Origin of the sequence: Noviluteimonas gilva, assembly GCF_009740395.1 — a bacterium.
Lineage (GTDB): Bacteria > Pseudomonadota > Gammaproteobacteria > Xanthomonadales > Xanthomonadaceae > Noviluteimonas > Noviluteimonas gilva.
This window is the reverse complement of record NZ_WOXT01000003.1, coordinates 1-55411: the sequence shown is the minus strand read 5'-3', so window position 1 is coordinate 55411 and position 55411 is coordinate 1. Positions and strand designations below refer to the sequence as shown.

At 66.4% G+C, this 55411-nt stretch carries 57 protein-coding genes and 1 tRNA gene (1 of these 58 cut by a window edge); 29 read left to right on the top strand and 29 right to left on the bottom strand.

All coding sequences use genetic code 11. The features are described 5' to 3' along the window. Positions 1-707, top strand: the 3' portion of a protein-coding gene (gene msrP, locus GN331_RS11190; protein ID WP_156642134.1) for a protein-methionine-sulfoxide reductase catalytic subunit MsrP. Its footprint begins 265 nt before the window's first position; 707 of the gene's 972 nt are visible here — the last part of the coding sequence; its start codon lies off the left edge, out of view; its stop codon occupies positions 705-707. Between the two features lie 11 nt (positions 708-718). Then, positions 719-1369 carry a protein-methionine-sulfoxide reductase heme-binding subunit MsrQ gene (locus GN331_RS11185; RefSeq protein WP_156642132.1) on the top strand — a complete coding sequence of 217 codons (651 nt, stop codon included), beginning with the start codon at positions 719-721 and terminating at the stop codon, positions 1367-1369. Here the strand turns inward: GN331_RS11185 and GN331_RS11180 are convergent. After that, positions 1335-2147: an FHA domain-containing protein gene (locus tag GN331_RS11180; protein ID WP_331713460.1), complete on the bottom strand. Its 813-nt coding sequence runs from the start codon at positions 2145-2147 to the stop codon at positions 1335-1337. The genes GN331_RS11185 and GN331_RS11180 overlap by 35 nt on opposite strands. A 56-nt stretch (positions 2148-2203) precedes the next feature. Here GN331_RS11180 and GN331_RS11175 point away from each other — a divergent pair, with 56 nt between their 5' ends. After that, the gene (locus GN331_RS11175) at positions 2204-2479 is read left to right on the top strand and encodes a polyhydroxyalkanoic acid system family protein (protein WP_156642130.1); all 276 of its coding nucleotides are present in this window, start codon (positions 2204-2206) and stop codon (positions 2477-2479) included. On the opposite strand, the gene GN331_RS11170 is transcribed toward GN331_RS11175, so the two are convergent. Continuing rightward, complete coding sequence (locus GN331_RS11170) at positions 2476-3198, bottom strand: DUF8198 family protein (protein ID WP_156642129.1); 723 nt, start codon at positions 3196-3198, stop codon at positions 2476-2478. The two genes, GN331_RS11175 and GN331_RS11170, sit on opposite strands and share 4 nt — an antisense overlap. 137 nt (positions 3199-3335) lie before the next feature. Between GN331_RS11170 and GN331_RS11165 the strand changes: the two genes are divergently transcribed. The 3 genes from GN331_RS11165 to GN331_RS11155 all read left to right on the top strand — a co-directional run bounded on the left by GN331_RS11165 (position 3336) and on the right by GN331_RS11155 (position 6314). Continuing rightward, positions 3336-4574 (top strand): patatin-like phospholipase family protein, encoded by a 1239-nt coding sequence (locus tag GN331_RS11165; RefSeq protein ID WP_156642128.1) that lies wholly within the window; start codon positions 3336-3338, stop codon positions 4572-4574. A gap of 68 nt (positions 4575-4642) precedes the next feature. Further along, positions 4643-5179 (top strand): phasin family protein, encoded by a 537-nt coding sequence (locus tag GN331_RS11160; protein ID WP_156642127.1) that lies wholly within the window; start codon positions 4643-4645, stop codon positions 5177-5179. Positions 5180-5339: 160 nt separating this feature from the next. After that, a complete protein-coding gene (locus GN331_RS11155) occupies positions 5340-6314 on the top strand; it encodes a restriction endonuclease (protein ID WP_156642126.1) in 975 nt (324 codons plus the stop codon). A gap of 27 nt (positions 6315-6341) precedes the next feature. Here the strand turns inward: GN331_RS11155 and GN331_RS11150 are convergent, their stop codons facing one another. Beyond that, positions 6342-8333 carry an SDR family oxidoreductase gene (locus tag GN331_RS11150; RefSeq protein WP_156642125.1) on the bottom strand — a complete coding sequence of 664 codons (1992 nt, stop codon included), beginning with the start codon at positions 8331-8333 and terminating at the stop codon, positions 6342-6344. Positions 8334-8462: 129 nt separating this feature from the next. Here GN331_RS11150 and GN331_RS11145 point away from each other — a divergent pair, with 129 nt between their 5' ends. Next, positions 8463-8720, top strand: coding sequence for an acyl-CoA-binding protein (locus GN331_RS11145; RefSeq protein WP_156642124.1), 258 nt, complete (start codon positions 8463-8465; stop codon positions 8718-8720). Position 8721: 1 nt separating this feature from the next. Further along, positions 8722-9348: a TetR/AcrR family transcriptional regulator gene (locus GN331_RS11140; protein ID WP_331713459.1), complete on the top strand. Its 627-nt coding sequence runs from the start codon at positions 8722-8724 to the stop codon at positions 9346-9348. Positions 9349-9448: 100 nt separating this feature from the next. Here the strand turns inward: GN331_RS11140 and GN331_RS11135 are convergent, their stop codons facing one another. Further along, entirely contained in the window at positions 9449-9682 is a 234-nt protein-coding gene (locus GN331_RS11135; RefSeq protein WP_156642122.1) for a hypothetical protein, read from the bottom strand. A gap of 131 nt (positions 9683-9813) precedes the next feature. On the opposite strand from GN331_RS11135, the gene GN331_RS11130 reads away from it, so the two are divergent. Both GN331_RS11130 and GN331_RS11125 read left to right on the top strand, forming a co-directional pair. Next, on the top strand, positions 9814-10662 hold the full coding sequence (locus GN331_RS11130) for a hypothetical protein (RefSeq protein WP_156642120.1): 849 nt from the start codon (positions 9814-9816) through the stop codon (positions 10660-10662). 107 nt (positions 10663-10769) lie between these two features. Then, positions 10770-10844, top strand: a tRNA-Val gene (locus GN331_RS11125). Between the two features lie 19 nt (positions 10845-10863). Here the strand turns inward: GN331_RS11125 and GN331_RS11120 are convergent. The 13 genes from GN331_RS11120 to GN331_RS11060 form a co-directional block, all read right to left on the bottom strand. After that, positions 10864-11409 (bottom strand): dihydrofolate reductase family protein, encoded by a 546-nt coding sequence (locus GN331_RS11120; RefSeq protein WP_156642118.1) that lies wholly within the window; start codon positions 11407-11409, stop codon positions 10864-10866. 40 nt (positions 11410-11449) lie between these two features. Further along, positions 11450-11770: an MmcQ/YjbR family DNA-binding protein gene (locus GN331_RS11115; RefSeq protein ID WP_156642116.1), complete on the bottom strand. Its 321-nt coding sequence runs from the start codon at positions 11768-11770 to the stop codon at positions 11450-11452. Positions 11771-11838: 68 nt separating this feature from the next. After that, the gene (locus GN331_RS11110; protein WP_156642114.1) at positions 11839-13332 is read right to left on the bottom strand and encodes a M56 family metallopeptidase; all 1494 of its coding nucleotides are present in this window, start codon (positions 13330-13332) and stop codon (positions 11839-11841) included. Further along, on the bottom strand, positions 13332-13721 hold the full coding sequence (locus tag GN331_RS11105; protein WP_156642113.1) for a BlaI/MecI/CopY family transcriptional regulator: 390 nt from the start codon (positions 13719-13721) through the stop codon (positions 13332-13334). Before GN331_RS11105 ends, GN331_RS11110 begins: the two co-directional genes overlap by 1 nt. A gap of 63 nt (positions 13722-13784) precedes the next feature. Then, on the bottom strand, positions 13785-15659 hold the full coding sequence (locus tag GN331_RS11100; RefSeq protein ID WP_156642111.1) for a carboxypeptidase regulatory-like domain-containing protein: 1875 nt from the start codon (positions 15657-15659) through the stop codon (positions 13785-13787). Next, positions 15656-17797: a DUF4175 domain-containing protein gene (locus GN331_RS11095; protein WP_231734474.1), complete on the bottom strand. Its 2142-nt coding sequence runs from the start codon at positions 17795-17797 to the stop codon at positions 15656-15658. The genes GN331_RS11100 and GN331_RS11095 overlap by 4 nt, the downstream gene beginning before the upstream one ends. Next, positions 17794-18942, bottom strand: a complete 1149-nt coding sequence (locus GN331_RS11090; RefSeq protein WP_331713458.1) for a BatA domain-containing protein — start codon at positions 18940-18942, stop codon at positions 17794-17796. The genes GN331_RS11095 and GN331_RS11090 overlap by 4 nt, the downstream gene beginning before the upstream one ends. Next, entirely contained in the window at positions 18939-19850 is a 912-nt protein-coding gene (locus GN331_RS11085; protein WP_331713457.1) for a DUF58 domain-containing protein, read from the bottom strand. The genes GN331_RS11090 and GN331_RS11085 overlap by 4 nt, the downstream gene beginning before the upstream one ends. 13 nt (positions 19851-19863) lie before the next feature. Further along, a complete protein-coding gene (locus tag GN331_RS11080) occupies positions 19864-20874 on the bottom strand; it encodes an AAA family ATPase (protein WP_156642109.1) in 1011 nt (336 codons plus the stop codon). A 13-nt stretch (positions 20875-20887) separates the two neighbouring features. Then, positions 20888-21589, bottom strand: coding sequence for a DUF4159 domain-containing protein (locus GN331_RS11075; RefSeq protein ID WP_331713456.1), 702 nt, complete (start codon positions 21587-21589; stop codon positions 20888-20890). Between the two features lie 4 nt (positions 21590-21593). After that, positions 21594-22928: a TldD/PmbA family protein gene (locus GN331_RS11070; protein ID WP_156642107.1), complete on the bottom strand. Its 1335-nt coding sequence runs from the start codon at positions 22926-22928 to the stop codon at positions 21594-21596. A 19-nt stretch (positions 22929-22947) separates the two neighbouring features. Continuing rightward, positions 22948-24576, bottom strand: a complete 1629-nt coding sequence (locus tag GN331_RS11065) for a TldD/PmbA family protein (protein WP_156642105.1) — start codon at positions 24574-24576, stop codon at positions 22948-22950. A 138-nt stretch (positions 24577-24714) separates the two neighbouring features. Beyond that, positions 24715-25593, bottom strand: a complete 879-nt coding sequence (locus GN331_RS11060) for an NHL repeat-containing protein (protein ID WP_156642104.1) — start codon at positions 25591-25593, stop codon at positions 24715-24717. A gap of 178 nt (positions 25594-25771) precedes the next feature. On the opposite strand from GN331_RS11060, the gene GN331_RS11055 reads away from it, so the two are divergent. Next, positions 25772-26698: a M14 family metallopeptidase gene (locus GN331_RS11055; RefSeq protein ID WP_156642102.1), complete on the top strand. Its 927-nt coding sequence runs from the start codon at positions 25772-25774 to the stop codon at positions 26696-26698. A 60-nt stretch (positions 26699-26758) separates the two neighbouring features. Here the strand turns inward: GN331_RS11055 and GN331_RS11050 are convergent, their stop codons facing one another. Further along, positions 26759-29290, bottom strand: a complete 2532-nt coding sequence (locus tag GN331_RS11050; RefSeq protein WP_156642100.1) for a TonB-dependent receptor plug domain-containing protein — start codon at positions 29288-29290, stop codon at positions 26759-26761. Between the two features lie 290 nt (positions 29291-29580). Between GN331_RS11050 and GN331_RS11045 the strand changes: the two genes are divergently transcribed. The 4 genes from GN331_RS11045 to GN331_RS11035 all read left to right on the top strand — a co-directional run bounded on the left by GN331_RS11045 (position 29581) and on the right by GN331_RS11035 (position 32069). Then, the gene (locus tag GN331_RS11045) at positions 29581-30366 is read left to right on the top strand and encodes a helix-turn-helix transcriptional regulator (RefSeq protein WP_331713455.1); all 786 of its coding nucleotides are present in this window, start codon (positions 29581-29583) and stop codon (positions 30364-30366) included. Positions 30367-30444: 78 nt separating this feature from the next. Then, positions 30445-30594: a hypothetical protein gene (locus GN331_RS16570; protein WP_197427104.1), complete on the top strand. Its 150-nt coding sequence runs from the start codon at positions 30445-30447 to the stop codon at positions 30592-30594. Between the two features lie 66 nt (positions 30595-30660). Next, the gene (locus GN331_RS11040; protein WP_156642096.1) at positions 30661-31608 is read left to right on the top strand and encodes an alpha/beta fold hydrolase; all 948 of its coding nucleotides are present in this window, start codon (positions 30661-30663) and stop codon (positions 31606-31608) included. Further along, positions 31605-32069, top strand: coding sequence for a GNAT family N-acetyltransferase (locus GN331_RS11035; RefSeq protein WP_156642095.1), 465 nt, complete (start codon positions 31605-31607; stop codon positions 32067-32069). The genes GN331_RS11040 and GN331_RS11035 overlap by 4 nt, the downstream gene beginning before the upstream one ends. On the opposite strand, the gene GN331_RS11030 is transcribed toward GN331_RS11035, so the two are convergent. From GN331_RS11030 to GN331_RS11020, 3 genes are read right to left on the bottom strand one after another with little or no spacing between them, the layout of a single operon-like run. Next, positions 32064-32561 (bottom strand): hypothetical protein, encoded by a 498-nt coding sequence (locus tag GN331_RS11030; protein WP_156642093.1) that lies wholly within the window; start codon positions 32559-32561, stop codon positions 32064-32066. The two genes, GN331_RS11035 and GN331_RS11030, sit on opposite strands and share 6 nt — an antisense overlap. A gap of 31 nt (positions 32562-32592) precedes the next feature. Next, positions 32593-32928: a zinc ribbon domain-containing protein YjdM gene (locus GN331_RS11025; protein ID WP_156642091.1), complete on the bottom strand. Its 336-nt coding sequence runs from the start codon at positions 32926-32928 to the stop codon at positions 32593-32595. Between the two features lie 37 nt (positions 32929-32965). Further along, complete coding sequence (locus tag GN331_RS11020; RefSeq protein WP_156642090.1) at positions 32966-33571, bottom strand: hypothetical protein; 606 nt, start codon at positions 33569-33571, stop codon at positions 32966-32968. A gap of 148 nt (positions 33572-33719) precedes the next feature. On the opposite strand from GN331_RS11020, the gene arsC reads away from it, so the two are divergent. The 3 genes from arsC to GN331_RS11005 are packed head-to-tail and all read left to right on the top strand — an operon-like array spanning position 33720 to position 35522. Further along, positions 33720-34064 carry an arsenate reductase (glutaredoxin) gene (arsC, locus tag GN331_RS11015; RefSeq protein ID WP_156642088.1) on the top strand — a complete coding sequence of 115 codons (345 nt, stop codon included), beginning with the start codon at positions 33720-33722 and terminating at the stop codon, positions 34062-34064. Positions 34065-34083: 19 nt separating this feature from the next. Further along, positions 34084-34839 (top strand): bestrophin-like domain, encoded by a 756-nt coding sequence (locus GN331_RS11010; protein ID WP_156642087.1) that lies wholly within the window; start codon positions 34084-34086, stop codon positions 34837-34839. Then, complete coding sequence (locus tag GN331_RS11005; RefSeq protein ID WP_231734473.1) at positions 34839-35522, top strand: GNAT family N-acetyltransferase; 684 nt, start codon at positions 34839-34841, stop codon at positions 35520-35522. Before GN331_RS11010 ends, GN331_RS11005 begins: the two co-directional genes overlap by 1 nt. Positions 35523-35534: 12 nt before the next feature. On the opposite strand, the gene GN331_RS11000 is transcribed toward GN331_RS11005, so the two are convergent. From GN331_RS11000 to GN331_RS10985, 4 genes are read right to left on the bottom strand one after another with little or no spacing between them, the layout of a single operon-like run. Beyond that, positions 35535-37166, bottom strand: coding sequence for an FMN-binding glutamate synthase family protein (locus GN331_RS11000; RefSeq protein ID WP_156642085.1), 1632 nt, complete (start codon positions 37164-37166; stop codon positions 35535-35537). A 17-nt stretch (positions 37167-37183) separates the two neighbouring features. Continuing rightward, on the bottom strand, positions 37184-38464 hold the full coding sequence (locus GN331_RS10995) for a nucleotide sugar dehydrogenase (RefSeq protein WP_156642083.1): 1281 nt from the start codon (positions 38462-38464) through the stop codon (positions 37184-37186). Positions 38465-38524: 60 nt separating this feature from the next. Then, a complete protein-coding gene (locus GN331_RS10990; RefSeq protein ID WP_156642081.1) occupies positions 38525-39217 on the bottom strand; it encodes an SOS response-associated peptidase in 693 nt (230 codons plus the stop codon). A 31-nt stretch (positions 39218-39248) separates the two neighbouring features. Beyond that, positions 39249-39431: a hypothetical protein gene (locus GN331_RS10985; protein WP_156642080.1), complete on the bottom strand. Its 183-nt coding sequence runs from the start codon at positions 39429-39431 to the stop codon at positions 39249-39251. A gap of 69 nt (positions 39432-39500) precedes the next feature. On the opposite strand from GN331_RS10985, the gene ligD reads away from it, so the two are divergent. From ligD to GN331_RS10955, 6 genes are all read left to right on the top strand, one after another. Further along, a complete protein-coding gene (ligD, locus tag GN331_RS10980; RefSeq protein ID WP_156642079.1) occupies positions 39501-42032 on the top strand; it encodes a DNA ligase D in 2532 nt (843 codons plus the stop codon). Positions 42033-42150: 118 nt separating this feature from the next. Continuing rightward, entirely contained in the window at positions 42151-43692 is a 1542-nt protein-coding gene (locus GN331_RS17030) for a Calx-beta domain-containing protein (protein WP_156642078.1), read from the top strand. 225 nt (positions 43693-43917) lie between these two features. Beyond that, positions 43918-44436: a Csu type fimbrial protein gene (locus GN331_RS10970; protein ID WP_156642077.1), complete on the top strand. Its 519-nt coding sequence runs from the start codon at positions 43918-43920 to the stop codon at positions 44434-44436. A 56-nt stretch (positions 44437-44492) separates the two neighbouring features. Then, the gene (locus GN331_RS10965; protein WP_156642076.1) at positions 44493-45251 is read left to right on the top strand and encodes a fimbrial biogenesis chaperone; all 759 of its coding nucleotides are present in this window, start codon (positions 44493-44495) and stop codon (positions 45249-45251) included. Continuing rightward, a complete protein-coding gene (locus tag GN331_RS10960; RefSeq protein WP_156642075.1) occupies positions 45239-47548 on the top strand; it encodes a fimbria/pilus outer membrane usher protein in 2310 nt (769 codons plus the stop codon). Before GN331_RS10965 ends, GN331_RS10960 begins: the two co-directional genes overlap by 13 nt. Then, positions 47545-48048: a Csu type fimbrial protein gene (locus GN331_RS10955; protein ID WP_156642074.1), complete on the top strand. Its 504-nt coding sequence runs from the start codon at positions 47545-47547 to the stop codon at positions 48046-48048. The genes GN331_RS10960 and GN331_RS10955 overlap by 4 nt, the downstream gene beginning before the upstream one ends. A 6-nt stretch (positions 48049-48054) precedes the next feature. Here the strand turns inward: GN331_RS10955 and GN331_RS10950 are convergent, their stop codons facing one another. Continuing rightward, entirely contained in the window at positions 48055-49176 is a 1122-nt protein-coding gene (locus GN331_RS10950; RefSeq protein WP_156642073.1) for a TolB family protein, read from the bottom strand. Positions 49177-49283: 107 nt separating this feature from the next. Continuing rightward, a complete protein-coding gene (locus GN331_RS10945; protein WP_156642072.1) occupies positions 49284-49535 on the bottom strand; it encodes a hypothetical protein in 252 nt (83 codons plus the stop codon). Positions 49536-49887: 352 nt separating this feature from the next. Between GN331_RS10945 and GN331_RS10940 the strand changes: the two genes are divergently transcribed. Beyond that, complete coding sequence (locus GN331_RS10940) at positions 49888-51042, top strand: sensor histidine kinase (protein WP_156642071.1); 1155 nt, start codon at positions 49888-49890, stop codon at positions 51040-51042. Here the strand turns inward: GN331_RS10940 and GN331_RS10935 are convergent, their stop codons facing one another. Then, the gene (locus GN331_RS10935; protein WP_156642070.1) at positions 51043-51741 is read right to left on the bottom strand and encodes a hypothetical protein; all 699 of its coding nucleotides are present in this window, start codon (positions 51739-51741) and stop codon (positions 51043-51045) included. It lies immediately after the preceding gene. A 142-nt stretch (positions 51742-51883) separates the two neighbouring features. Here GN331_RS10935 and GN331_RS10930 point away from each other — a divergent pair, with 142 nt between their 5' ends. From GN331_RS10930 to GN331_RS10920, 3 genes are all read left to right on the top strand, one after another. Then, positions 51884-52297: an EF-hand domain-containing protein gene (locus GN331_RS10930; RefSeq protein ID WP_156642069.1), complete on the top strand. Its 414-nt coding sequence runs from the start codon at positions 51884-51886 to the stop codon at positions 52295-52297. Positions 52298-52364: 67 nt separating this feature from the next. After that, entirely contained in the window at positions 52365-52595 is a 231-nt protein-coding gene (locus GN331_RS10925) for a hypothetical protein (RefSeq protein WP_156642068.1), read from the top strand. A gap of 159 nt (positions 52596-52754) precedes the next feature. Beyond that, the gene (locus GN331_RS10920; RefSeq protein ID WP_197427103.1) at positions 52755-53720 is read left to right on the top strand and encodes an acyl-CoA desaturase; all 966 of its coding nucleotides are present in this window, start codon (positions 52755-52757) and stop codon (positions 53718-53720) included. Positions 53721-53729: 9 nt separating this feature from the next. Here the strand turns inward: GN331_RS10920 and GN331_RS10915 are convergent, their stop codons facing one another. Further along, positions 53730-54395 (bottom strand): YceH family protein, encoded by a 666-nt coding sequence (locus tag GN331_RS10915; RefSeq protein ID WP_156642067.1) that lies wholly within the window; start codon positions 54393-54395, stop codon positions 53730-53732. A 147-nt stretch (positions 54396-54542) separates the two neighbouring features. On the opposite strand from GN331_RS10915, the gene GN331_RS10910 reads away from it, so the two are divergent. Continuing rightward, the gene (locus GN331_RS10910) at positions 54543-55013 is read left to right on the top strand and encodes a 2,4'-dihydroxyacetophenone dioxygenase family protein (RefSeq protein ID WP_156642066.1); all 471 of its coding nucleotides are present in this window, start codon (positions 54543-54545) and stop codon (positions 55011-55013) included. The last annotated feature ends 398 nt before the right edge of the window (positions 55014-55411 follow it).

The window sequence follows — 55411 nt, the reverse complement described above, 5'->3', positions numbered from 1 at the left end:
AGGCCGATCCGTCGCAGGCGCGCAAGACGCTGCGCACCAAGCCGTGGCGCGTGCTCGTCGATGGCGAATGCGCGAAGCCCGGCAACCTCGAACTCGGCGATTTGCTCAAGGGCCTCAAACCCGAGGAGCGCGTGTACCGCCTGCGGTGCGTGGAAGGCTGGTCGATGGTGATCCCGTGGCTCGGCGTACCGCTGGCTTCGGTGCTCAAGCGCTTCCAGCCGACGTCGAAGGCCAAGTACGTCGCCTTCGTCACCCTCGGCGATGCATCGCAGATGCCGGGCATTCGCTCGGCGATCCTCGACTGGCCGTATCGCGAAGGCCTGCGCATCGATGAAGCGATGCATCCCCTCGCCTTCCTGGCCACCGGGCTCTACGGCAAGCCGCTGCCGCAGCAGAACGGCGCGCCGCTGCGGCTGGTCGTGCCGTGGAAGTACGGGTTCAAGAGCATCAAGTCGATAGTGCGCATCGAGTTCGTCGAGAAAATGCCGGAAACGGCGTGGCACGCGTTGCAACCGCAGGAGTACGGGTTCTTCTCCAACGTCAATCCGGCGGTCGACCATCCGCGCTGGAGCCAGAAGACCGAGCGCCGCATCGCGGGCACGGCGAGCAAGTTGTTCGCCGATCGCATTCCGACGAAGCCGTTCAATGGTTACGGGCCGCAGGTGGCTTCGCTGTATGCAGGCATGGATTTGAGGAAGTGGTTTTGAGGGGCGGGGTTTTGAAGGCGGTGCCCATCGCCAAGGGCGTCGTGCACGCCCTCGCGCTGCTGCCGGCCGTCTGGATCGGCCTGAAGATCAATGAAGTCGCGCAGACCGGCAGCGGGCTGGGTGCGGATCCGGTCGCCGAGATCGAACACTTCCTCGGCTTGTGGGCGCTGCGCTTTCTGATGCTTGCGCTCGCGATCACGCCGCTGCGGCAGTTGACGAACCAACCGGTGCTCGTGCGCTTCCGCCGCATGCTCGGGCTGTACGCGTTCTTCTACGCGAGCGTGCATTTCGGCGCGTATCTCGTGCTCGACCTGCGCGGCTACTGGACGACGATCTTCGCCGAGATCGCCAAGCGTCCGTACATCACGGTTGGATTTACTGCGTGGCTGCTGCTTGTGCCGCTGGCGATCACCTCGACCAAGGGTTGGATCAAGCGCCTCGGGCGCAACTGGGCGCGCCTGCACAAGCTCGTTTACGCGATCGGTGTGCTCGCGGTGCTGCACTTCTGGTGGCTGGTGAAGTCCGACATCCGCGAGCCCGCGCTGTACGCCGGCATCCTCGCGGTGTTGCTGGGCTGGCGGCTGTGGAAGTACCTGGCGACCCGGCGGCGCATGGCCGCCCTGGCGGTCAACCCGACGAGCCGAACAGCAGGATCGCGCTGAGGGCCGCGGCCAGCAGCAGCGCGGCGAACAACAGCCACGGCAGTCGCCGCGCATTGCGGGTGCGGCGCGGGCCGCGAATCGGCGCGTCGGAATGTTCGAGATCGATGTCGTCGGGCAGCGCCGGCGCCATCGCGTCGTGCACCAGCGAAGGACGCCCGGGCGATTCGACGACGAAGCGATGGTGCGCGTCGAACACGATCTGGTCGCCGGTGCGCAGAACCGCATCGCGCGCCGGCTCGCCATTCACCTGACTGGGCTCGGCGCCGTTGATGCCGCGAAGCACGACCAGCCCCTGCTGCACGTCGATGCGCGCGTGGCGTTCGGGGAATGCAGGGTCGTCGATGCGGATGTCGCATTCCGCGCCGCGGCCGACCAGGCGCGGCCGATCCAGCGTGAAGCTGCGCCCGTGGTACTGGCCGCCGACACCGCGCAACAGCACGCGCGGATCGCCGCCTTCGCCGCCGGGCGGCGGCAGTTCCTCGCGTTCGCGCGGCGCGCCGAGCAACACCGCTTCGCGCCCGTCGATGTAGATCGCATCGCCCACGCGCAGCATCGCCATGTGCTTCACCGGGCGCCCGTTCACGTGCACTGTGCGCGCACCGTCGGTGAGCTTGAGCCACGTCCCGCGGCGATCGACGCACAACTGCGCAAGCATGCGGGCGCCTTCGGCCACGATCGCGAGCGCGCCATCGGCCGCGCGGCCGATGCCGTGCAGCCCGGGGCCGATGCCGGCGTCGGGCTGGTTCGAATCAGGGAAGCGTAAGCGCAAGGTATCCACCGCGCGGGAATCTAGCAGACAATGCGCTCCAAACCACACGACGAGCCCGGCGCCCCATGTCGAAGATCGATATCCGCCACCCGCATTCCCAACCGATGGCCACCGCGCGCAAGTCGCTCGAACAAGTCGCCGCCAAGCTCGACGACCGTTTCGGCATGCAATCGCGCTGGGAAGGCGACACGCTCCACTTCAGCCGCTCGGGCGTGGACGGGCACATCGCACTGGAACCCGAATCGCTGCACGTCACCGCGCAATTGGGCTTCCTGCTTTCGGCGATGAAGGGCTCGATCGAGCAGGAAATCCGTCGCGTGCTCGACGAGAAGTTTGCCTAACGCGGTTCCCTGAAGGGGTCAGGTTCGGCCGCGAACAGGCGCGCCGCCACGACGCGCTCGCCGCGCTGGATCTCGGCGAGGAACGCATCGGCATCGCCCAGTTGTTTGAACGCAGCGACGCCGCGTTCGAGAAACCCCTGCAACTCCGACAAACCCGCCGCATGCGCGGGTCCGCGCGAGAGTTTGAGCAAGGTCGTGATCCCCGGCAGGCGCAAGGCACTGCCCACGCCATGGCCGACATCCCGGATCAGGTCGATCTGTTTCGACCGCAATCGCGGTAGCCCCACGCGCCGATAGGCCTCCGCATAGCGCGCGTCGTCCAGGCGCTTGCCCCGGGGCGCGATCGATCCGAGCGCCTGCGCCATCCGCAGGTCCAGTGCATGGGTCAGGTTGCCCAACGCGATGCCGTCGGCCACCGCGGCGAGCAACGAGGCCGGCAACAGGCGCTGCATCGTGGGCAGGACGCGGACGATGTCGGCGTCGCGCTGCGTGAAGTCGTGGTCGCCGTAGACGTCGGTCAGGAAGAAGCGCGCGGCCGCGGCGCGTTGCGGGTCTTCGAGGAAGCGCCGGAAGCTGCGCTCCAGCCGCGCCGCCTGCCAGCGCCGGAGTTCCGGCAGCCAGCGCAGGCCGTTGCGGGGCTCGCGCGCCGGATCGTGCAGCGCCTGGTGGCAGGCCAGGCGGCGTTGGAGGCGATGGACGACGTCGGCGTGGCGCGACATGCGGGGGAGGATATAGAGCGGGAATGGGGAATGGGGAATGGGGAATAGGAAATGCGCGGCGCTTCAGGTCACGTCGCCACAACCATTCCCCATTCCCTATTCCCGCTTTTCATCCGCCCCACCGCTAAACTCGCCCGATGCTCTCCCTCCACACCGCACTCGACCGCCCCTCCGCCTCCCGCCCTCCCAAGATCGGCCTGGCCGTCGCGGGCGGCGGCCCCATCGGCGGCATGTACGAGCTCGGTGCGCTGCGCGCGATGGACGAGGCGATCGGGGGCCTGGATCTCACGCGCCTGGATTGCTACGTCGGCGTCAGCTCCGGTGCGTTCCTCGCCGCGGGCCTGGCCAACCGCATGGACACCGCGGAGATGTGCCGGATCTTCATCACCGGCGACAGCGACGACGTGCAGTTCCGCCCCGAAACCTTCCTGCGCCCGGCCTTCATCGAATACATGCGCCGCGCCGCGAGCGCGCCGCGCCTGGCGATGGAATGGTGGCGCGACATCGTGTTCCGCCGCGGCGATTCGCGCTGGTCCGATGCGATCAACCGCTTCGGCGGGCTGGTGCCGACGGGCCTGTTCGACAGCGCGGAGATCGAACGCTTCCTGCGCGATGTGTTCACGCGTCGTGGCCGCAGCAACGATTTCCGCGAACTGGCCGCGCCGCTGTACGTGGTCGCGGTCGAACTGGACAGCGGCAAGGCCGTGCGCTTCGGCGGCGAAGACTGGGATGACGTGCCGATCTCGCGCGCGGTGCAGGCCAGTGCCGCGTTGCCGGGCCTGTATGCGCCGGTGGAAGTGCGCGGGCGGCATTTCGTCGACGGTGCGCTGCGTCGCACGATGCATGCTTCGTTGTTGCTCGAACGCGGCGTCGATCTGTTGATCGGCATCAATCCGCTGGTCCCGTTCGATGCGAATGTCGCCAAGCGTTCGCCCGACGGCATCGAGTCGCGCCTGTCCGAAGGCGGCCTGCCGATGGTGCTGTCGCAGACCTTCCGCACGCTGCTGCAATCGCGCATGCAGGTCGGCCTGCAGCGTTACGCGCAGACCTATCCGAACATCGACCAGCTCGTGTTCGAACCCAACAGCGACGACGGCGAGTTGTTCTTCACCAACGTCTTCTCCTTCTCCGCGCGCCGCCGGGTGTGCGAGATCGCCTATCGCAACACGCTCGACGATCTGCGCAAGCGCGCCGCCGAACTGCGACCGGTACTCGAAGCGCACGGCCTGTCCCTGCGCGAAGAGGTCATCAACGACACCACCCGCTCGATCCTCGACGGCCTGCCCCATCCGCCGCGCGCCACCGAAACCACCGCGCGCCTGCGCCGGGCGCTGGACGAAGTCGACCATCTGATCGCTTCCCGGCGCCAGGCCTGACGCCTTGGTGTGAATGCTCTAGCGGAGCGCCGGATTCTCCGTCGTAATCCTTGAAGGGCAACCACGCCATGGCCAAGCTGAAGAAGACCGCAAAGACCGCGAAGACCGCCCGCAAATCCTTATCCGCCAGCGCCGCCGCGCAACAGGCGCAGGCCGAGCGTCTGTCCAAGTCCATCAGCGAATCGGCGCAGCAGATCTGGCTCGCCGGCGTCGGCGCGTTCGGACGCGCGCAGGCCGAAGGCACGCGCCTGTTCGAAGGCCTGGTGAAGGAAGGCCTCAACCTGGAACAGACCGCGCGCAAGCTTGCGGGCAATCGCGCCGATGTCGTGCGCGACGCCGTCGAGAGCCGCGTGGGCCAGGCGCGTGAACGCGCCGTGGATACTTGGGACCGCCTGGAAAAGGTGTTCGAAGATCGCGTGCAGCGCGCGCTGGTCAAGCTCGGCGTTCCCAACCGCGAAGACCTGACGGCGCTGGCCGATCGCGTCGATGCGCTGACGGCTGAGCTTCGCCGCGTTTCGCCGCGTCGCACCACGACCGCCGCCGCGCCGGCGAAGGCACCGGCCAAGCGCGCGCGCAAGAAGGCGACGAAGAAAGCCGCCGTCTGATCCACCCGCGCAAACAAACAGCTCAGCCCGCCAGTCCACGCGGTTCCGTCGCTCCCCTCCCCTGACGGTTTCGGACTGGCGGGCTTTTTTGCGGCATGCGTTACATGGCGTACAGCGGCTGCTGGCGTAAGATGCGCCACCCCGCATTCGCAGACCCCGCATGCCTTCAGCGACATCGTTTCTGGTCGCCCTTGTCGTGATCGCGCTCACCGGCGCGCTCGGCACGCTCTACTTCTGGACGATCCGCCGCCGGCAGGACGAAGCGCTCAACGGCGTACGCGCGCTGTCGGCGATGCGCTGGCGCGAGTTCTCGCATTTCGTCATCGACGCGATGCGCCACCGCGGCTACGACGTGATCACGACCGACGACGAAGTCGACCGCGGGCAACAGACCGAATTCCTGCTGACGCGCAACGGCGAACGCGCGGTGCTCGGCTGCAAGCACGGCTCGGCCTACAAGCTCACCAAGCAATCGGTGGCCGAGTTCGTCGGCGCGATGAAGTTCCAGGGCGCGCGCAGCGGCCTGCTCGTCACGCCGGGTTCGATCGATCCCGATGCACGCAAGGCCGCCGAAGAAGCGCGCGTCGAACTCATCGATGGGACGGCGCTGTGGCCGGAGATCGCGCCGCTGCTGCCGCAGAGCCTGGCCGAGGACGTGCGCAAGGACGCGAGCCAGCGCGCGCGCCGCATGGTGTGGATCTCCTGGGCGGGCGCACTGGTCGTGGGCCTGGCCATCGGCTGGATGGTGGGCAGCAAGGACGCGCCGCCGCCGAAGGACATCACGCCGATCAAGATGCCGCCGGCCAACGCATCGGCCGAACTCGCGAAGGCCAGCACCGCCCCTGCCGCCCCTGTGCAGCCCGCCGGCGCCGCGATGCCCGTGACGACCGAGGAAGAAGAATTGCAGCGCGTCGAAGTCATCCGCCGCGTGTCGTCGTTGCCCGGCGTCTACCGCGCGACGTGGTCGACGAAGTCCACGCTGCAGGTGCAGGTCGACGAAACGACGACCGAACGCTTCGACGCCGTGTGCACGGTGCTGACGCGGTACGCGACCCTGCGCACCGCGCGCGTGTACCTGGAGCCGCCGGAGAACAGCGAGCAGAACCCGCGGTTCAAGCAATGTGCGACGCTCTGACGAGCGCCGCACTTCGGTTCCCTCGAATTACCAGTGCACCCCGCGCATCAGCGCGGCGAATGCGATCTGCTCCCCGCTCGGTTCCAGCTCGCCCTTGAGCGCCTTGCGGTCGCCCTTTGCGGCGGCCGAATCCGGGAACAATTCGAACGCGGTGTTCATCACCACTTCGTAGGCCTTCGGCGCCAGCGCGTTGATCACCGAGGCGAAGATGCCCAGGCGCGTGGCGATTCGGCTCGGGCGTTCGATGATCGCCTTCACGCACAGGTCCGCGGCTTCTTCGGTCGTCAGCGTCGGCACGCTGTCGTACATCTTGGTCGGCGCGATCATCGGCGTCTTCACCAACGGCATGTTGATCGTGGTGAACGCGATGCCCTTGCCCGACAACTCGCCCTGCGCGCAGCGCGACCACGCATCCAGCGCCGCCTTCGACGCGACATAGGCCGAGAAACGCGGTGAATTGGCCAGCACGCCGATCGAACTGATGTTGATGATGTGACCCTTGCGGCGATGGGTCATCGTCGGCAGGAAGCCCATGATCAGGCGCAGGCTGCCGAAATAATTCAGCTGCATCGTGCGTTCGAAGTCGTGGAAGCGGTCGTAGCTGAGTTCGATCGAACGACGGATCGAACGCCCGGCGTTGTTGATCAGGATGTCGACGTGGCCGTGCTCCTTCAGCACGGTGGCGATGAGCCGATCGCAATCGGCCATGTCCGCCAGGTCCGCGGTGTAGGCGAACACCTTGCCGCCCTTGGCCTTCATCTCATCGCGGGCCTTGAACAACTCCTCTTCGCCGCGCGCCACGATGATCGTGACCGCGCCGGCTTCGGCCACGCGCTGCGCCGTCGACAAGCCGATGCCCGACGAACCACCGGTGATCACGACGACCCGGTTGCGCACCTTGCCCTTGAGCGAGCGGTCGACGAACAGATCCGGATCCAGGTGGCGTTCCCAGTAATCCCACAAACGCCACGCATAGCTGTCCAGGCGCGGCACCGCGATGCCGCTGCCCTTGAGCGCGCGCTCGGCTTCGCGATTGTCGAAGCGCGTGGGATAGGTGATGAATTTCAGCACTTCCTTCGGAATGCGGAAGTCGCGCAGCAACATGCCGATGAAACGTCTCACGGGCGGCAGATTGCCCACCGCCGCGCGCACGCCACCGGGCACGAACGCGAACATGCGCGCATCGATGCGCATCGTCATTTCCGGCGCATGGCCGGCGCGCGCGAACGCGTTGAGCACCTCGCCCACGCGCATCGGTTCGGGATCGGTGAGATGGAACGTGTGCCCGTCGAGCTTGGGCTTGTGCGCGATGTGGTCCATTGCATCGGCGACGAAATCCACGGGCACGATGTTGATGCGCCCACCTTCCAGGCCGAGCATCGGCATCCACTGCGGCAGCATTTCGCGCAGCTTCTTGATGAAGGAGAAGAAGTAGTACGGGCCGTCGATCTTGTCCATCTCGCCGGTCTGCGAATGCCCGACGACCATGCCCGGCCGGTAGATGCGCCACTTGATGCGTTTTTCGTTGCGGACCAGGCCTTCCGAATCGTGCTTGGTGCGCAGGTAGGGATCGTCGAGGCCTTCGGCTTCGTCGAACATGTCCTCGCGCCACACGCCCGGATACAGGCCGGCGGCGGCGATCGACGAGGTGTGGTGGAAGGTGCCGGCGCCGATGGCGGCGGCCAGGTCCAGCGCGTGCTGCGTGCCTTCGACATTGGCCACGCGCTGCACTTCGGCCTTGGCCGTGAGGTCGTACACCGCGGCCAGGTGGAAGAAGTGCTTCACCTTGCCGTTGAGCGCACGCACCTGCGCGGGGCTGAGGCCGCACTTGGCGCCGGCCATGTCGCCCTCGACCGGCACGATGCGCTTCATGTCCCAGCCCATCTTCGCGCCGATGGCGTCGAGCTTCTTGCGCGAATCCTTGCGCACGAGCACGTGGATGGGGCCCTTGCGCTTGAGCAGCGCGCTGACCAGGTGGCGGCCGACGAAGCCGGTGGCCCCGGTGACGAAGTAGCTCATGTCCTGCGTGCTCCCCGATGTCCTGCGCCTACGTTGCCACGCCCTTGTCGGCGCCACAATTCCCCTGCGTATTGAAAACGTCGACACCACATGCTGTGATGCCCGCCTGCCGCCCGGGAGCACGCGCACATGTCCGACCTGAAAGCCCGCTTCGAACAGGCCGCCAAGGATGTCCAGGGCCTGTCCGAGCGCCCCGACAACGACACGCTGCTGCGCCTGTACGCGCTCTACAAACAGGGCTCGGAAGGCGACGTCACCGGCCCGAAGCCGGGGTTCTTCGATTTCGTCGGCACCGCCAAGTACGAAGCCTGGGCCAAGTTGAGCGGCACCGGGCAGGACGAGGCGATGCAGAAATACATCGACCTGGTGGGCAAGCTGACCGCCTGACGTGGCCCGCCAAACTCGACAGCGCATCCTCGATGCGTCGCTCGCGATGTTCAACGCGCAGGGCGAACCCAACGTCACCACCAACCACATCGCCGACGAGCTGGAGATCAGCCCGGGCAATTTGTACTACCACTTCCGCAACAAGGACGACATCATCGAGCACCTCTTCGGTCGTTACGAAGAGCGCATCGATACCGCCCTTGGCGCACCGGAAGGCCGCTTGCCCGGCCTGGAAGACATCTGGCTGCAGTTGCACCAGGTGTTCGAGTGCATCTGGGACTATCGCTTCCTCTATCGCGACCTGGCGAACATCCTCAGTCGCAACCGCCGCCTGCGCATTCGCTTCGCGCGCATCCTGCGGCGCGCGGACGAACAGACGCACACGGTGATGCGCGGCCTGTCGCAGGGCGGCGTGATGCGTGCGAGCGCCGATGAACTCGACGCGGCGGCGACGAATGTCCTGGTGATCGCGACGTTCTGGCTGAACTACGCGTCCGCGCGCGGCGACAAGGACGAACAGGCCTCGATCCGCGCGGGTATCGTGCAAGTGATGATGTTGCTCGCGCCGTTCCTGCGCGACGCCGAGCGCGTGCATTTGAATACGCTGACGCGCGCCTACATCGACTGAAGGGCGGGGAATGGGGAATAGGGAATAGTTATCTCGACGCAGGTCGCCATCGCGCCCCGGTCGCCTCGTAACAACTATTCCCTATTCCCCATTCCCTGCTTCACCGGCCCTTCCCGGCGAGCCTGCGCTGCGCATCGCGCTCGCCCGCCTTGCGCGAACCCGACGAATGCGCACTGCGCTTTGCGACCTTCTGCGTCGTCACGAACGGCGGCTCGGCCGGCGGCTCTTCCGCGATGGGCATGCGCCCGGCGATGCGGTCGGCGCTGCGGCGCAAACGCGCGAGCGCCCCGAGGCCCGCGAGCCAGAGATGACGGAGCGTGGTTTCCCGTGACATGAAGCCTCCTGCTTGAGAGCGCACGTTGCCGGCTGCACCTGGAGTAATCACACCACGGGTCACGCTGACATCTTGCGAAGACGCGCCCGCGGCGCAATGCTGCCGCTTCCATCGAATCCAGGAAGGTCCGCATGGCCAAGTCGAAATGGGCGCCGTTCCCGCATGACGCGAAAGCCTTCGCCTACGCGGGCGATGCGCTGAAGAAGGCCTGGCCGCAGTTGCACGCGGGCGACGCGGAGCCCTTCCCGGATGCCAAGCACGCCGGCAAGTTGTTGAAAGCCGCAGGAAAGTCGGCGCCGAAACTCGATGCCGACGCGCTCGCCGCCGCCCTGCAGGACGCCTGGCGCGCCTTCCATCGCGGCGATTTCCAGGCCGCGTTCGACGCCGGCGAAAAACTCGGCCCCATCGGTGCCTCGGTCGCCACCAAGGCCATCGGCATCCACGCCACCTATCTGGTCGACGACGACGCCGAAAAGCTCAAGCGCTTCGAACACGCCGCCAAACTGGCCGAAGCCGCCATCCAGGCCCTGCCCGACGAAGCCAACAGCCACTATCGCCACGCCTTCGCCCTCGGCCGCTACAGCCAGGGCCTGTCGATCGCCAAGGCGCTGAAGCAAGGCATCGCCGGCAAGGTCCGCGCCTCGCTCGATGCCGCGCTGAAGCTCGCGCCCAAGCACGCCGAAGCGCACACCGCGCTGGCGCTCTACCACGCCGAAATCATCGGCAAGATCGGCGCGATGATCGGCGGCCTTACGTATGGCGCGAAGGCGAGCGAGGCCGAATCCCACATCAAGACCGCGCTGAAGCTCACGCCCGACTCGCCCATCGCGCATGTGGAACACGCCAACGTCCTGCTGCTGCTCCACGGCGACAAACAGGAAGACGCGGCCGCCGCGGCCTTCGAAAAAGCCGCGAAGGCCAAGCCGAAGGACGCCATGGAGACCCTCGACGCGGCGTACGCCCGCGACCAGATCGAGTGAATGGGGTGCGGGCGCAAGCGTGGAAAGCGCGCGACCCGTTGCCCGAATGGCGCAGCTTCCGTAGAATGCCGCGCCTGCCCCGCCCCGCGGCGGTAGTCGAAGCACCCGGGCGGTTAGCTCAGCGGTAGAGCATTGCCTTCACACGGCAAGGGTCGCAGGTTCGAACCCTGCACCGCCCACCAGATCTGGACGAAGGCCACCCTAGCGGTGGCCTTTTTCGTTCCCGACGCGATATTCGCTCTGCACCAGGCCACTCGCGTACTGCCGCGTGGCGACATGCGTGAGGTGGATGTCCTGGTCCAACGGGCCGAAGAGCGGAACGCCGCTGCCGATCAGCACGGGCACGTGCGTGACGATCAGGCGCTGGATCAATCCGGCGCGCAGGAATTGCTGGATGGTGCGTCCGCCATCGATATACAGATGCCGAAATCCGCGGGCTGCGAGCTGCGATGCGATGTCGCTCGCCTCGCCCGACATGCGTTCGACGACGGCGCCGGCGGGTGCGTCGCGTAGCGGCCTGCTGCTGAGGACGAAGACGGGCTTGTCGCCATACGGCCATTGATCGAACGCCAGCACGACGTCGTACGTCTTGCTGCCGATCACCAGTGCGTCCACCGACGCGATGAATTCTTCGTAGCCGTGCGGCTCACCGCCGCCGGGCGGCAGGAAATCGAGTGCGCCGTCGGCGCGCGCCATGAATCCGTCGACGCTGGTTCCGACGAAGACCGAGGCGCGAATGGCGGTCATCGCGCGCGCGCGGGCGGTTGGAGGGCCATGACGGCCAAGGTTACCGCGACAGGCGTTTCGGCGCCTTGTTCGCCCAGGCCTTGTGCACGAGTTGGAGGACGATGTCGGGCTTCGCTTCGTGCAGCGCGATACGCAGGCCGGCAACGCGCGTACCCCACATCAGCTTCTCCGCGAAGCCCGGATGCAGCGCCAATGCCAGCTCGCGATCCTCTTCCGCGACGAACAGGTGCACGTGCTTCTCGTCGGGCGGCACGGTCATGAAGATCTTCCCGCCGACGCGGAAGGAAGCGAAATCGAAGTGCGGCGCCTGCGTGACTTCGGCAAGCGACAACGCTTCAGCGCGAACTTGTTCGAACTTCATCGCTGCTCCACCGCGACTCGACGTCGCTCTCCGCCGACACTACGGAACCGAAGTCCCGTCGACAAGCATCAACGCGCGGCGACGCGACGCACGGTCCAGACATCCGACGCACGATCGGCTTGGACGGCGAACGTTGCACGTCCCTTCGGACCCGCGAGTTCGACTTCGATGTCCGCCTCGCCGCCCGCACCGTCGACCTGCACGTTGCCGTTGACGGGTTGCATCGTCGCATGCACCGGCGAGCCGAGGCGTGCAACGACACTGTCCTGCATCACGACCTGCGCCAGCAATGCCTGAAAGTGCACGTCGCGGTCGAAGTCCAGCGGCGGCGGCACCGCGATCCTGGCGACGTCCGTCGTCCACTTTTGCGTGACATCGTCGATCCAGCGGCGCGACGCGGCGTCGATGGCACGCGCATCGCCGTTCTCTTCGTACACCTCGGTTGCGCGGCCATTGGCATCGACGCTCACGCGATAGAAGCGGCGTTTGTCGACACCGTTGGCGGAGATCTCGCGATAGTCGCCGGCCTTCAGCGGACCATCGGTCGACGCACGCACCTCGAGATCCGGCATGTGGCCGCCCGCGAAGCCTAGTTGCACGGCGAGCAACAACCCGCCGATCGCCAGGGCGCCGAATGCGACGAGCGCACCGCGGCGTGCACGGGTGGGCGGAACCGACAACAAGCGCGTGATGCGTGGCATGAGCGAACCTCCGGTGGCGGCGAGCGTGGGTGGTGCGAGGGCGTGGCGTTGCGCAGCGAGCGCGGCCAGCGCTTCGGCGAGGGCGATCGGATTGCCGCAGGCGGCGACCGCGAGATCGTCGCAGGCGTGTTCGCGTTCCTGGCGGATGCGCTTGCCGAGCCACCACACCGCGGGGTGGAAGAACAGGACGGTTTCGACGCCGCATTGCACGCCGTTCCACAGCCAATCCTTGCGCGCGACGTGCGCGAGTTCGTGGGCGAGCAAGGCTTCGAGTTGATCGGCCGGCGCACGCGCGAGCAGACCCGCGGGCACGAAGACGATGGGCCGCAGCCAGCGGGCGGCGCACGGCGTCACGACGTCGTTCGAGACGCGGACGATGACGTCGCGCGTAATGCCCAGCGTGCGGCGCAGCGATTCGACGCGTTGCTGCCAGTGCAGCGGGAGTGACACATGCGGCGCGCGTTCCATCGCCGACAACGCGCGCAATCCTGCGACATGACGCAACAGCATCGCGGCGACGCCGAGCATCCACGGCAACACGATCCATGCGGCGATCGGCGAGGTTTGGCGAACGAGCGCCCCCGCATCGGCCAACGTGGGCGCGCCGATGGTCGCCCAGGGCATGGGATCGAGCGCCCGCGGATCGCTAAAGCCCAGGACGAACTGCAATGCAGGCACGACGAGCATCGCAAGGAGAAACCCCATCCCGACCAGATGACGGGTGGCCGCACTCGCGCGCGTCATCGCACGCAATCCGAGCGCCGCCGCGACGCCGATCAGCGCCGCTTGCCACACCGCGTGCAACAACGCCGACGCGAGGGCCGGAACGAAGCCGAATTGCAGCGTGGCGAACGTTTCCATCACGTCTTGCGCTTCTTTTTCGCGTCGGCGATGAGTTTGGCGATGGCGTCGAGTTCTTCCGGACTCGTCATCGCATCATCGAGCGCACGTTGCACCAATGCCGTCGCCGAACCCGAGAAGGCCTTGCGCACGAGATCCTTCAACAGCGAGGCCTGCACCACCGGCTCGGCGTGCACCGCGCGATAGGTGTGCGTGCGCTGCGCGTCGTCGCGGAGGACCAGGCCCTTGTCGGCCATGATCGTCAGCATCTTCAGGACCGTCGTGTAGGCCGTGTCCTTCTGTTGCGACAGCACGGCGTGGACCTCGCGCACGCTCATCGGGGCGGCTCCCGCCCACAGGACGCGGAGCAGTGCGAGTTCGCCTTCGGTGGGGTGCGGCGTGGCGGGCATGGTGGCGTCCGATTGACTACGGCGCCATTAGTACTAACGTCTTAGTAGGTTGTCAAGCGGGGCCTAAGACGCCTTTGCGAAGCCGATGCGCGCGCGTTCGAACCACCAGAGCGCGGCGCTTGCCAGCAGCCATGCGAGCCACCACGGCCAGCGTTCGCCGGGGTTCTGCGGAACCGGGCGATTGGCCGCGTTCGCCGAATTCGCCGCAGAGGACTCGGCCGCCAGGCGAAGCGTGGCTTCGCGCACGAGGTTCGCGTGCAAGTTCGGGGCTTCGTTCACGGCCCTGACGTTGAAGCGCTGCGTGCGCGATTGCGACGTGACCTGGTGCCAACCCGCTTCGCGCGGCCAGTAAGCGGCGCATGCGCGCGTGCCGCTCGCGGGATCGATCGACAAGGGGGTTTGCTTTCCACTCGGCGATGCGACCGTCGCTGCACGCGAAAGGCCGCACAGTGCGACGCGTTCGCCGACGCGCGATTCACCTTCGACGCTGATCGGAGAACTCGACTGCGCGCGCGCAAGTGTCGCGACGGCATCGCTCCACGTTTCGGCATGCAGATCATCTCGACCGGCGAGGACCAGCCGATACGTATCGGTCAGCGGCCAAACGGCCACGCGACCGCGGCCTTCGGCACGCCAGAGCGCGAGCGGTTGATCGCCCTGGTCGCGCAGGAGTGCGATGCCGTCGTTCGCCGCAACGCGCAAGGTACGTCGCGTCAGCGCGGGTGATTCGGGAACGGGCGCCGCAGCACTGCGGGCCTGGTCGCGCGTGCCGGGCCCGATGCGGGCGCGCAGCGCGTCGTCATCGCGACGCGATTCGAGCAAATGGACGTCGACGGCATCGCGACCTGCATCGACGGCGAAGCCGAGTGCGCGCAGACGACGCTGCTCCGACTCCGACAACGCGGCGGTGACGCGCAACAGCACGCCGAGGCCGCCATGGAGCGCATCGGTCAAGGCCACACGTTGGCCCTCGCCCAGGCTCGACCATGCGCGATCGTCGAGAATCACGAGGTCGAATCCCTTCAAGCTCGTGGCATTCAATGCAATCGGCGCATCGCCGAGTTGCGCGCCGCCGCCGACCGACATCTGCACCTGCAGCGCGATGCCCGCATCGCGCGCCCAGCGACGCAGGTACTTGATCTCGGGGCCGGGCGCACCGGCGAGCAACAACGCGCGCGGCGCAGGTTGCGCTTCGACCTCCAGCGGCAACGCGATCTCTTCGACGACGCGCTGGGCCGCATCGCGCAGACGCAGCGTGAAAGTCGCGGCGCCGGGAACACGCGTCGTTGCGCTCAAGGTGAAACGGCCTTCTTCGTTGAGCGCAGCCCGATCGACGCGCAGACCAGCGGGATCGCGCAATTCCGCACTTCCTCCGCGCAGGCCGTGCGCGCGGCCGTCAATGCGGAACGTGCCGCCCGCAATGGCACGCACCGGTGCATCGAGTTCGATCAGGCCGGGCTTCAGCGCATTGGGAACGAAGGCGACCGCATCGCCATGAACCGCTTCCCGATCGCGTGCCTCCAGGCCCGCACCGAGCACGCGAATCCGTTGCATGCCCGGATGGCGACGCAACGCCGTTCCCAGATCCGGCGCGCGCTCGACACCCGCCAATGCAGGCGCTTCCGGCAAGGCCACGACGGCATCGCCCCCCTGCCCCGCGCCCAACGCCGAAGCGGGCGTCTCCGCGGTCGCGACGACAAGCGTGCCCGCCTCGCCCGGCGTGGTGGGCGGCAACAACGCGAAGTACAACAACGCCGCGCAAACCGGTTGCGCGAGCACGAGCACCGCGACACGCCAGGTTGCCGCGCGTTGCGTCGCAGCGGTCCGCATGTGCCGCACGATCAGGCGCGTCATCGAAAACACGACGACGATCGCCAGCACGCATCCGACCACGACGGCCAGATCGAACGTGTGCGTCCCGAACGTCATCGCGTTCATGGCGCCCGCTCCTCGCGCAGCGCATCCAGATACGCACGCGATGCAGGATCATCGCCGGCGCGGCGCGACACATTGGCCGCGGGTCGCGGCAGCAAGTGCCACAACAACGCCCGCAAGTCGCGGCGGCATCGGACGCACTGCGGCTCCGCACGCAATGCCTCGATGGCCGCGACGAACGCGAGCGGATCCGGCAATTGCGACTGATGCGCGCCCAGCCAGCGTTCGAGCGATGCGAAATCGACGGTCGACGTTCGCGGGCCGTCTTCCAACGCGCGCCACAGGGCCGCGAGTTCCGGATCGGCCGCCGGTGCCGCGGCCACGGCATCTCCGCGCGTCACCGCGCCGCGGTCGCCAGTCATGCGGCGCGTCTCGTCGATCGGCGGCAACTCGGTGCCCACGCGCGCCAGGTAGATGCGCGTCGCTTGCTGCACTTCCTTGATGAACCCAAGTGCGCGATACGCAAACGGCAACGCATCGTCCGGCTTGCCCTGCCGCAGCTGCAATTCGGATTGCCACATCTGGTCGAGCGCTTTCTTGAGGGTCGCACGCGTTTCCGGATCGAGCAGCGTGGCGGCCTCGGGTTGATCGTGCGTATGGCCGAACTGTTGGACGACCGCCTGTTCCTGGCCGAATGCGGGCGCAGACGTCGCATTGCTCGCGGCGTGATCGTGATCGTCGGCCGGCTGCGCGCTGTCGTGATCGTCGGTCGCATCGTTCGTTGGCGGCGGCTGCGGCTCGCCTTCGGCCTCCTCGCCGAGGAACTGGCCGTAGCGCATACGCAGGATGCGCTGGTCGACGCCGATCGCGTCGCTCTTCGCGAGGAAGCGCTCGTTGGCGAGCGTGCGCTTTTCCTTCAACAGCGCTTCGGCATCGATGATGATCTGGCGCTGGCTGCGGAAATACGCAGGCAACACTTTCTTGACCATGCCGTCGACACCCGTGGCTTCCGCGCCGAGGTCCGGCGGCCAGCGCAGGATCACGCTCGCACTGCGCGCACTCTGCGCACCGGGCGATCGGTTGTCGTCGACGCGCAGTTGCGCGACGAGGTCGTCGCCTTCGGCCAGCCCGAGCGCGCCGAGATCGATTTGGCGCACGTAGCGCTTCGACGTGGCCGCACCCGTTCCACCGACGCCGAGTTCCTGCTCGCGGAACTCGATCGCCTCGCCGCTGCCATGCGCGACGGTGATGCGCAGGCGCGCATTCGGCGACACACCGTAATCATCGGTCGCTTCGAACGCGAGCGCCCACGTGCGTTGACCGGACTTCATCAAGGTCAATCCGCGATCCGGCGTAACGACGCGCAACTCCGGCGGGCGATCGGCGATCGCGTCGAGGCGATGCAGCGTCGTCTTCTGCAACGGCGGGGCGTCCTGCAGGACGATGCGGTAGAGCGCGGAGCGTGCGAGCGTGTCGGTTGCGCGCCAAGTATCGCCTTCGCGTGCGAGCGCGAGACGCCGGCCGTCGTGGAAAACCAGTTCGGCATGTTCGGGTTGCGGCGCGAAGCGCAGCGTCCATTGCAGGCGCGTGCCCTGCGGCGCCTTTGCATCGAGTGTCGTCGACTCGCGCGCCGGCAGGCGTGTGTAGGCCGGCGGCGTGATGGCAAGCGTTTGCGCGACGATGCGCGTGTGCGTCGGCTTTCCGGAGGAAACGCCCATGTTCGCGAGGACGTTCTCGAACGTCACCGGCTGACGTTCGGGCCACGCGAGGATGCCCGCGATGGCGAGCGTCGCGAACACGGCGCCGATGGCAATGACGCGCGACGACCAACGCGGGCGCAGGTCCGGCGTGGGCGCGGATTCCAGGCGCGCGGTGAGGCGCGCGATCTGCAGGCGTTCGAGCGTCGTGAGTTTTTCCGGCGCCGCGAACAACAGATCGGTGCTGTCTTCGAGGTCGGGGCGACGCGCGTCGAGTTCGCGCACCAACCACGCGGTGTCGAGCTGTCGCACTCGATGTCGCACGAATGCAGCGGTCGCGACAATGGCGAGCATGGCCACGAGTCCCGCAACGCGTGCGCCTCCGAGCCGCCACGCCAAGACGATCGACAATGCGATCCACGGCAAACACGCGAGCACGACGTCGAGGCCGCGCCGAACGCGCGCATCGTGCAACATCCCACGCAAGCGGCTCGCAGCACTCATGGTGCGACTCCGCGGCGGGGACGCGTGGCCATCCAGCGCTCCATTGCGAACACGAGCAGGATCAACAGCACTAGCCATGGCGCGAGGTCGCGCGGTGCCGGTGGGAACGCAGCGGCGCCGGCGGTCGGCGCATGATCGGCGGCCGAGACGCGCGCGGGCATCGCGGCTGCCGGTTCGAGCGCCGCGCGCAAGCGTTGCGGAAACGCACCTTCAAGCAGGACGGGCATCTGGGCGGGCACGAGCGGCTTTGCGAAGCGCAACACGCGGCCACGCCCGAAGGCCGCGCCTTCCATCAACACCGCTCCATCGTCATCGCGCCACACGGGTACGACGGCCGGCATGTCGGCGATGGTGGCCTGTGCGTCGAGCACCACCGTGCCGCCCGCGCGCACCCACTCGATGACGTCCACCGGCACGGGGCCGGGAACGAGCCAGGCAGCGTGCTTCGCTTTCGGATCGATGGGCTGTTGCGATGGGGCGACATCGGGCTTCGATTGCCACGCGAGGTTGGCAGCGCGCAGATAGCGAACGGCATCCTTGCGTTCGGGTGCGTAGCGAATCGAGAGACTCGTCGGCTGATTCTCGCCTGCCCCTCTGCTCGGCGGAGAATGGTTTTGAACAACGCGCCAATCGACCTGGCGACTCAACTTCGGAATCTGTCCATCGACCCCATCGAGCGTCGCCGGAACGACCACCGTCAACGCAACATCCGGCGGCAACGTCGCATCCAGCTCACGCAACACGCTGGTGACCGACGCATCCGATTGCGCCGGCGTCGACGTCAACGCAGGAAACCCAGGCGCCAACCAATGCCACCGCGCATTCTTCGCCACGGCGACACGCTTCGCTTGTGCCACGTCGATCCCGGGCGCCACCGCCACATACGGCGCATGACTCGCCGCGCCGAACACCACCGGCTTGGCGAGCAACACGCCCACCAACGCGACGAGCCCCACGCGCACCAGCAACAGCGGCCACTCGTCGAACCGGATGCGATGCCGCGGCTTCGGCTTCTGTCGCAGCCATTGCAATGCGGCGAACACCGTCGGGCGTTGCTCGCTGCGACGCGCGAGATGAATGATCAGCGGCAGCAGCACGGCCGCCAGCGCGGCGAGCCCGGCGGGCAACAGGAACGCCAGGTTCACGTGTACTCCGCGGCGTCGCGCGCGCCGAACAGGCGCCGCAGCGGCAGATCCAGCGGTTGATCGAGCACGTAATCGGCGTGGCGGATACCGGCCGCATCCAGCCGCGCCTGCATCGCACGTCGCGCTTCTGCGAAACGCGCGAGGAAATCCGCCTGCATCGCCGGCCCATCGCCGAGCAATTCTTCGCCAGTCTCCGGATCGCGAAAGCGATGCCCGCCTTCGAACGGGAAGTCGCGCTCTTCCGCCGTCAAGATCTGGATCGCAAGCACTTCGCGCCGCGCCGCCGCCATGCGCGTGACGACATCGACCGCGCCTTCGTCGAACAGATCGCTGAGCAACACCACGAGATCGCCCGCGCCGATGCGTTCCCACAAGGGTCGCAACTGCTCCGCGGTCGGCCAGCGGCCTTCCGGCGCGAGCCCGTGCAATTCGAGGAACAATCGATCGCGTTGCCGCACCGACGATCCCGGCGGCACCAGGCGCACGCCATCGCCGCGCAACACCGCCATGCCGAAGCGATCGCCCTGTCGCAACGCGAGCTCCGCGATGCACGCCGCAAGGCCCTTCGCGGCCGACAAGCGCGACCAACCGGGCCGCGCCGCATCTTCCTGCGCCATCGACGCGGTCGCATCGACGAGCAACCACACGGCGAGCGGACTCTCGCGCTCAGCCTCCCGAACAAAGAAGCGATCCGAACGCGCGTAGAGCTTCCAATCGACCTGGCGTAATTCGTCGCCCGGCTCGTACGCACGATACTGCGCGAACTCCAGGCCGGCGCCGCGACTGCGGCTGTGATGCAACCCCACGCCCTGCAACCCCACGGCGCGACGCGACACCAGGCGCAAGTCCTTCAACCGCGCGCGCACTTGCGGCGGGATCAACTCGGCGATAGTTGGGCCTGCACGCACGTCGTGCCTCGCGTCAGGCGGCGAACGGCACGCTGCGCAACAGCGCCGCGATCACGTCGTCCGCACTCTTCTGTTCGGCTTCGGCAGCGAAGGACAGCAGCAGGCGATGGCGCATCACGGGTGCGGCGAGCGCGAGGATGTCCTCGCGCGTGGCCGCGAGGCGGCCGTGCAACAACGCACGCGCCTTCGCAGCGAGCACGAGCGATTGGCCCGCACGCGGGCCCGCGCCCCACTTCACCCATTGGCGAATTTCGGCCGGGGCGTGTTCGCTCGGACGGCTCGCGCGCACCAGGCGCGTGATCCATGCAAGCAGATCGGGGCCGAGATGCACTTCGCGCACGCGCGCCTGCAAGGCCAGCACTTCCTCACCGTGCATCACCTCGGGCACCTGGCCCATCGTCGAGCCGGTGGTCTGCGCGAGGATGTCGTATTCCTCGCGCTCGCTCGGATAATCGACGCGGATGTGCAGCAGGAAGCGATCGAGCTGCGCTTCGGGCAACGGATACGTGCCGGCCTGCTCCAGCGGATTCTGCGTGGCGAGCACGAAGAACGGCGACGGCAACGCATGCGTCACGCCGGCATAGCTCACCGTGCGTTCCTGCATCGCTTCGAGCAACGCGGCCTGCGTCTTCGGCGGCGTGCGATTCAATTCATCCGCAAGCAGCAGATTGGTGAAGATCGGGCCCGGCTGGAAACGGAAGTGACGATGGCCGGTGCCGTGGTCTTCTTCCAGCAACTCGGTGCCGAGGATGTCGCTGGGCATCAGGTCGGGCGTGAACTGCACGCGGCGGAATTGCAAGTCAAGCGCTTGCCCGAGCGAGCGCACGAGCAGCGTCTTGCCCAGGCCCGGCACGCCTTCGAGCAAACAATGCCCGCCGGCGAGCAAGCCGATCAGCAGCTGCTCGACCACCGCCTCCTGCCCGACGATCGCCTGCGCGATCGCATCGCGCAACGTGGACAGACGCGCGAGCTGCGCCTTCAGATCAGCTTCGGTGAATGTCGTGTTGGAGCCGGTGTCGTTCATGCGCGTTCGCCCGTCAGCTGTTCAATGCGTACATCACGATGTTGACCGCGAACTTGGTGTTGTCCTCGGCCAGGAAGCGCTTGTTGCGCCAGTCGTAATCCCACTCGCAACCATAGTCCTTGTTGCTGTAGAGGATGCCCAGGCGCCCGTCGATCTCGATCCCGCGCAGGTAATCGTGCACGAGGTCGTCGCCCCACCCGTTCAACTCGAAGCCTGTCGCCGGCGGCCCGTCGGGAAACTTGAAGAAGCTGCGATACAACGGATGCGTGTTCGGCAGCTTGCGCAGCGCCTTCGGCCCGAAGATCGACGCCATCTGCGCTTCGAAGGATTTTGCGAACAACCCATCGATGTCGTGGTTGCAGTCGTCGACGAACACGAACCCGCCATTGCGCACGTAGCGCTCGAAGTTGCGCCGCTCCTGCGGATTGAACTCCACCAGCTTGTGCCCGGCCAGGTAGCAGAACGGCGCGGTGAGCATCTTCGGATCGGCCAGCGCCAGCACGTGTTCCTTCGGGTCCACGCGCAGGTTGGTGTAGTCGATCAGCGACGTCACCAGGTTCGACGGCATGCGCTGGTCGACATCCCAATCGCCCGAGTCGTACTTCAGCCGCGTGAGCCAGAAGTCGTACTCCACGCGCGCCGCACGCGCCAGCGGCGGCAATGCAGCTCCGGCTGCCCCGAGCAGGAGCAGCCGGAGGAACTGCGCGCGATTCACGTGCTCACACCGCGTCCGAGAGCGAGGTGAAGGTGAAGTCGCGCAACTTCATCGGCGGGATCATCATGATCAGCGAGGACTCGTCGCCCGCAACGCGCACCGGCTTGCCGAGTTCCTCGATGTTGTTGAGCATGATCACCGGCGATTCGTTGAAGCGGAAGTTCTTCACCGGATGCTTGATCTGCCCGTTCTCGATGTAGAACGTGCCGTCGCGCGTCAGGCCCGTGAGCAGCACCGTCTGCGGATCGACCAGGCGGATGTACCAGGTGCGCGTGACGAGGATGCCCTTCTGCGTGCCGGCCACCAGTTGCGCGGTGCTCTTGTCGCCACCGGACATGATCAGGTTGCCCGGCTCGGCCTGCGCGGTCTTGCCCTGCTTCTTCGCCCAGTAGCGCGAGTACTGCATGGCGACCACCTTGCCGTCCTTCACGATCGGCATGTTCTCGCGCGGCAGGCCTTCGCCATCCCACGGAAGCACCGGCGCATTGGGGTCGGCCGGGTTGGCGCTGAAGTTCACGCGCGGGTCGAAGACCTGCTCGCCGAGCTTGTTGCCGCCGCCCTTCTTCGACAGGAAGCTGCGGCCTTCATCGGCCTCGCGCGCACCGAAGAAATTGAACATGAAGGAGATCAGGCCCGCGGCCGCGGCCGGTTCCAGGATCACCGTGTACTTGCCGGGCTCCAGCGCCTTGGCTTCGGCCGATTCGGTGGCCTTGCGCATCGCGACGCGGATGTCGTCGTCGGCCTTGAACTCGTTGGACGCCTTGACGTTGCGCCCCACCCAGCCCGAACCGCGACCATCTTCGGTCCGCACCGTGCAGGTGTAGTCGAAGCTCGTCGCGCGCTGGTAACCGAAGTTGCCCTTGCTGTTGGCGAAGGCCACGAAGCTCTGGCCGTCTTCGAGGAAGCCTGCGGCGATCAGCTTTTCGTTCTTGCACGGCGCGATCGAATCGGCCGCGACCTGCGCGCGATATTCCGGCGTGATCGCCGCGGTCGATTCGCTGAAGGTCGGCGTGGGCGCGTAGGTCTGCTTGTCGATCGCCGGCATGAACTCCGGGTTTTCGGGTGCGAGGCGCGCGAGTTCTTCGGCGCGGCGCACCACGCGTTCGAGCGAGGCATCGTCGAACTCGTTGATCGTCGCCACGCCCACGCGCTTGCCGAAGGCCACTTCGACCGCGAGGTCGGTGTCTTCGACGATGCCGCTGGTGGAAATGTTGTTGAGGGCGAAGCGGATGTTGCCGTCGACCGAGCCGGTCAGCTGCGCCGTGGTCTGGTCGGCCTTCGACAGCTTGATGACCTTGTCGAGGATGGCCTTGGCCTGCGCTTCGTTGAGGATGCTCATTTAGGTGGGTCTCCGAAGGTCAGCCGAGGTTGCGGGCGGTGTTGATGACGTTGATGCCGTTGAAGCGCGCCGTGCTCGACCCGTGCGAGACCGCCGAGACCTGGCCCGGCTGCCCCTTGCCGTCGAAGAACGAACCGCCGAGGCGATAGTCGCTCTCGTCGCAGACACCGACGCAGGCATTCCAGAATTCCGGCGTGCGGATCTGGTAGGCCACGTCTTCGATCTGCTTGGTGATCTGCCCGTTCTTGATTTCGTAGAACAGCTGGCCGCCGAACTGCGCGTTGTAGCGCTGCTGGTCGATGGAGAACGAGCCGTCGCCGATGATGTAGATGCCGTTCTCGACGCCCTTGATCATGTCCGCGACGCTTTGCTTGTCCTTGCCCGGTTCCAGCGAGATGTTGGCCATGCGCTGGAACTGCACGCTCGACCAGGAGTCGGCGTAGCAGCAACCATCGGACTCGGTCTTGCCGAGGATGTGGGCCTGGTCGCGGATGGTCTGGTAATCCACCAGCGTGCCGTCCTTGATGATGTCCCAGCGCTTGGTCTTCACGCCTTCGTCGTCGTAACCCACCGCGCCCAGGCTGCCCTTCTGCACCTTGTCGGCATAGACGGTGACCTTGTCGCTGCCGTACTTGAACTTGTTGGTGCGCTTGTCGAGCGTGGCGAAGCTGGTGCCCGCATAGTTGGCTTCGTAGCCGAGCACGCGGTCGAGTTCGGTCGGATGGCCGATCGATTCGTGGATCGTGAGCCAGGTGTGCGAAGGGTCGAGCACGAGGTCGTACTTGCCCGGCTTCACCGACGGCGCGGTGAGCTTGGCGCGCGCCTGCTTGGCCGAGGCGATCGCGTCTTCCTTCATGTCGTAGGACAGGCCGTAGTTCACCACGCCGTTGGGCGAGACGAACTTGCCGGACTGCGCGCCGTCGAGATATTCGAAGCCCATGCCCATGGGCGCGGACAGGCCGTCGCGCGTGCGGAACTTGCCGCTGGCCTTGTCGATGGCGGTGACCGTCATCGGCGCCCAGATGCGGTGCACGTCCTGGTCGATGTAGCTGCCGTCGGTCGAAGCGAAATACTTCTGCTCGTTGACCAGGAACAGCATCGAGTTGACGAAGTCGGCGCCGGCGTTGGTGGCCGCGGCGTTGACGCCGAGCAGCAGGTCCACCTTGTCCTTGATCGCCACTTCCATCGAGTTCTTCACGATGGGCGTCTTCCACGCCACTTCACCGACGCCCGGGGTCTTGGCCAGCTGCACCGGTGCGGTCTGCATCTTCGAGTTGGCCTTGGCGATCGCGGCGGCCTGCTGCGCGGCTTTCACCACGCCCTGCGTGTTCAGCGCGTTGGTGGCCGAGAAGCCCCAGGCGCCATTCACGAGCACGCGCACGCCGATGCCGGTCGACTCGGTGTTGACCACGTTCTCGACCTTGTCCTCGCGCGTGATCACGAACTGGCGCAGGTAGCGCCCGATGCGCACGTCGCAGTATGTGGCCCCGGCGGAGGTGGCTGCCTGCATCGCGGCGTCGGCGAGCGCCTTCTTCTTCGCCACATCCAGCGTCTCGACCAGCGCCTCGGCGGCGATGACGCGACCGAAAGGCAACGCCAGGCCGGCTACGCCGAGACCCGACATCGTAAGGAACGTGCGTCTGTCCATCAGTGACTCCCCGAGGAAATAGGATTCCGTAAACCCCGCCGACTGTGCGGAGGGGCGTTGGGAAAGACAAGATGACCAACGGGCTAGTTGGGGGGCGGCTTGCGGGCCGGACGGCCGAGTTCGGCCGTTCCGGAGCACTCAGCGGGTCGTGGCGACCACGACTTCGACCTTCCCCTTCGACGTGATCTTCCGCACGCGCGGCAACCACTCGCTGCGGTCGTCGGAGTTGGTGTGCAGGTATTCCAGGACGTAGACCTCGCCGTTGGCCACCGCGACGGCGGTCGGCGAATACGGCGGCGCGGAGCGCAGGACGGGCGTGATGACCCATTTGGGCGAGATCATCAGGACCGCCCCGCAGCCTGCGGCGGCGATGAAGACCGTGCCGTTCGGTGCGACATCCAGGCCGCGCAGGTAAGGGCCGACTTTCGACTCGACACCGGGAATGCGCGTGCACCCCGGCACGACGACATCGCGAACGAGTGTCGTGACCTTCCCTTTCGCATCGATCTTGTGCACCGATCGATCGTGGCTGAAATACAGCGCGCCGTCCGGTGTCGCGGCCATGCCGTTGACGTATTGCATGTCGCCGTCGGAGCGTTTCATCGCGGGGAAGCGCGCATGCACCGAGAGCGCGCCGCCCGGCGCGACCCGCACGATTTCCCAACGCGTCTCGCCGACCAGCCGCGGGTAATACAACGCACCGTCGGACCCGACGGCGACCGGGAAGTCGCTCGACAACACGATCGTCGGACGCGTGCCGACCGCGGTGATTTCGGAACCCGGGATCGAAGGCCAGCGGGTCTTCGCCAAGCCCGATGTCTCGTCCAGCGCGAACCAGTGGAACGCCGGCCCGGGTTGCCGCACGAGTTTCCCGTCGCGCCCGACGACGAACATGCCGCCGCCGGTATCGACGAAGTAGATGCGACCGTCGGCCGCCACGTGGATCGATGCGCCGGGATGCGCGAGGGCCGCCGCCGCGAACAGACAACCCAACAGTACGCCGATCAAACGTCGCATGGCTGTCTCCCTCCGCGCCGATGCGACGCGGTATTCGACCAAGTTACGCGCTGGCACCGCAGGCGGATGCAGCCTGCCTGCGCGCCAGGCGATAAGAACGCTCGGTTCCCCGGCCGACGACGCAAAGCGCTCGCGGTCTGGCTTAAAGTGCGCGTTCGCCCACTGACGTTCTCCCCCCATGACTTCCGCTTCCTTCTATCCCATCGGCACGCCGCTGCAACCGTGGGGCGCCGCCGAGAAACAGGCCTGGCTCGCCGCCCAGGTGCGCCATCGCAGTTACGCCGACGATGTCGTCGCGCGCGTCGATCGCCTGCGTTCGCGCTTCGACGTGAGCGAATACGGCCGCCTTGTTTACGGCGATGAAACGTTTCCGCAACTCGCGATCCGTTCGCGCAACTGGAACGACGCGCTCCCGACGATTCTTGTCACCGGCGGCGTGCACGGTTACGAAACCAGCGGCGTGCACGGCGCGCTGCAGTTCGTCGAGCAACACGGCGAGGACTACGCCGGGCGCGTGAATCTCCTGGTCGTCCCGTGCGTGAGCCCGTGGGCCTACGAGCGCATCCATCGCTGGAACCCGAACGCGATCGACCCCAATCGTTCGTTCCGCGAGAACAGCCCGTCGGAGGAATCGGCCGCGTTGCTGCGTTTGGTCGCACCGATTCGCGACAAGGCGCTCGTGCACATCGACCTGCACGAAACCACCGACACCGACGAAACCGAATTCCGCCCCGCCCTCGCCGCGCGCGACGGCAAGCCGACCGCGCCCGAAGGCATTCCCGACGGTTTCTATCTCGTCGGCGACACCGAAGACCCGCAGCCGGAATTCCAGCAGGCGATCATCGCGGCGGTCGAAAAAGTCACGCACATCGCGCCGCCGGACGAGAACAACGAGATCATCGGTTCACCCGTCGTCGCGCACGGCGTCATCAACTATGCGCTGCGCGATCTCGGGCTCTGCACGTCGATCACGAAGGCGCGCTATCGCACGACGACCGAGGTGTATCCGGACAGCCCGCGCGCGACGCCGCAGCAGTGCAACGATGCGCAGGTGGCGGCGGTACGTGCGGCGATTGATTTTGCGCTGGGGCAAGTTGCGCGCTGAAGTTGACGCAACCCCTCCCCGGCCCTCCCCTGCCACTGCAGGGGAGGGAGAGGTTCCGACTTAGAACTTGAAATCCATCTTGGCGTAGTAATACCCGCCGTTCATGCCGAAGGGCATCGTTTCCCAGCCGTAGATGAAGCCCAGCGCGGGGAACACGTTGGTCTGCGGCGAAACGCCGAAGTTTGGATCGTTGGGATTGGTGACGCCCGCGTCCCACTTGTCCGGATACACGTCGAAAACGTTGTTGGCGCCGACGGTGAGGCGGATGTTTTCGCTGAAGTTGTAACCGACCGCGACGTCCGTCAGCCACTTGCCGCCCCAGGTTTCCTTCAGGCCCGGCGTGAAGCCTTCGCCCGAAACCGAACCGAAGTAGTTCTCGCGCAGCGTGAACTCCCACTGGTCGTTGTGCCAGAAGCCCTGGAACACATGCTTGGCGCCGGGCTGGCCTTCTTCCAGCAGCGTGATCTGCGTGTCGTCGAACAACACTTCCGGCGACAGCACGGTCGACTGCGAGCGACGCTTGTTCACCACCGTCTTGTTCCAGTGCATCAACGCCGTCAGGTCGAGCGCGCCGCCCCACAGGTCGGTGTTGTAGTCGGCGACGATGTCGACGCCTTCGGTCTTGGTGTCGATGGCGTTGGTGAAGAAGAGCACCTGCCCCACGCCGATCGGATCGAGGATCTGGCGGATCGGGCAGCCTTCCAGCGCCGGGCCGCACGTGGTGATGTCCTCGGGCTGGATGTTGCTGGAGAAAATGATGCGGTCGTTGATGTCGATCTGGAAGAAGTCGACGGTCAGCGCGAACTTCTCGTTCGGCCGCCATGCCAGGCCCAGCGTGAACGCCGTGGATTCCTCTTCCTTCAGCGGCTGGATGCCGAATGCGCGCGTGACGTCGCTGTCCTGTCGCGCGGTGAGCGTATCGGTGAGCACGCCCTCGGCGTTGAGGTTGGTCGAGCGCTGGCCGTAGAACAACTGCTGCACGCCCGGCGCGCGGAAGCCGGTGGAGACCGTACTGCGGATCGCGAAGGTCGGGCTCATGTCCAGGCGCGCCGACAACTTGCCGGTGACCGTGGTGCCGAAGTCCGAGTAATCCTCGTAACGGATCGCCGCGCCGAGCAGGAAGTCGTTGGTGAGCTTGGACTCGCTGTCCAGGTACACCGCCCAGTTGTGGCGGCTTTCGTCGACCGCTTCGCGCGGCGAGAAGCCGGGGAAGCCCTGCATGCCCGGTTGCGCGATGCCGACGCCGTCCTGGCCGAAGATCGGAATGTTGCGATCGTCGGTGCGGCCGTACGTGTACGACACCGGGTCGCCCGCTTCGATGGCGTAACCGTCCGTGCGCCATTCCGCACCCGTGGCCAGCGACAGCGGACTGTTGCCGATGCCCCAGTCGATGTTGCCGCGGAAGTCGAGGTTGACCGTGGTCTGCGTGAACTCGAGCGTGCCGGTATCGGCTTCCACCGGCGATGCGCCGTAGATGCCGGCGGCGGGATTGAGCGGATCGATCGGCTCGTACCACCAGCTGACGTTGACCGAATTGCGCTCTTCGAAACCGAACTTGCTCTTGCCGTGGTTGACCGACAGGTCCATGTCCCACGCGTCGTTGAGTACCCTGCGATAACCGACCGCGAGCGATCCATCCTCCACCGTGGTGATGATGTTGGGCAGGAAGCCGTTGGGATACAGGTCGGGCACGGTGCGGTTGTCGCCGCCGGTGCGGAAGAAGCCCGACGAATCGCCTTCGCGCTTGGAGAGCCCACCGAACCAGTACAGCTCGCCGCCGCCGATCGGCAGTTCACCGTTCATCCACAAATACATGTCCTTCGCATCCGCATCGCCGAGGCGTTGCGTGACGCGCGGCGGATCCACGCGCAACAGGTCGGGGCCCGCGCGATTGGTTTCTTCGCGATCGCGGTATTCGCCGGTGAGGTTGAAGAAGCCACCGTCGCCGATCTTCCAACCGGTGTTGGCGCCGCCGTGCAGCACGCGGCCGTCGCCTTCGTACGTTTGCCCGACTTCGAAGTTCATCAGCGTGGCATCGGTCTGCTGGCGCAGCACGATGTTGATCACGCCGGAGATCGCGTCGGAACCGTACTGCGCCGACGCACCGTCGCGCAGCACTTCGACGCGGTCGATCGCCGAGATCGGAATCGCGTTGATGTCGGTACCGGCCGAACCGCGACCGATCGTCTGCTGCACGTTCACCAGCGCCTGCTGGTGGCGACGCTTGCCGTTGACGAGCACGAGCACCTGGTCGGGCCCGAGGGCACGCAACGTGGCGGGGCGGAGGATGTCCGTGCCGTCGCTCACGAAGGTGCGGGAGAAATTGAAGCTGGGTTCGAGCATCTGCAGGATCTGCCCCACTTCCTGCACGCCCGCCTGGCGGAGTTGTTCACTGGTGATCACATCGACCGGTGCGGCGGTTTCCGACGCCGTTCGGCCGCGGGCGCGCGAACCGAGCACCTGCACGGTGTCGAGTTGCGCGGGGGATTGCGCCGCGTCCTGCTGGTCGGCGGCGGGCGCCCCCGTGCTTGCTTCCTGCGCCTGCGCCGCCAATGCGAACGACAAGCCCAGGGCCAAGGCCGATACCTTCATGAGTCCTTTGCGTGTTTCCATCGCCATGCCTGGGTCACTCCTGCACGTGTGGTCGGCGCACTCCGCGCCGGTGGCGCCCCGATGCGCCACACGGACTGTGTAACAGCTTCGTAACGAATTGCTAACGCCTTGAATGTAGAACCGATGAGTGGTTCACATGTGGCGCTGCAGCAGAAAACGGTTACGCCGTTGCTGCGCGCGGGCATCGGCGTTTTGTGCGCAAACCCCTAAGCTTGGCGCCGATGTCCGAATTTGCCACCCATCTGCTGTTGCAAACGCCCACTGTTGCAGTGCGAGATGTCGTTTGCGCAGGAACGCACCGTCACCTGAGCGAGGAAGAACGCTCGGGCACGACCGAACTCGTCTTCCCCTATCGCGGCACGTACGTCGTGCATGTCGGCGAAGAAGAAGCCGTTGCCGATGCAAGCCAGGTCCTGATCTTCAACCGCGGCGAAAGCTATCGCGTGAGCCATCCGAACCCGGGTGGCGACGCCAGCCTGACGATTTCCGTCGACGAAGCCCTGCTCCAGGAGATCGTGCCGAAGGACCTGCTGCGCGAGGGCGACGCCTTCGCTTTCCGACTGCATCGCCTGCGCATCGATGCGCGTGCGCAGGTGCTGGTCGCCCTGCTCCGCCACAGCCTGCGCGAAGGCATCGCCGAGCCGCTCGAAGGCGAAAGCCTCGCGTTGACACTCGTGCAACGCGCCATCGGCCCGCGCACGACGCATGCAGCGGCCTCGAGCGTCGGGCGCCAGCGTTTGGTCGATCGCGCCAAGCTCGTGCTGATGCGCGACCTCGCGCGGCGCTGGACGCTCGCGGGCGTCGCCGCCGAAGTCGGCGTCTCGCCGGTGTATCTCACGCAGAGTTTCCAGATGGTCGAAGGCATGCCGCTATATCGCTATCAATTGCGCCTGCGGCTTGCGCGTGCGTTGGATCAGTTGAGCGAAGTCGAGGACCTCACGACGCTGGGCCTGTCGCTCGGTTTCTCCAGCCACAGCCACTTCAGCGCGGCCTTCCAGCAGGTGTATGGACGCTCGCCGTCGGAGTTCCGGCAGACGGCCCTGCGACGTCGCTAAAGATTCCGAAAGCGGTTGAACCCGCCGTGGCGGTTCAATGCGCCTACCCGATACGGGTATGCCCCCTGGAGTTTCGCCATGTCCCAGAAGACTTGTGCCGCCTGCGATTACCCCCTGGATGAAAACGCCATCCAGGTGAAGATCGGCGGCCAGACCGTCGAAGTGTGTTGCGAAGAGTGCGCGACGAAGTTGAAGGAAGCGCACGTGTCGGCCAAGCAGGAAGGCTGACGGTTACCGCGGGCGGGCCTCGCGACGCGCGGGCCCGCCCGTTTTCGATCGGTATCGGAGTTGGTCATGAATCGTCGGGAATTTTTGCGCGCGGCCGCCGTGGTGGTCGCGGCGGGTTCGTTCGGCATCGGGCCGGCGAGCGCGGATGGTTTACGCGCGGCGGAATGGACCGCGGCGCGCAAATTCGTCAACACGCCGTTCGGCGACATCGCGTATGTCGAGCGGGGCGTCGGGCGTGTTGCGTTGTTCCTGCACGGCTTTCCGCTCAACGGATTCCAGTGGCGCGGCGCCCTCCCCCGGCTGTCGCCGTATCGCCGCTGCATCGCGCCGGATTTCATGGCGCTCGGGTTCACTGCGGTCGCCGAGGGCCAAAGCGTTGCGCCGGCTGCGCAGGTCGCGATGCTCGTATCGCTGCTCGATACGCTGGGCATCGATGATGTCGATCTCGTCGCGAACGACAGCGGCGGCGCAGTCGCGCAACTGTTCGTCGTGCAACATCCCGAACGCGTGCGCACGTTGTTGCTCACCAACTGCGATGCGGAGCCCGACAGTCCACCGCCCGCGCTGTTGCCAGTGATCGAGCTCTCGAAGGAAGGCAAGTTCGTCGATCAATGGCTCGCGCCGTGGCACGCGGACACGGGCCTGGCGCGATCTTCCGAAGGCATCGGCGGCATGTGTTATGCCGACGCTGCGCATCCGACGGACGAAGCCATCGCGATGTATCTCGGCCCGCTGGTCGCATCGCCGCAGCGCAAGGCCTTGGTGCATGCGTACGCGATGGGGCTGGATCCGAATCCGCTGGCGGGCATCGCGGCGAAGCTCTCGGCGGTTCGCGTTCCCGTTCGCATTCTCTGGGGCACCGGCGATACGATCTTTTCGCCCGAGAGCGCGGGCTACCTCGATCGCACGTTCGGCAATTCGATGGGTGTGCGGCGGATCGCGGGGGCCAAGCTGTTCTGGCCGGAGGAGCGCCCGGATATCATCGCGGAGGAAGCCCTGCGACTCTGGACATGATCGCGATCGACGACGCCGCATTCCCCGAAGACCTGGCCACGGTGCGCGCGTTGTTCCGCGAGTACGCGTCGGGGCTGGAGGTCGATCTCGACTTCCAGGATTTCGATGCGGAGCTCGCGGCGCTGCCGGGCAAGTACGCGCGGCCCGGCGGTCGCGTGTTGCTCGCGAAGGACGGCGAGCGTGTTCTGGGTTGCGTTTGCCTTCGCCCGCTGTCGGCGGACGATTGCGAAATGAAGCGCCTTTACGTTCGGCCCGACGCGCGTGGCCTTCGACTGGGCCGACGACTCGTCGAACGCTTGTGCGATGAAGCGAAGGATTCGGGCTATTCGCGGATGTTTCTCGACACGCTGCCGTCGATGGCGACGGCGCAACAGCTCTACGCGGACATCGGCTTCGTGCCGACGCAGGCGTACGTCTTCAACCCGGTGCCCGGGACGAAGTATCTGCGGCGTGATCTATAGGATTTCCGGATCGCTAGTTTCTTCCGCCTCGAGCCGATGTCGAGGGGCGTCGATCGACAACTCGCCGCTTCGAACCAGTCGAAGGAACTCGCGGAAGGTTTGATCGAACAACGCACGCTCCCGCTCCTCGGGCAAGGCATGCGGGTACGGCAACTGGTGACGTGCCTCTGAAGTGCGCTGGTAGAAGTCGATCCAGACCTCCGAGATCAGGCTCCACCCCTCACTTCGATCCAGGATCGCATCTGCATCCATCGTCGAGCCGGGCACTGCGACCAACACAGTCCAGCCGTCGTGGCGCAGCACAGTGGATGCCAGCATCACTTCCTGGCTCTGGAAGACCTCCACCTCAGCACCATGCCAAGCGACCTCGGCGGTATTGATCGCAGCCACCTGGAATCCGTGATCGAAGAGGAATCCCGCGTATCGCGCTCCGAACCACGTCTGCGTCACGGAGAGCGCGCGCCGCTTCTTGAATGGCATTTTGAAGTGCATCGTCCCCGCCCCCTTCGTGCGCTTCGGTGCCTCACGCCTTCCGCAGGAAGCACGTCTTCAGCACCAGCCCCTTGATCTTGTCCGAGTTGCCTTCGATGTGTTCCGCATCGTCGGGCACCAGGCGGATGTGTTTGATCACCGTGCCCTGTTTGAGCGGGATCGAGCTGCCTTTGACCTTCAGATCCTTGATCACGACGACCGTGTCGCCGTCGGCAAGCACGTTGCCGTTGCTGTCGCGCACCGCGAGCGAATCGACCGCCGCTTCGTCACCCGCCAACGGCCATTCGAAACCGCAGTCGGCGCAGACATGGTTGGCACCGTCGACGTAGGTGTTTTCGAGCGTGCATTGCGGGCAAGGCGTGGACATCGGGCGGGCTCGTTCGGGCCCGCCATGATCGCATGCCTCACTCGGTGCTTTGGGCGTCCCGGTAAGCCTGCATGTCGCCTTCCAGGCGGCCGAGGACCGTGCCGAATTCCTCGTTGCTGCCGATGTCGCGCGTGCCGGCGAAGTATTCGTCCACGACCTTGTCGCAGGTTGCGCCGTCCTGTTCGCCTTCCGGGAACCAGGATTCCATCGTGGCGATCGCATCGGCCTTCGCCTGCGCCATCACGCCGTCGCGGTACTGCGTGGCCGCCGCTTCGCCCTGCTTCACCTGCACGATGGCCCGCTGCAACTGGACGTAGCCCTTGGCGGCGCCGACCGCGCCTTCGTTGTGTTGCCACCAGCGGTTGCGGGCTTCGTCGGCACGCAGGGCGTGGGCGACGTCGATCTGCGCGCAATGCTTGGCGACCACGTTGGTGAGCATCGCGCGCGAGAGCGCGAAGCCGGCGGCGGCGTCGCGCGCGGCGTTGACGGCGGGCAGGAAGCTGCCGCTGCTGGAGTAGCGGCTGTCGATGACCACCGCGGCGTTGTTGGCGGCGGTGTTGGCGGCATTGCTGGCCGCGTCGACGGCCAGCGCCGTGCCATGCGCACCGCAGAGCACCATCGCAAGAATCAGTCCCCGTTTCATCGCAATCATCCCCAATCAGCTTCCCCAAGCCATGGACTGACGTTATCGCGGGAAGTTCATGCATACAACGGAATTTTTATGTGTTGTGCGTATTCAGTGTGCAAGCGGCCGCAGTTATTTTTTCGCGGCCCGGTCCTACAATGCCGGCATGGACCAGTACTTCCACAATCCGCGTTGTTCCAAGTCGCGCGGTGCGCTCGCGCTGCTGGCCGAGCATGGGGTGCAACCACAGGTCGTGGCCTACCTCGACACGCCGCCGAGCAAGGCGCAGATCCGCGAGATCGTCCGCAAGCTCGGCCTGCCCGCCCGCGCCCTGCTGCGCACCGGCGAGGACGCCTACAAGGACCTCGGACTCGCCGATCCGGCGCTGACCGACGCGGCCCTGATCGACGCCATGCACGCCCATCCGATCCTCATCGAGCGCCCGATCTTCGTCCGCGGCGACCGCGCGGTCATCGGCCGCCCCATCGAGAACGTCCTGCAACTGCTCTGACCGGGAGTACATTGCCGCCATGTGGACCAGCCTCGCCATCGCCCTTGGGTTCGTGCTGGTCGCCTTCCTCGTCGCCGCCCTGCCCGCGGCCTGGATGCGCCGGCGCCACGGGGACGAGCACGAAGGCGAAACGCGCGACCTCGCGCGCGACATCACCAATCGCCTGGGCGTGCTGCACGGCGTGATCCTCGGCCTGGTGTTCGGCCACGTGGTGACGCAGGCGGGCGATCTGCGCGCGGGCCAGCGCACGGAAGCGGCGGCCGTCGAACACGTGTATTTCCTCGCGGGCGAGTACCGCGCACCGGCCGTGCAGGCCGCCGCCGCGCGCTACATCGACGCGGTCATCGACCAGGATTGGCCGGCGCAGGAAGCCACCGGCGAGGTGAGCGCCGCGGGGTGGGTCGCCGTCCGCGCCCTCCAGGCGAGCACGCTCGCACTCGCGCCTGCCTCGCGCCGGGAACACGTGCTGGCGCAGGAGATCGAAAACAACCTGTGGGTCATCGAACGCGAACGCCAGGTGCGCGGCTACGAATCGGCGATGCACGTGCCGTTCGAGTTCTGGTTCGCGGCCATCGCCGGCCTGGCGCTGATCGGCGGCCTGATGTTCATCTATCCCACCTCGCGCAAGCACGTGATGATCGTCGGCGCATACGCGATCTATTCGGGCCTGGTGCTGTACATGATCTACGACTTGTCCCGCCCCTTCGCCGGATTGGTGAGAGTGGAGCCAGACGCTTTCGAACAAGCAAGGGGCGCAATTCGCTCCGGAATTTGATGGCCATCATGGACGACCTCGACAACCCCATCCACGCCGCGTTGCGCACCCTGCACCACGGGATCGCGATGCAAGCCGGCGTGGCGTTGCGTTATCCGTCGGCGTACGCGCCGTTCTTCGCCGTGCCGGACGAAACCAGCGATGTCGACGAATCGCTCGACGCGCTCGTCGCGCCGGTCGAAACCGTCTACCTGCTGGGCGTTGCGCCGAAAAAAGTGCGCGACGCGAAGATGCACGCCTTCGCCCCGCTGGCGCAGATGGTGTGCGATGCGCCGCTGCCGAGCATCGACGGCCCGCCGATCATGCCCCTGGGCATCGACCATCGCGACGACGTGCTCGCGCTCACCGCGGTGGTGTATCCGCACTACTTCCGCCCGCGCACGATGGAAATGGGCCGTTACTTCGGCATCTACGAAGGCGGCCAGCTCGCGGCGATGATCGGTGAACGCCTGGGCTCGACGACCACGCGCGAGATCAGCGCGGTGTGCACGAGCCCGGACTGCAACGGACGCGGTTACGCGCGACGGCTGATGGCGTACCTGACCAACGATCTGATCGCCTCGAACATCCAGCCCTTCCTGCACGTCAGCCACGAGAACGAGCGCGCGAAGGAAATGTACGAACGCATCGGCTTCCGCCTGCGCCGCGACATCGGCTTCTGGTCGCTGCGCCACGAACGCTAGCGCCCGCTTCGACTACACAGATTTGCCGATCCGCATCGCGCTGACTTTGTCCGGCGCATCGAAGGTATCGCTGCGTGCGCAGGCCCAGAACTGCTGGAACACCGCGTGGTCGGGGATGCTGGTCAGCAGCTCGCCGGGCTTGAGGAAGTTGTAGATCGCCGCGAGCGAACGCACTTCGATCGGCGAGACGCGACGCAGGATGTGTTCGGGCCCCAACTGACCCGGATGATCCAGGCCCGCCGCGCACAGCAGGTCGCGCAACGCATGCACGGTGTTCTGGTGGAAGTTGTGCACGCGCGTGGCCTTGTCGGCCAGGTCGAGTTGCTTGAAGCGGCGCGGATCCTGTGTCGCTACGCCCGTCGGGCACTTGTCGGTATGGCACGACAGCGACTGGATGCACCCCAGCGCGAACATGAAACCGCGCCCGGCGTTGCACCAGTCCGCGCCCATCGCCATCGTCTTGGCCATGTCGAACGCGCTGACGATGCGGCCGGCGGCGCCGATGCGGATCTTGTCGCGCAGGTCCAGGCCCACGAGCGTGTTGTGCACGAGCATCAAGGCTTCGTGCATCGGCACGCCGACGTGGTCGATGAATTCCGAAGGCGCCGCGCCCGTGCCACCTTCCGCGCCGTCGACGACGATGAAATCGGGCAACAGCCCGGTTTCCTGCATCGCCTTCGCGATGCCGAACCATTCCCACGGATGCCCGATCGCGAGTTTGAAACCGGTCGGCTTGCCGCCGGAGAGTTCGCGCAGTTTGGCGACGAATTCGAGCAAGCCCACGGGCGTCGAGAACGCGGAGTGCTTCGCCGGCGAAACACAGTCGACACCGGGCGCGACACCGCGCGTGTCCGCGACTTCCTGCGTCACCTTCGCGCCGGGCAACACACCACCGTGCCCAGGCTTCGCACCCTGCGAAAGCTTTACCTCGATCATGCGCACCGATTCGCGTTGCGCGGCTTTCGCGAACTTGTCGGGATCGAACCCGCCCTTCTCATCGCGGCAACCGAAGTAACCCGAGCCGATCTCCCACACCAGATCGCCGCCGTTTTCCAGGTGATACGGCGAGATCGAACCCTCGCCGGTGTCGTGGTAGAACTTGCCGCGCCGCGCGCCTTCGTTCAAGGCGCGGATCGCCGCGGCCGACAGCGCGCCCCAGCTCATCGCGGAGATGTTGAAGACGCTGGCCGAATACGGCTTGGAAACGCGATCGCCGCCGATGTCGATGCGGAAGTCGTCGGACGGAATGGCCGCCGGCGACAGCGAATGATTGATCCACTCGTAGTCGACGCTGTAGACATCGTGCAGCGTGCCGAAGGGGCGCGTGTCGCGCACCGATTTCGAGCGCTGGTAGATCAGCGCGCGCTGCTGGCGCGAGAACGGTGTTTCGGCGATGTCCGATTCGATGAAGTACTGCCGCATCTCCGGGCCGATGGATTCCAGCCCATAGCGGAAATGCGCGAGCACCGGGTAGTTGCGGCGCAGCGTGCTCTTTTTCTGCAGCAGGTCGACCGTGCCGATCGCGGCAACGCCAGCCGAGATGATCAGCGCCCAGCCCCACGTGGGATCGCGCAGCGTGGCCCAGCCGAAGACGACGGTGAGGACGAGGCTGGCGATGTAGAGCGAGTAGCGACTGAGGGACATGCGACCTTCTTGTTGGCCTAGAGCCGCGCGTCCACCGCATCCTTCGGGAACACGCCCTTGATGTCGTAATACACGGTGCGCGGGTGGCCCAACCGATGCAGGCCTTCGACGCCCATCGCCTTGAAGTCATCATGCCCCACGGCGATCACGACCGCGTCATAGGCGCCCTGCGCGGGATCCTCGACCAGGCGGATGCCGTATTCCTGCATCGCTTCGCGCGGATTGGCCCATGGATCATGGATATCCACGACCGCGCGGTATTCCTCGAGTTCCCCGGCCAGTTCCACCACGCGCGTGTTGCGCAGGTCGGGGCAGTTTTCCTTGAACGTCAGGCCGAGCAGCAAGATGCGCGCGCCGGCGACGGTGAGCCCGCGCTGCACCATCAGCTTCACCACTTCGGCGGCGATCTGGTGGCCCATCGCATCGTTGATGCGGCGGCATGCAAGCAGGATGTCGGGGTAGTAACCGTGCGCCTGCGCTTTCTGGATCAGGTAATACGGGTCCACGCCGATGCAGTGGCCGCCGACCAGGCCGGGGCGGAACGGCAGGAAGTTCCACTTGGTCGACGCAGCTTCGAGCACTTCGGTCGTGTCGATGCCCAGGCGATGGAAGATCAGCGCGAACTCGTTGACCAGCGCGATGTTGACGTCGCGCTGCGTGTTCTCGATCACCTTGGACGCTTCGGCGACCTGGATGCTCGAAGCCTTGTGCGTGCCGGCGGTGATGATCGTGCCGTACAACGCATCGACGAAATCCGCGGCCTCGGGCGTGGAGCCGGAGGTGACCTTGGGGATGTTCGTCAGGCGGCGTTCGCGGTCGCCGGGATTGATGCGTTCGGGGCTGTAGCCGACGGTGAAATCGTGGTTGAAGCGCAGGCCCGAGGCGCGTTCGAGTTCGGGCACGCAGATTTCTTCGGTCGCGCCCGGGTACACCGTGGATTCGTAGACGACGACGTCGCCGCGCTTGAGCACGCCACCGATCGTGCGGCTGGCGCTGATCAGCGGGCTGAAGTCGGGGCGCTTGTGTTCGTCGATCGGCGTGGGAACGGTGACGATGAAGACGTCGCATTCGCGCAGGTCGGCGGGCGTGGCGCTGAAGCGCAGGCGTGCGGCCAGTTCGAGTTCGTCGGCCGCCACCTCGCGGTTGCGGTCGCCTTCCCCGCCCTGCAGCGCGGCCACGCGCGTGGGGTCGATGTCGAAGCCCAGCGTCTCGTGCGCGCGCCCGAACGCAACGGCGAGCGGCAGCCCGACGTAGCCCAGGCCGATGACGGCGATGCGCGCCGATGCGACGTCCCGCATTGGTATTCCCCTAAAATGAAGCAGCTTCTTGGCCGGCGGGAGTTTGGCACTTACCCCGTGTCAGGGAAACAGGCCGTCCGCCGCGCACGGCATCGGCGCGATCAGCTGCGCGCCCTGGTTGCGCACGTTGCCCACGGCCGGATCGACCTCATGGAACGCCAGCGCCGGCTCGGGGACCGCGTGCGCGATGGCCATCGCTTGCTCCGCGTCGCCATGCAGCCAGTCGTGCAGCACCTCGGGCGGGAGGATCAGCGGCATCCGATCATGCACCTGCCGGATCACCGGATCGGCCGCGCGCGTGACGATGCTATAGGTGAGCAGCGCGCCGCCCGCGCCGTCGGAGCGCGTTTCCCACACGCCGCCGAACAGCATCACCGGCGAATCGGCCAGGTGGATCCAGTGCGGGCGCTTCTTCCCATCGATGACGGGCCACTCGTAGTAGCCCGAGGCAGGGACCAGCGCGCGGCGTTGTTTCCACGCGCCGCGGAAGGCGGGCTTGTCCGCCACTGATTCCAGCCTAGCGTTGATCGTGGCGAAGGCGAGCTTGGTGTCCTTCTGCCAGGGCGGAAGCAGGCCCCAGCGCATCTCCTGCACGGCGCCGCCCTCGCCGTGCGCGACGATGACCGGATGCGGATCGGTGGGTGCGATGTTCCAGGCCGGCGTCGGGTCTTCGGCAGGCACGACCAGGTCCAGCATGCGCGAGAACTCGCGCACCTGCTGCCACGTGAAGTCGCGGGTGAATCGGCCGCACATGCGTCGATGCTAGCGCAGGCGGCCGACGAACCTAGTGTTTGCGGTCGCCGCGATCGCCCTGCCCGGGCTTGGCGTCGTGCTCGCCGTCCCGCTGTTGATCCTGCCCGAGCGAGCGGCCCAGGTCGTCGGATTCGGCGAACCGCCCCTTGTTGTCGCGTCGCTGCAGGCGTTTGTCACCGGGAGTCGGTTCGTTGAGTTCGCGCTTGCCCGCCATCACGATCTCCTTCGCGTGCCTTGGATAGCGTCCTGATACCCCGCCCCGGCGTGCAGGATTCGTGACGGAATGAGCCTCACCGAATACCGCCGCAAGCGGCATTTCGACAAGACGCGCGAGCCTTCGCCGGAAGCGCGCGCGCCCGCGAAAAAGGCGGTCAAACGCAAAGCGGCGAAGACACCGGAAGTGCATCGCCCGATCTTCGTCGTGCAACTGCACCACGCCTCGCGCCGGCATTACGACTTCCGTTTGCAGATCGGCGATGCGCTCAAGAGCTGGGCCGTGCCCAAGGGACCGAGTTACGACCCGACGATCAAGCGCATGGCGGTGGAAGTCGAGGATCACCCGCTGTCGTACGCGGGTTTCGAAGGCGAGATTCCGCAAGGCGAATATGGCGGCGGCCACGTCGCGACCTTCGACCAGGGCGTGTGGACCACGCCCTACGATCCCGAAGCACAGTTGGCGAAAGGCCATATCCGCTTCGAATTGTTCGGCGAGAAGTTGAAGGGCGAATGGCACCTGGTGCGTTCGGGCAAGCCGGCGCGACAGCCGCAGTGGCTGCTGTTCAAGGAGAACGATGCGTACGCGGGCAAGGTGGAAGCCGACGATCTGTTGCAGGATGTGGCGGCGCCAGCGGGGAAGAAAGTCGTGAAGAAAGCGGCGAAGACGATCGCTCCGAAAACCCGGCGCAAGGTCGACTGGGCCGCGAAGGCTTTGAAACTGACCGGCGGAAGAAAATCGAGCTTGCGCAACGAAGCCTTCGAACCACAGCTCGCCAAGCTCGGCGACGTCGCGCCCAACGGTGCGCAATGGATCCACGAAGTGAAGTGGGATGGTTACCGCCTGGTTTCGACGATCGTCGACGGGAAGGTGCGCATCTGGTCGCGCAACGCGATCGAATGGACCGACAAGGTGCCCGAGCTGCGCGCGGCGCTGGAACAGCTCGGCGTGAAAAGCGCCGCACTCGATGGCGAGTTGATCGCGGGCCGCGGCACGCAGGCGGATTTCAACCTGCTGCAGTCGACCTTGTCGGGCGAGGAACAAGGTGGGCTGGCGTATGTCCTGTTCGACCTGTTGCACCTGGAGGGCGTCGATGTCCGCAAGGCGCCGTTGGTCGAACGCAAGGCGCTGCTCGAAGTCTTGTTGAAAGCACCGATCCCGCATCTGTCGTACAGCTCGCACGTGCCCGGCGATGAAGGAACGGCCGCGTTTGCGCTTGCGTCCGAGCAACAATTCGAAGGAATCATCTCCAAGCGCGCGGACCGGCCCTACACCGCCGGTCGCAGCGATGATTGGCGCAAGACCAAGCGCCTGGAGTCGGACGAGTTCGCGGTCGTGGGCACGACGAAGGGCCAGGGATCGCGCACGGGCTTCGGGTCCTTGCTACTTGCGCGCCCCGATGCGAAACACGGTTGGGTGTACGCGGGGCGCGTGGGCACCGGGTTTTCGAGCGAGCAACTGCGGCAACTGTCGAAACACATCGGCGACATCGGTTCGTCGAAGCCGAGCGTGCACGTGCCGATTCCGCTGGATGCCGAACTCAAGCGCGCGACGTGGTTTCCGCCGCTGTTCGTCGTCGAGGTGTTCATTCGCGGCCTGGGCAACTCGGGGATCCTGCGCCAGCCGTCGCTGAAGACCGTGCGCATGGACAAGGACGTCGGGGACTTGCTGGATTCCGATCGCGGCAAACCTGCGAAGAAAGCGGCGAAGAAAACCACCGCGCGCGAACGCGTGGCCGCGCCCGAAGTCCGCCTCAGCAGCCCGACGAAGATCATCTTCCCGGATCGCAACATCACCAAGCAGCAAGTCGCCGACTACTACAAGGCCGTCGCGCCGCACCTGCTGCGCGAGATCGCGGGCCGTCCGTTGTCGGCCATCCGCTGCCCCGACGGCGTGGGCAAAGCGTGCTTCTTCCAGAAGCACCACACGGCAGGCTTGGAAATCGTGCGCTTCGTGCGGTTGAAGGAAGAAGCCGGCATCAACGCGAACTACCTCGTCGTCGACGACATCAGCGGCTTGATGGAACTCGTGCAGTTCAACACCCTGGAGTTCCATCCGTGGGGCGCGCACGCGGACGATCCCGACCACGCCGATCGCGTGATCTTCGATCTGGACCCCGGGCCGGGCGTGCCGTTCGCCGAAGTCAAACGCGCCGCGACGCACGTGCGCGACTTGCTCGAACAACTCGAACTGAAATCCTTCCTGCGCGCGACCGGCGGCAAGGGCCTGCATGTCGTCGTGCCGCTGAATCCGGCGAACGATTGGAAGCTGGTGAAGAAATTCTCGAAGGGATTCGCCGAAGCGCTCGCCGGTTCGGATCCCGATCGCTATCTCGCCACCGCCACGTTGAAACTGCGCCCCGGCAAGATCTTCATCGACTATCTGCGCAACGGGCGCGGCGCGACCGCGGTGGCGTCGTATTCGCTGCGCGCGCGTGCGGGCGCGCCGGTCGCGGTGCCGCTGGCGTGGTCGGAACTCAAGGCGCTCAAGCGCGGCGATGCCTTCCACATGGACAAGACGCTGGCGCGCATCAAGCGGCAACGCAAGGATCCGTGGGCAGGGATCGACGCGTTGCGTCAGGATCTGTCGGCCTGGGGCTGAAGGCTGAACCTCGCGTTTCCAGGGACTGTGACGCGCCCCCCGGAGTTAATTTCCGGTCGTTGACCCGCGCGCGCATGCGGGACAGGCTCGGCCCGATTCATCACGGAAGCCGATCGCCATGGATGCTCGCGCCCTCGCCCTGTCCGTCGCGCCCCTCGCGCTGTGCCTGTCCGGCCTGGCGCTGGCGCAATCGTGCCCCGCGCCCAACGCGCCCACGCAAGGCACGCCCATTCCTCCGCCGCTGCCCGTGTTCTCCGCCGACAACTGGTGGAACACCGACATCTCGCAGGCGCCGGTGGATGCGAACTCCGCGAACTTCATCAACTTCATCGGTTCGACGCGCCGCCTGCATCCGGATTTCGGCGGCGAAGCCGAGACCGGCAGCCCGGACGTGTACGGATTCCCGTACATCGTGGTCAACGGTTCGACGGCCAAGTCGGCCGTGACCTTCGATTACTGGGACGAGAGCGACGGCGTGAACATGTCGACCGGCCAGGGCATTCCCTTCTATCCGATCCCCGCCAACGTCATCTCGCAGCCGCACTGGATGGAAGGCGGCGCGCCGGCCAGCGTGGACCAGCGCGGCGACAACGACCGCCACATCCTGATCGTCGATTGCACCAACCGCACACTCTATGAGTTGTACAACGTGTGGTATTCGACGGCGCAACAGCGCTGGTACGCCGGCTCCGGTGCGTTCTTCGACCTGCAGCGCAGCGATCGCCGGCCCGAAGGCTGGACGTCGGCCGATGCCGCGGGCCTGGCGATCTTCCCCGGCCTGGTGCGCTACGACGAAGCGGCGCATCCGAACGTCGCGGAAATCCAGCACGCCTTGCGCGTCACCGTGCGCACGAGCAACGGGCACGTGTTTCCGGCGTCGCATACCGCGGGCGGCACGAGCGGTGCGTTGCCGATGGGCGCGCGCCTGCGCCTGAAGACCAGCGTCAACGGCGCCAACCCCGCGCTGCGCACCACCGATCCGGTCGCGCGCAAGATCTTCCGCGCGATGCAGAAGTACGGGCTGATCGTCGCCGACAACGGTTCGGACATGTATATCTCCGGCACGTTCGACGTGCGCTGGAACAACGACACGCTCAATCCCGCCTTCAGCGGATTGCAGGCGAGCGATTTCGAAGTGGTGAAGCTGGGCTGGAAGCCGACCGCGCCGACGCTGTCGATCGCCGATGCCTCCGTCGCCGAAGGCGCGTCGGGCACGAAGGTGTTGCGCTTCACCGTGCGGTTGTCGACGGCGGCGACATCGAACGTCACCGTTTCGCTGGCCACTGCCAACGGCACCGCGATCGCGGGCAGCGATTACGTCGCGGCCTCGGGTTCGCTGACCTTTACGCCGGGCCAGACCGCACGCAACTTCGACGTGACCATCAACGGCGACCGCCTGCGCGAGGCGAACGAGACCTTCCAGGTCCTGCTGTCCAACGCCACGGGCGCGCCGATTTCCGATGCCGGCGCGACGGGCACGATTTCCAACGACGACGGCCCGCGCACCGGCGGCCCGGGTCAGAAGTCGCCGATGCCCTTGACAGCCGCCGTGTCACCCACCGGCGCGCCGAAAACGCCGTCGAAGGCGATTTTTGAGGGTGACTCCCGGTCTACACGCCACCCGGAGAAGGCATCACACGGTGACTTGTTGTCACCCTGACACCGCGCGTCATGTCTACTGACGCGCATTGACACCCTTTTCACACCCCTGAATACGTACCGTTCCTGAACGGAATGGCGACATTTCTGTGACCTACGTCACATTTTCGCGCGCCAATTGCGAACCAGTTGTCGTTTCCGTTGCGAGGAAAATAGTCCTTCACTAGTTTTTAACCCCGGCGGCACCCCTTGGTGACCGCAATCGCCACAACCTTGGGGACTTCAAATGCGTACCGCTTCGCTTGCTCTCGCCCTCACCGGCGTGCTGTTCACCTCGACCGCCTTCGCCGGCGCCTCGCCGCAGACCGGCAACCTGGCCGTGACGGCCACCGTCGCCGCCAGCTGCCTGGTCGTGGGCCCGAACACCATGGCCTTCGGTGCCTACGATCCGTCCGACGTCAACCTGACGGCCGATCGTGACGCCGACGGTTCGATCTCGATCCGCTGCACCAAGAACACGCTCGCCCACGTCCAGCTGGCCCAGGGTTCCAACCCGGCCGCCGGTTCGAACTGCGGCGCCCCCCAGCGCCAGATGGCTTCGGGCGCCGAGCGCCTGGGCTACCAGCTGTACAGCAACAGCCTCCGCACCGCGGTTTGGGGCTGCACACTGGGCACCGAGTCGACCTTCACGTCGGCCAACTCGGCCACCGCGACGGTGCTGACCGTCTACGGCCGCATCCCGGCTGGCCAGAACGTCGCCGCCGGCTCCTACACGGACACCGTGGCCATCAACGTCACGTTCTGATCCGTTGTTCCATTGCCCCGCCGCAAGGCGGGGCGCTTGGGTAGAGCCTTGAAGCAATGTCCTGCATTCGCAACCGCGTCCGCGCGGCCGCGTTGACCGCGTGCGGCACCCTCGCCTGCTTCGCGGGCCTGGCCGCCGCCGCCAATTTCGGCCTCAGCAACACCCGCATCGCGCTGAGTGCATCGCACTCGGTCGAAACGCTCGTGCTCACCAGCCAGGAAGCGCGCGACGTGTCCTTCGAGGTGAAGGTGAAGCGTTGGACGCAGAAACCCGACGGCGCGTGGGAACTGGCGCCTTCGCAGGACCTCGTGGTCCATCCGCTGATCGTGAAGCTGCCCGAATCGGGCACTGCGCGCATCCGCATCGGTTCGCTCTCGCCGACGGTCGTCGCCGAACAGGCCTACCGCATCGAACTCAATGAATTGCCCGATCCGGCGGCCGCCGCCCCCGGGCAGATCCGCATGCTCACGCACGTCAGCATGCCGGTGTTCGTGCAGCCCGCGAACGCCAAGCCCGGCCTGTCGATGACGGTCGATCGCATCGACGGCGGCGACGCCGCCCTGGTCCTGCGCAACATCGGCACCGCTTACTCGGCGCCTGCGCCGGCCAAGTTGCGCGTGCTCGACGCCAAGGGCAAAGCGCTGCACGAAGGCACCGTCGATTCCAACTACGTGCTCGTCGGCGCCAGCCTGCCGCTGCACGCGAAGATCCCGGCCTCGGCCTGCGCACGCGCGGCGACGGTCGAATACACGCTGGGCGATGCCAAGCCGCTGGTCGCGCAAGTCTCCGCCGGTGCGCGGCGATGCGCGCCCTGAACGTGCGCCGCGGCGCGCTCGCGTCCGCACTCCTGCTGGCCCTCGTCCTTCCCGTCGCGCATGCCGCGCCGGGCGACGAGACCATGCTGCTCGATGTCTGCATCAACGATCGCTGCATCGGCGTGGCGCCGGTGATCGCGCGCGGCGACGACGTGCTCGTCGACACCGCCGCGCTGCAGGCCGCCGCACTCGACACCACGGGCGTCGTGCCCGAATTCGTGGGCGAGCGTTCCTTCGTCTCGCTGCGTCAGCTCAACCACGGCAGCACGTACAAGATCGATCGCGAACTGCTGCGCCTGGACCTCACCCTGCGTGCCGATCGCCTGCCGCGCCAACGCGTGGCGATGGCGACGCAACAGCAGTCGGAAGTCGGCCTGCAGCCGTGGAGCGCGTTCGTCAATTACGCCACCTCGGTCAACCAGGACGGCGACGGCGAATTGTTCCTGGACGGCGCCCTCGGCCGCGGCAACGCCGCGCTGCGCACCGCCGCGCAGTGGGATCCCTACTTCGGCTGGCGTCGCGGCCTGTCGCGTTTCGAATACGACCAACCCACGGTCACGCGCCGCTGGACCGTCGGCGACCAGTTCGCCGTCGCGCGCGATCCGCTCGGCGGTGGTCGCCTGCTCGGTGGCTTCGGCGTCGAGCGCGCGTTCGACACCGATCCTTACCTGGTCACGTTCCCGCAGCCGTATTTTTCCGGCCTGCTCGAAAGCCCCGGCACCGTCGAAGTGTTTTCGAACGGCACGCTGATCGGCCGCCGCGAACTGGGCGCGGGCCCGTTCACGCTCGAACAACTCGGCGTGCAGCCGGGCCGCAACGACGTGCGCGTGATCGTGCGCGATCCGTTCGGCAATCGCAGCGAGCTGGCCACGCAGACGTACTACGGCGGCAGCCCGCGCTTGCTCGCGACGGGCCTGAGCGAGTACGCCGTGCGCCTGGGCGCGCCGCGCACCGGCGGCGGTCTCGGCGGCGATTACGAAGACCAACTCGCCTACCAGGCATGGTATCGCCGCGGCCTGGCGGATTGGTTCACGCTCGGTGGCCGCGTGGAAGGCGACGAGTTCGTGCGCAACGGTGGCCTCGACGCCGCCGTCCGCACGCCGCTGGGCGAGTTCGCATTCGCCGTGGCGGGCAGCGACCGCGATGTCCTGGGTCGCGGCAACGCGCACGCCATCAACTACTCCTTCAACATGGCGATCTGGTCGATCGGACTGGGGTCGCGCCGCGCGTCGGCGGATTACCGCACGATGAGCGATCCGCTCGACGACGTGTTCGGCGCGCTGCGCATCGACGACTACGCTTCGGTCTCCATCTCCCCCTACGGTGGGATGTCGCTGCAGTTCAATGCCGGTCGGCAGCAGCGCCAGTTCCGGCCGATGGAACGCACGTGGGGCATCACCGGTTCGCTGCGCGCGTGGGATCGCGGTGCGTTGTTCCTGTCGGCGCAGCGCCGCGAATCGGACTTGTTCGAAGACACCACGATCCAGCTGAGCCTCAACATCGCCTTCGACCGCGACAGCGTCAACGTCACCGCGCGCCAGCGCGACGACGGTGCGCGCACGACGCACGGTTACAGCGTCGACGCACATCGTTCGCGCCCCACCGACACCGGTTGGGGTTACCTCGCCAGCGTGCAGGACGATGGCGACATCGAGACCGGCTACGGCCAGGTCGAATACCAGAACGCGTGGGCGCGCTTCGCGGTGGAAGGCGAATCGCTCGAAGGCAACACGCGCGGCCGTGCGCTCATGACCGGCTCGCTGGTCGGCATCGGCGGTCGCGTGTTCGCCACGCCGCCGGTCGAGAACGGCTTCGCGCTCGTGCGCGCGCCGGGCCTGGCCGACGTGCCGATCCTCCGCGAAAACCAGACGATCGGCCGCACCGACAAGCACGGCGACCTGCTCGTGCGCGAAATGCTGCCCTTCCACGCCAACCGCGTGGAGATCGACGAATCGCAGGTGCCCGCCGCGTGGTCGATCGATGCGCCGTCGCGCCAGGTGATGGTCGCGCGCAACACCGGCTCGGTGGTCGTGCTGCAATCTTCCGCGCTGCATGCGATCACCGGCCGCTTCCGTTACACCGGCGGTGCCGCGGGCGACGTGGTGACGATCGGTAGCGACGCGGCGTCCGTGCTCGGTTCCGAAGGCCTGTTCTATCTCGAAAACGTGTCGCCTGGCGCGCAGCCGGTGCGCATCGACACCGGCAACGGCGCCGTGCAGTGCACGCTCGACGTGCCGACGGAGGCAAAGCCGGGCATCATCGATCTCGGCGAAGTCGCGTGTGGGGGCACGCAATGATGGCCCATCGGTTGCTCATCGTCCTGTTGCTGGGCGCGCTCGCGTGGGCCGCGCCGATGATCGCGCGCGCGCAGAACTGCAACGTCGAAGTCACGGCCGTCGCGTTCGGCGCCTACGATCCGACGTCCGCCGTGCCGCGCGATGCCAACGGCTCGGTGCAGGTCGAGTGCGTGCTCGCGCAGATCCCCGTCGAAATCCGGCTCGACTCGGGCAACAACGCCCCGGGCAACAACGTCGCCAACCGGCGCATGGTGTCCGGCGCGTACAACCTGCCCTACCAGCTGTATACCGATGCCGCGCGCGGCATCGTGTGGGGCAACACCAACACCACCTCGGTCAGTTGCACCACCGGCGTCACCAGCGGTGTATGTACGGGATCGAGCGCGGTGTTCGGCATCTTCCAGCGCGCGACGCGGCCCATCTACGGCCGCATCCCGACCGCCCAGGACGTGGGCGTCGGGAGTTACAGCGACCAGGTCGACGTCACGATCATCTTCTAGCGAGGGTCACGGACCCTCGTACCACGCACCGGCTTCCGCGTAACCCGACGGCAGGTTCTGCAGCGCGCGTGTGTTCGCGTCGATCATCCGCAGCGCGAAGATCGGCTGCGTGAGGCTGTCGTCGGTATACGTGCGGCGATTCACCAGCACGTGCACGTTGTCGCGCGACCACTGGGCGGCGGTGTACGCATGGTCGGCCACGCGCGAGTCGGTGATGCGACGCACGCCCGAGCCGTCCGCGTTCATCACGTACAGCGGCTCGTAGTAACGCGTCTGCGGGCCGACTTCGTACACCTCGCCGGTGAAGGCGATGCGGCGGCCGTCCGGCGAGAACAGCGGCGCATGGCCGCGCATCGGCATCGCCCTGGCCGCACCGTTGCGGAAATCCACGACCGTCATGTCGTTGGCGACGACGTCGGCGTAGATGCCGCGGTTGCCATCGGGCGAGATCGTCAGGTCCAGCGGCGCTTCCATCACCAGGTCGCTGAGCAGCTTGGCCGATCCGGTGGCGACGTCGATGCGATACGCCTGCGCGTGCCACACCGGTTCCAGGCGGCCTTCGGGATAGCCCGCGCCGACGAACAGGCGCGTGCCATCCGCCGACCACTTCGGCTGCGCGAATTGGGCCGGCGCCGAAACGCAGAACAGATCGCGGCGGTTGCGCCCGGTGACATCGACGATCGACACGCACTGCCCGCTCGAATTCAGCGACACGAAGGCGATGCGATTGTTCGGACCGTACGCGGGCTTGGAGAACTGACCCACGCCGTGGATCAACGCATGCGGACGCGTGTTGGTGGTGGTCGATACCACCTGCAACGTGTGGCGCTGGCCTTCGCGCACGCGATCCACGCCGCGTTCGAAGACCAGGTTGCTGCCGTCGGGCGACCAGGTCACCGACATGTCGTACACGCTGTCCGTCGCCGTCGTGAGCGCGCGCACCTGGCCTGTGCCCACGTCGAGCAACCACAGGCTGCGGCTGCGGGGGATGCTGGTGGAGGTCTGCGTCGAGCGCGAGAACACGATCTTGCCGGTCGGCGTCGCGGCCTGGGCCGACAGTGCCGAAGCGGCGGACGCGGTGGCCACCACCGCGGCCACGGCCGCGCGGCGAATCGGATGCGTATTCATTTCAACCCCCTGAAATCGACTGCTGTGGAATGCAACTCCACAGTGGGCGAGCTGTTCTCAAGGGCAGGTGAAAAATGCGCGGGTTCAGGCAAGCCCGCACGAACTGATCAATGCGACTCGCGAATCGCTTCGATCTCCGATTGCATCAACTCGTGCCGCTCGGACAGGTTCAGCATTTCCAGGAGGAGTTCGGCGCCCACCGATTGGGCCCGCACGAGCGACGCGCGGGCATGCGAAATGCGTCGCGCCGTCTCCGCGGGGCTCATGCGGTCGGCGTGCGAGAGGAGCACATCCAGATCGTCGACGGCGTCGGCGATGTGCTCCATCACGTCCAGTGCAGCGGGTGAAGGTCGGGCCATCGTCGGGGCTTCCTTATGCGACGTTGACCCGACCCTGCGCGTTCCGCGATCAACGTCAGGTCAATCCGGCACTCCATCCTTCGCACTGTTCATCCTCGGCGATTGCGCACCAAGGCCGCGGCTGCCGGTTTCACGCGATCGTCCGGCGGCGATTCGCGCGCGACACACGCTCGACGACATCGTGTGCGGCTTCGCGCACGGCGCCGACGCGTCGCGCCGCCTGGGGAATTGAACCTTCCGACATGGGCGCGCTACACACACAGATGTATGAGTCGCGCGCGCTCGTCGACAAACCCTTCGGCACGGCACTGATTCGTTCGGTGCGCGGCGTCGGCTACCAAGTGCCCGTGGCATGAGCGCCTCGCCCGCCTCCCTGCGCCGACGCGTCACCCTCGCCTGCACGGCGCTGGGGCTGGTGATGACCCTGCTGTTCGCCGCCGCGGTGATTGCGATCACGGAAGACTACGAACACGTCATCGCGTCGGAAGTCCTGCACGGCCAGGCCGAGGATTACAGCCTGCGCATCGCCAATGGTTTGCCCGTCCAACTTCCGCGCACGCAACGCCTCAGCGGTTATCTCGCACAGCCGCCACCGGAATTGGCGCGCTTCGGCCCCGGCGTGCACGAAGACGAACGCCACGAAGGCATCCATGTCGGCGTATTCGACACCGCCGCGGGGCGCATGTGGTTTTCCATCGACCTGGGCGACATCGAGCAACTCGAGGTCCACTTGCGCCTCCTGCTCGCGGCAATGGTGGTGCTGGGCGTGGCGATCGCCGCGTGGCTCGGCTGGGTCTTCGCCGGTCGCGCACTCGCGCCGGTGCGGGCCTTGTCGAAGGCGGTCGATGCACTGCCCGTCGCGCCGCAACCGACGCACTTGCGCGACACCGCGCCCGACGACGAACTCGGCCATCTCGCGCACGCCATCGACAACTACCAGGCGCGGCTGGTCGAAGCCGATGCGCAACAACTCGCTTTCTTCGCCGATGCCAGCCATGCATTGCGCACGCCGATCGCCGTCGTACAAGGCGTGGCCGAAGTGTTGCTCGACGAACCGGGCCAGGACGCGGCGAACATCGCGCGCCTGCAACGCCTCGATCGCGGCGCGCAGGAATTGGCCGAACTGATCGAACTGTTGTTCGGCGCCGCCCGCCGCACGCCGGTGCAGCGCGAAACGATGGACACCGCCGCGCTATTGGCCGAAAGCCTGGCGCCGTGGTCGGAGAAGACGCGCATCGATGCCGTCGGCGCGTTCGACGTCGCGCGTCGCGAAACGGTGCTGCTCCTGCGCGCGCTCGTGCGCAAGTACCTGCGCGATGCGCGCACGCTCGTCGCCACGCGCAACAACGGTCAGCTCAGCGTGGTCGATCTCGACGCAACGCGCGATACCTCGGCCCGACGCAGCGATGCCGGCGCACTCTCACCGCTGCTCGCACGCGCCGCCGACCGCGCCGGCTGGATGCTGGAAGCCGCGCCCGGCCGCATCGTGCTCACGCACACCGGTTGATCACAGGCGTGCGAGGCGCGCGAACTCGTCTCGCGTCGCGAGTTCGATGGACTCTGTCAATTGCCTCTCCTCGTTCGACAATCCGCGCGCTGTCTGCGCGAGCGTGTGGTAAGCCGCCAGGTCGGCCGGGTCGTTGAAGACCGGGCCGCGATTGTCGAATGTCATGCGGTCGGCGTGGTCGGCGAGGAACGCGACGAGTTGCAACAACGCATCGGCCTGGGCGCGCTGGTTTTCGCGCAGGCCTTGCCCGAACGCTTCGATGCGTTCGAGGGCATCGCGCACGTTGCGCGGGGCGTCGCCGCCCGCGGGAATCGCATTGACCTGCTGCAGCAACCGCATGTCCGATGCACTGCGTGCCACGTCGAGTTCCGCGCAGGCCGCGCGGAAGCGATCGATCGCATCGCGTGCTTGCGCCGCGCCTTCGGGTTCGACGATGCGCCGGGGGTCCATCGCGGCCGAATACGCGGCGACCTTGCCGCGGTAGGTCCGCAGTGCCTGGCGATTGCGCTCGGCCGCCGCCCACAGCGCGGACGCGACCTGCGACACCGCGACCGCATGCGCCGCTTCTTCCTTGCTGCGCGCCTCGCGCATCGTCGCCGACTTCCCCGCCAGGACGAGGATCGCCAACCCGACCACGAACACGCCGATGCTCCAGGCCGCCTTGCGCACGGCCCCCGACTCGCTCCCTGTCACCGCCATCCCCACGCCCTCCCCCAAGGTCGTGGGCAGATGCTAGCGCAACGGCGGTGCACTGCGGGCGCGCAGGTACTAGCCGAAAGGCCAATTGATCGGCGGGGCGCCGGCTGGTGTGCTGGCGCCCTCTTTCGCGTGGAGCATCGACATGACCGGGCCCTTGAAGGGAATCGCCGTCCTCTTGTTCCTCGCGAGCGCGCCGCTGGCCGCGCAGCAGATCGCCACCACCGCGGCCGAACGCTTCACGCGCCTGGACGTGAACCACGATGGCGCGCTGAGCAAGTACGAAGTCGACGCGGAAGTCTTCATTGCCGGCCTGGATACCGACGGCGACCAGATGATCAGCCCCGCCGAACTCGCGCCGCTGCTGGGACCCTCGGTCACGGAAGCCGACGCACTGGATCGCGTGCGCGTCGCCGATCGCAACGCCGACGACAAGCTCGATGCCGCCGAACTGGATCGCGGCTCGGAGATGCGCTTCAAGTGGATGGACGCCAACGGCGACGGCAACGTGGACCAGCAGGAGCTGACTGCGCGGTTCGGCGTCAAGATGGTCAACTGAAACGCACCCCGCGCGCGAAAGCGGACGTGAAAAAAGCGAGATTCGCGCTGTGCGAAACTCGCGCCGCATGCATTACAAGACCGGACAAGCCGTCCTCCCCGGCGATCGCATCGACGCCGACGGACTCAAGGGCAAGGTCGTCGCCGTCATCGACGACGGCCTCTATGCGCCCGATTATCCCGAGGCCGATTGGTCCTACCTCGGCGAAGGCCTGGTGATCGAAACCGACGGCATCGGCGTGCTGCACCTGCCGACAATGGGCGAAGACATCGCCCTGATCGCGCGATTGATGGAGTAGCGCGTTAAGCTGCCGCGGGGCCCAATCGAACCGCGTGGGACATGGGGACGAGAGTCGAGACAGAAGCGACGCTGCGCGAGCTGCTGCCGCATTTCCGCGCGGCGCATTCGCGCATGCATCGCTTCATCGACCACATTGCCTACACGGAAAGGACTTCCGATGACTGACACACCCCGCAGGGATCCGTACAAGGTCAACTCGCTGATCCTCGGGCCGGGCGTCAATCCGGTGCACGGCGTGGTGCGTTGGGATCCGGCGCGCTCGTTGTGGAACGCCGGCATGCTGCTCGGCGCGCTCGTGCTCGCGCCGATGTTTTTCACGTGGGGCGCGTTCGCGGTGTTCCTCGCGCTCTGCGCGGTGACCCTGTGCACGGGGCATTCGGTCGGCTTCCATCGCCGGCTCGTGCATCGCAGCTTCCAATGTCCGAAATGGCTCGAACGCCTGCTCGCATGGATGGGCGCGATCGTCGGCATGGGCGGCCCCATCTGGACGATCCGCACACACGACATGCGCGACTGGGCGCAACGCCAACCCGCCTGCCACGACTTCCTCGCCCACCGCCACGGCCTGTTGAAGGACGGCTGGTGGAACCTGCATTGCAAGCTCGTGCTCGACACGCCGCCGGGCTTCGACCCCGGCCCCGGCATCGCCGACGATCCCTTCCACGTCTTCCTCGAACGCACGTGGAAGTGGCATCAGTTGCCGATTGGCCTGGCGCTGTATGCGATCGGCGGTTTGCCGTGGGTGGCGTGGGGCGTGTTCGCGCGCGTCGCGGCTTGCACGACGATGCACTGGTTCATTTCCTACTTCGCGCACACGCGCGGGCCGCAGAGTTGGACCGTCGACCATGCGGGCATCCAGGCGCACGACGTGCCGATCGCGGCGATCCCGACGATGGGCGAAAGCTGGCACAACAACCACCACGCGTTTCCCGGTTCGGCGCGCCATGGCCTGTATCCGGGCCAGATCGACATCGGCTATGGCTTCATCCAGGTGCTCGAACGCCTCGGCCTGGCCTGGAACGTGCAGTTGCCGTCGAACCTGCCGCCGCGGCCCGGCATCACGCCGGTGCGCGCGGGCGCCGAATCGATCGCGGCGCCGGGGCAGCTTGACCTTGTGAAGTAGTGCGTCGGATCAAGCGTCGTCGGCGCGACGCATCAGTTGCTCCAGCGCTTCGACGCGTGCTTCGAGCTCGGCCACGCGCTGGCTGAGCTCGTCACGTGTGACGCCGGTTTCGTGCGCGGATGCAGACGCGGACGCACTGCGCAACGCTTCCACATCGATCGGGCCGGACAACAAGTGCATGTACCGATCTTCGCGTTGACCGCCTGATCGCGGAACGCGAACGATCAACGGTGCATCGCGTTGCTGCAGGCGATCCAACGCGTGCTGCAAGTCCTCGGCATCGGCGAACGTCGCCATGCGATTGGTGCGCGTGCGGATCTCGCTCGGAGTTTGCGGCCCGCGCAGCAGCAGGATCGCGACGATGGCTTGTTGCGGCGGCGTCAGGCTGTAGGCCTGCGAGGCCTTGTGCTCGAAGCGCAGCGCGCGCGCCGATTGCGTATTTCGCACGAGACGGCGTTCTTCCATGCGGCGGACCGCATGTGCGACGTCGCCGGGCGAGACGTCCATGATCGGTTCGCGATTGGTCTTCTGGTTGCACGCCAGCTGGATCGCGTTTTCGGTCAGCGGGTATTGCTCGGGCGTGGTCGCCTGCTTCTCGATCAGGCAGCCGAGGATGCGCGCTTCGATCGCATTGAGGACCGGGAAGGACGGGGCGGAATCGGCGTCTTGCGTCATGTGCGTAGCGTATCGGGCGCTTCGCCTTCGCGCCACAGAAGATGCCTCATCCATAGGGGGAAATTTCCCACTCGTTCGCCGTGCAGCACGGTCTAGATTCCCCGCGCATCGCCAGTCCGCTTTTCCAACCTGATGAGGAAACCGACCATGCTGTACGCGAATATCGAAACCGCCGTCATCGCCGACGATTCCGTTCCGTGGATTCCGTTCGCGCCCTACAGCGATACGGTGATGGTGAAGTACTTCAAGCTCGACCCGATCCGTGGCGAAGTCGTCGCCATGCTCAAGGCCCCGGCGAGCACCGTGCTGCCGCGCCACTATCACTCCGGCACCGTCATCGTTTACACGATCCAGGGCGAGTGGAAGTACCAGGAACACGATTGGGTCGCGACGCCCGGCAGCATCGTGTACGAAACCGCCGCGTCCTCGCACACGCCGCAGGCTTCCGACAGCGCGGGCGACGTGGTCGCGCTGAACATCGTGTCGGGTGACCTGGTGTATCTCGACGAGAACGACAAAGTCATTGCGATCGAGAACTGGAAGACGGCGTTGGAGCGCTACCTCGCCTACTGCAAGGCCAACGGGATCACGCCGCGCGACCTGACGGCGTTCAAGTAATCAACATCGAAATGCGCCCTGGTGCCCGGAGTGGGGATCGAACCCACATGACCTTGCGGTCGAGGGATTTTAAGTCGGGTTCCGGGGTTATTGACAGTGACGGCTGGCCATTGGAATCAACTACTTACCTGTTGAGCGATACGGCTGACCGAGGACAGATATTGTCGGCGCTGTCCCAAATTTGTCCCAGGAGCCAGCATGGAGCGGGCTGCTTCTCGTCAATAAGCAATTGCTGCGTCTCGCCAACGGCAACGAGCCGAGTGACCGCTTTCGACCCAGAGCGGACATTCGGCCAGGGACGCCGCGCGTGTCAAAATTAGGGCCGGGATGAGCAACGTCGTCGATGGATGCAGCACGCAGAGCCGGTTGAAGGAGAGCTGCAATGAAGCGGTTTCTTA

Coding starts and splice junctions, on each gene's coding strand:
- GN331_RS11175 (WP_156642130.1), top strand. CDS start 2,204: ATGTCGAAGATCGATATCCGCCACCCGCATTCCCAACCGATGGCCACC.
- GN331_RS11170 (WP_156642129.1), bottom strand. CDS start 3,198: ATGTCGCGCCACGCCGACGTCGTCCATCGCCTCCAACGCCGCCTGGCC.
- GN331_RS11165 (WP_156642128.1), top strand. CDS start 3,336: ATGCTCTCCCTCCACACCGCACTCGACCGCCCCTCCGCCTCCCGCCCT.
- GN331_RS11160 (WP_156642127.1), top strand. CDS start 4,643: ATGGCCAAGCTGAAGAAGACCGCAAAGACCGCGAAGACCGCCCGCAAA.
- GN331_RS11155 (WP_156642126.1), top strand. CDS start 5,340: ATGCCTTCAGCGACATCGTTTCTGGTCGCCCTTGTCGTGATCGCGCTC.
- GN331_RS11150 (WP_156642125.1), bottom strand. CDS start 8,333: ATGAGCTACTTCGTCACCGGGGCCACCGGCTTCGTCGGCCGCCACCTG.
- GN331_RS11145 (WP_156642124.1), top strand. CDS start 8,463: ATGTCCGACCTGAAAGCCCGCTTCGAACAGGCCGCCAAGGATGTCCAG.
- GN331_RS11135 (WP_156642122.1), bottom strand. CDS start 9,682: ATGTCACGGGAAACCACGCTCCGTCATCTCTGGCTCGCGGGCCTCGGG.
- GN331_RS11130 (WP_156642120.1), top strand. CDS start 9,814: ATGGCCAAGTCGAAATGGGCGCCGTTCCCGCATGACGCGAAAGCCTTC.
- GN331_RS11120 (WP_156642118.1), bottom strand. CDS start 11,409: ATGACCGCCATTCGCGCCTCGGTCTTCGTCGGAACCAGCGTCGACGGA.
- GN331_RS11115 (WP_156642116.1), bottom strand. CDS start 11,770: ATGAAGTTCGAACAAGTTCGCGCTGAAGCGTTGTCGCTTGCCGAAGTC.
- GN331_RS11110 (WP_156642114.1), bottom strand. CDS start 13,332: ATGGAAACGTTCGCCACGCTGCAATTCGGCTTCGTTCCGGCCCTCGCG.
- GN331_RS11105 (WP_156642113.1), bottom strand. CDS start 13,721: ATGCCCGCCACGCCGCACCCCACCGAAGGCGAACTCGCACTGCTCCGC.
- GN331_RS11100 (WP_156642111.1), bottom strand. CDS start 15,659: ATGAACGCGATGACGTTCGGGACGCACACGTTCGATCTGGCCGTCGTG.
- GN331_RS11095 (WP_231734474.1), bottom strand. CDS start 17,797: ATGAGTGCTGCGAGCCGCTTGCGTGGGATGTTGCACGATGCGCGCGTT.
- GN331_RS11080 (WP_156642109.1), bottom strand. CDS start 20,874: ATGAACGACACCGGCTCCAACACGACATTCACCGAAGCTGATCTGAAG.
- GN331_RS11070 (WP_156642107.1), bottom strand. CDS start 22,928: ATGAGCATCCTCAACGAAGCGCAGGCCAAGGCCATCCTCGACAAGGTC.
- GN331_RS11065 (WP_156642105.1), bottom strand. CDS start 24,576: ATGGACAGACGCACGTTCCTTACGATGTCGGGTCTCGGCGTAGCCGGC.
- GN331_RS11060 (WP_156642104.1), bottom strand. CDS start 25,593: ATGCGACGTTTGATCGGCGTACTGTTGGGTTGTCTGTTCGCGGCGGCG.
- GN331_RS11055 (WP_156642102.1), top strand. CDS start 25,772: ATGACTTCCGCTTCCTTCTATCCCATCGGCACGCCGCTGCAACCGTGG.
- GN331_RS11050 (WP_156642100.1), bottom strand. CDS start 29,290: ATGAAGGTATCGGCCTTGGCCCTGGGCTTGTCGTTCGCATTGGCGGCG.
- GN331_RS16570 (WP_197427104.1), top strand. CDS start 30,445: ATGTCCCAGAAGACTTGTGCCGCCTGCGATTACCCCCTGGATGAAAAC.
- GN331_RS11040 (WP_156642096.1), top strand. CDS start 30,661: ATGAATCGTCGGGAATTTTTGCGCGCGGCCGCCGTGGTGGTCGCGGCG.
- GN331_RS11035 (WP_156642095.1), top strand. CDS start 31,605: ATGATCGCGATCGACGACGCCGCATTCCCCGAAGACCTGGCCACGGTG.
- GN331_RS11030 (WP_156642093.1), bottom strand. CDS start 32,561: ATGCACTTCAAAATGCCATTCAAGAAGCGGCGCGCGCTCTCCGTGACG.
- GN331_RS11025 (WP_156642091.1), bottom strand. CDS start 32,928: ATGTCCACGCCTTGCCCGCAATGCACGCTCGAAAACACCTACGTCGAC.
- GN331_RS11020 (WP_156642090.1), bottom strand. CDS start 33,571: ATGAAACGGGGACTGATTCTTGCGATGGTGCTCTGCGGTGCGCATGGC.
- arsC (WP_156642088.1), top strand. CDS start 33,720: ATGGACCAGTACTTCCACAATCCGCGTTGTTCCAAGTCGCGCGGTGCG.
- GN331_RS11010 (WP_156642087.1), top strand. CDS start 34,084: ATGTGGACCAGCCTCGCCATCGCCCTTGGGTTCGTGCTGGTCGCCTTC.
- GN331_RS11005 (WP_231734473.1), top strand. CDS start 34,839: ATGGCCATCATGGACGACCTCGACAACCCCATCCACGCCGCGTTGCGC.
- GN331_RS11000 (WP_156642085.1), bottom strand. CDS start 37,166: ATGTCCCTCAGTCGCTACTCGCTCTACATCGCCAGCCTCGTCCTCACC.
- GN331_RS10995 (WP_156642083.1), bottom strand. CDS start 38,464: ATGCGGGACGTCGCATCGGCGCGCATCGCCGTCATCGGCCTGGGCTAC.
- GN331_RS10990 (WP_156642081.1), bottom strand. CDS start 39,217: ATGTGCGGCCGATTCACCCGCGACTTCACGTGGCAGCAGGTGCGCGAG.
- GN331_RS10985 (WP_156642080.1), bottom strand. CDS start 39,431: ATGGCGGGCAAGCGCGAACTCAACGAACCGACTCCCGGTGACAAACGC.
- ligD (WP_156642079.1), top strand. CDS start 39,501: ATGAGCCTCACCGAATACCGCCGCAAGCGGCATTTCGACAAGACGCGC.
- GN331_RS17030 (WP_156642078.1), top strand. CDS start 42,151: ATGGATGCTCGCGCCCTCGCCCTGTCCGTCGCGCCCCTCGCGCTGTGC.
- GN331_RS10970 (WP_156642077.1), top strand. CDS start 43,918: ATGCGTACCGCTTCGCTTGCTCTCGCCCTCACCGGCGTGCTGTTCACC.
- GN331_RS10965 (WP_156642076.1), top strand. CDS start 44,493: ATGTCCTGCATTCGCAACCGCGTCCGCGCGGCCGCGTTGACCGCGTGC.
- GN331_RS10960 (WP_156642075.1), top strand. CDS start 45,239: ATGCGCGCCCTGAACGTGCGCCGCGGCGCGCTCGCGTCCGCACTCCTG.
- GN331_RS10955 (WP_156642074.1), top strand. CDS start 47,545: ATGATGGCCCATCGGTTGCTCATCGTCCTGTTGCTGGGCGCGCTCGCG.
- GN331_RS10950 (WP_156642073.1), bottom strand. CDS start 49,176: ATGAATACGCATCCGATTCGCCGCGCGGCCGTGGCCGCGGTGGTGGCC.
- GN331_RS10945 (WP_156642072.1), bottom strand. CDS start 49,535: ATGGCCCGACCTTCACCCGCTGCACTGGACGTGATGGAGCACATCGCC.
- GN331_RS10940 (WP_156642071.1), top strand. CDS start 49,888: ATGAGCGCCTCGCCCGCCTCCCTGCGCCGACGCGTCACCCTCGCCTGC.
- GN331_RS10935 (WP_156642070.1), bottom strand. CDS start 51,741: ATGGCGGTGACAGGGAGCGAGTCGGGGGCCGTGCGCAAGGCGGCCTGG.
- GN331_RS10930 (WP_156642069.1), top strand. CDS start 51,884: ATGACCGGGCCCTTGAAGGGAATCGCCGTCCTCTTGTTCCTCGCGAGC.
- GN331_RS10925 (WP_156642068.1), top strand. CDS start 52,365: ATGCATTACAAGACCGGACAAGCCGTCCTCCCCGGCGATCGCATCGAC.
- GN331_RS10920 (WP_197427103.1), top strand. CDS start 52,755: ATGACTGACACACCCCGCAGGGATCCGTACAAGGTCAACTCGCTGATC.
- GN331_RS10915 (WP_156642067.1), bottom strand. CDS start 54,395: ATGACGCAAGACGCCGATTCCGCCCCGTCCTTCCCGGTCCTCAATGCG.
- GN331_RS10910 (WP_156642066.1), top strand. CDS start 54,543: ATGCTGTACGCGAATATCGAAACCGCCGTCATCGCCGACGATTCCGTT.